At 67.3% G+C, this 54139-nt stretch carries 47 protein-coding genes and 2 pseudogenes; 25 read left to right on the plus strand and 24 right to left on the minus strand.

What is annotated here, in order from left to right:
- The coding region (locus C5F75_RS34355) for a GGDEF domain-containing protein (RefSeq protein ID WP_146075232.1) at positions 1-507 on the plus strand (507 nt) is incomplete at its 5' end.
- 77 nt (positions 508-584) lie between these two features.
- Here C5F75_RS34355 and C5F75_RS34360 read toward each other — a convergent pair.
- A complete protein-coding gene (locus C5F75_RS34360; protein WP_104013390.1) occupies positions 585-1484 on the minus strand; it encodes a LysR family transcriptional regulator in 900 nt (299 codons plus the stop codon).
- Between the two features lie 110 nt (positions 1485-1594).
- Between C5F75_RS34360 and C5F75_RS34365 the strand changes: the two genes are divergently transcribed.
- Positions 1595-2458, plus strand: coding sequence for an SDR family oxidoreductase (locus tag C5F75_RS34365; protein ID WP_104013391.1), 864 nt, complete (start codon positions 1595-1597; stop codon positions 2456-2458).
- Between the two features lie 242 nt (positions 2459-2700).
- On the opposite strand, the gene C5F75_RS34370 is transcribed toward C5F75_RS34365, so the two are convergent.
- The 12 genes from C5F75_RS34370 to C5F75_RS34425 form a co-directional block, all read right to left on the minus strand.
- Complete coding sequence (locus tag C5F75_RS34370) at positions 2701-3603, minus strand: GNAT family N-acetyltransferase (RefSeq protein WP_104013392.1); 903 nt, start codon at positions 3601-3603, stop codon at positions 2701-2703.
- A 195-nt stretch (positions 3604-3798) separates the two neighbouring features.
- The gene (locus C5F75_RS34375; RefSeq protein ID WP_104013393.1) at positions 3799-4986 is read right to left on the minus strand and encodes a M20 aminoacylase family protein; all 1188 of its coding nucleotides are present in this window, start codon (positions 4984-4986) and stop codon (positions 3799-3801) included.
- Positions 4987-5054: 68 nt separating this feature from the next.
- Positions 5055-6512 (minus strand): aldehyde dehydrogenase family protein, encoded by a 1458-nt coding sequence (locus C5F75_RS34380; protein WP_104013394.1) that lies wholly within the window; start codon positions 6510-6512, stop codon positions 5055-5057.
- The gene (locus tag C5F75_RS34385; protein ID WP_104013395.1) at positions 6509-7786 is read right to left on the minus strand and encodes an NAD(P)/FAD-dependent oxidoreductase; all 1278 of its coding nucleotides are present in this window, start codon (positions 7784-7786) and stop codon (positions 6509-6511) included. The genes C5F75_RS34380 and C5F75_RS34385 overlap by 4 nt, the downstream gene beginning before the upstream one ends.
- Positions 7787-7897: 111 nt before the next feature.
- Positions 7898-9223: an NAD(P)/FAD-dependent oxidoreductase gene (locus C5F75_RS34390; RefSeq protein WP_089466186.1), complete on the minus strand. Its 1326-nt coding sequence runs from the start codon at positions 9221-9223 to the stop codon at positions 7898-7900.
- A 2-nt stretch (positions 9224-9225) separates the two neighbouring features.
- The gene (locus C5F75_RS34395) at positions 9226-9960 is read right to left on the minus strand and encodes a cupin domain-containing protein (RefSeq protein WP_104013396.1); all 735 of its coding nucleotides are present in this window, start codon (positions 9958-9960) and stop codon (positions 9226-9228) included.
- Positions 9961-10080: 120 nt separating this feature from the next.
- A complete protein-coding gene (locus C5F75_RS34400; protein WP_104013397.1) occupies positions 10081-10512 on the minus strand; it encodes a helix-turn-helix domain-containing protein in 432 nt (143 codons plus the stop codon).
- A 24-nt stretch (positions 10513-10536) separates the two neighbouring features.
- Positions 10537-11814, minus strand: a complete 1278-nt coding sequence (locus C5F75_RS34405; RefSeq protein WP_456151273.1) for an NAD(P)/FAD-dependent oxidoreductase — start codon at positions 11812-11814, stop codon at positions 10537-10539.
- Positions 11815-12010: 196 nt separating this feature from the next.
- Positions 12011-13885 (minus strand): ABC transporter ATP-binding protein, encoded by a 1875-nt coding sequence (locus tag C5F75_RS34410; RefSeq protein ID WP_060011035.1) that lies wholly within the window; start codon positions 13883-13885, stop codon positions 12011-12013.
- Positions 13885-14841, minus strand: a complete 957-nt coding sequence (locus C5F75_RS34415) for an ABC transporter permease (RefSeq protein ID WP_059637497.1) — start codon at positions 14839-14841, stop codon at positions 13885-13887. The genes C5F75_RS34410 and C5F75_RS34415 overlap by 1 nt, the downstream gene beginning before the upstream one ends.
- 30 nt (positions 14842-14871) lie before the next feature.
- Positions 14872-15825: an ABC transporter permease gene (locus C5F75_RS34420; protein WP_059577929.1), complete on the minus strand. Its 954-nt coding sequence runs from the start codon at positions 15823-15825 to the stop codon at positions 14872-14874.
- Positions 15826-15904: 79 nt separating this feature from the next.
- On the minus strand, positions 15905-17485 hold the full coding sequence (locus C5F75_RS34425; protein ID WP_059577926.1) for an ABC transporter substrate-binding protein: 1581 nt from the start codon (positions 17483-17485) through the stop codon (positions 15905-15907).
- 265 nt (positions 17486-17750) lie between these two features.
- Between C5F75_RS34425 and C5F75_RS37005 the strand changes: the two genes are divergently transcribed.
- The 3 genes and pseudogenes from C5F75_RS37005 to C5F75_RS34440 all read left to right on the plus strand — a co-directional run bounded on the left by C5F75_RS37005 (position 17751) and on the right by C5F75_RS34440 (position 18869).
- Entirely contained in the window at positions 17751-18017 is a 267-nt protein-coding gene (locus C5F75_RS37005) for a hypothetical protein (RefSeq protein ID WP_181035510.1), read from the plus strand.
- Positions 18018-18260: 243 nt separating this feature from the next.
- Positions 18261-18503 (plus strand): annotated as a pseudogene (locus C5F75_RS37735) (STM2901 family protein); the annotation flags it as partial.
- 3 nt (positions 18504-18506) lie between these two features.
- Positions 18507-18869 (plus strand): DUF1493 family protein, encoded by a 363-nt coding sequence (locus tag C5F75_RS34440; RefSeq protein WP_059577921.1) that lies wholly within the window; start codon positions 18507-18509, stop codon positions 18867-18869.
- Between the two features lie 106 nt (positions 18870-18975).
- Here C5F75_RS34440 and C5F75_RS34445 read toward each other — a convergent pair whose 3' ends face one another.
- Together C5F75_RS34445 and C5F75_RS34450 are read right to left on the minus strand one after the other, a co-directional pair.
- Complete coding sequence (locus C5F75_RS34445) at positions 18976-20514, minus strand: methyl-accepting chemotaxis protein (RefSeq protein WP_104013399.1); 1539 nt, start codon at positions 20512-20514, stop codon at positions 18976-18978.
- A gap of 188 nt (positions 20515-20702) precedes the next feature.
- Positions 20703-21371 (minus strand): haloacid dehalogenase type II, encoded by a 669-nt coding sequence (locus tag C5F75_RS34450; protein WP_104013400.1) that lies wholly within the window; start codon positions 21369-21371, stop codon positions 20703-20705.
- 466 nt (positions 21372-21837) lie between these two features.
- Here C5F75_RS34450 and C5F75_RS34460 point away from each other — a divergent pair, with 466 nt between their 5' ends.
- The 13 genes from C5F75_RS34460 (at position 21838) to C5F75_RS34520 (ending at position 35590) form a co-directional block, all read left to right on the plus strand.
- Positions 21838-22698 carry a GNAT family N-acetyltransferase gene (locus C5F75_RS34460; protein WP_104013402.1) on the plus strand — a complete coding sequence of 287 codons (861 nt, stop codon included), beginning with the start codon at positions 21838-21840 and terminating at the stop codon, positions 22696-22698.
- 11 nt (positions 22699-22709) lie between these two features.
- Complete coding sequence (locus C5F75_RS34465) at positions 22710-23636, plus strand: 2-hydroxyacid dehydrogenase (protein WP_059577909.1); 927 nt, start codon at positions 22710-22712, stop codon at positions 23634-23636.
- A gap of 162 nt (positions 23637-23798) precedes the next feature.
- Entirely contained in the window at positions 23799-25199 is a 1401-nt protein-coding gene (locus tag C5F75_RS34470) for an aspartate aminotransferase family protein (protein ID WP_104013403.1), read from the plus strand.
- Positions 25200-25283: 84 nt separating this feature from the next.
- Positions 25284-25775 (plus strand): Lrp/AsnC family transcriptional regulator, encoded by a 492-nt coding sequence (locus C5F75_RS34475; RefSeq protein WP_006749694.1) that lies wholly within the window; start codon positions 25284-25286, stop codon positions 25773-25775.
- 107 nt (positions 25776-25882) lie between these two features.
- Positions 25883-27355, plus strand: a complete 1473-nt coding sequence (locus C5F75_RS34480; RefSeq protein ID WP_104013404.1) for an NAD-dependent succinate-semialdehyde dehydrogenase — start codon at positions 25883-25885, stop codon at positions 27353-27355.
- Positions 27356-27573: 218 nt separating this feature from the next.
- Positions 27574-28584, plus strand: a complete 1011-nt coding sequence (locus C5F75_RS34485; protein ID WP_059577901.1) for a helix-turn-helix domain-containing protein — start codon at positions 27574-27576, stop codon at positions 28582-28584.
- Positions 28585-28662: 78 nt separating this feature from the next.
- A complete protein-coding gene (locus tag C5F75_RS34490) occupies positions 28663-29601 on the plus strand; it encodes a SphA family protein (RefSeq protein WP_059577898.1) in 939 nt (312 codons plus the stop codon).
- Positions 29602-29623: 22 nt separating this feature from the next.
- The gene (locus tag C5F75_RS34495; RefSeq protein WP_059577896.1) at positions 29624-30856 is read left to right on the plus strand and encodes an MFS transporter; all 1233 of its coding nucleotides are present in this window, start codon (positions 29624-29626) and stop codon (positions 30854-30856) included.
- Positions 30857-30892: 36 nt separating this feature from the next.
- Positions 30893-32350, plus strand: a complete 1458-nt coding sequence (locus tag C5F75_RS34500) for an amidase (RefSeq protein ID WP_104013405.1) — start codon at positions 30893-30895, stop codon at positions 32348-32350.
- A 313-nt stretch (positions 32351-32663) separates the two neighbouring features.
- Positions 32664-33260, plus strand: coding sequence for a TetR/AcrR family transcriptional regulator (locus tag C5F75_RS34505; protein WP_104013406.1), 597 nt, complete (start codon positions 32664-32666; stop codon positions 33258-33260).
- A 50-nt stretch (positions 33261-33310) separates the two neighbouring features.
- A complete protein-coding gene (locus C5F75_RS34510) occupies positions 33311-34792 on the plus strand; it encodes an MFS transporter (protein WP_104013407.1) in 1482 nt (493 codons plus the stop codon).
- A 60-nt stretch (positions 34793-34852) separates the two neighbouring features.
- Positions 34853-35161: an EthD family reductase gene (locus C5F75_RS34515; protein WP_104013408.1), complete on the plus strand. Its 309-nt coding sequence runs from the start codon at positions 34853-34855 to the stop codon at positions 35159-35161.
- A 129-nt stretch (positions 35162-35290) separates the two neighbouring features.
- Positions 35291-35590: a hypothetical protein gene (locus tag C5F75_RS34520; RefSeq protein ID WP_060967046.1), complete on the plus strand. Its 300-nt coding sequence runs from the start codon at positions 35291-35293 to the stop codon at positions 35588-35590.
- A gap of 121 nt (positions 35591-35711) precedes the next feature.
- Here the strand turns inward: C5F75_RS34520 and C5F75_RS34525 are convergent, their stop codons facing one another.
- Positions 35712-37187, minus strand: coding sequence for an HD domain-containing phosphohydrolase (locus C5F75_RS34525; RefSeq protein ID WP_104013409.1), 1476 nt, complete (start codon positions 37185-37187; stop codon positions 35712-35714).
- A 288-nt stretch (positions 37188-37475) separates the two neighbouring features.
- Here C5F75_RS34525 and C5F75_RS34530 point away from each other — a divergent pair, with 288 nt between their 5' ends.
- Positions 37476-38051: a DUF308 domain-containing protein gene (locus tag C5F75_RS34530; RefSeq protein WP_059577877.1), complete on the plus strand. Its 576-nt coding sequence runs from the start codon at positions 37476-37478 to the stop codon at positions 38049-38051.
- A 281-nt stretch (positions 38052-38332) separates the two neighbouring features.
- Here the strand turns inward: C5F75_RS34530 and C5F75_RS34535 are convergent, their stop codons facing one another.
- The 4 genes from C5F75_RS34535 to C5F75_RS34550 form a co-directional block, all read right to left on the minus strand.
- Positions 38333-38908, minus strand: coding sequence for a GNAT family N-acetyltransferase (locus tag C5F75_RS34535; protein WP_104013410.1), 576 nt, complete (start codon positions 38906-38908; stop codon positions 38333-38335).
- Positions 38909-39341: 433 nt separating this feature from the next.
- On the minus strand, positions 39342-39806 hold the full coding sequence (locus C5F75_RS36580; protein ID WP_143328782.1) for a hypothetical protein: 465 nt from the start codon (positions 39804-39806) through the stop codon (positions 39342-39344).
- Between the two features lie 764 nt (positions 39807-40570).
- Entirely contained in the window at positions 40571-41110 is a 540-nt protein-coding gene (locus tag C5F75_RS34545; protein ID WP_059577870.1) for a YrhB domain-containing protein, read from the minus strand.
- Between the two features lie 165 nt (positions 41111-41275).
- The gene (locus tag C5F75_RS34550; RefSeq protein WP_226224288.1) at positions 41276-41926 is read right to left on the minus strand and encodes a GntR family transcriptional regulator; all 651 of its coding nucleotides are present in this window, start codon (positions 41924-41926) and stop codon (positions 41276-41278) included.
- Between the two features lie 53 nt (positions 41927-41979).
- Between C5F75_RS34550 and C5F75_RS34555 the strand changes: the two genes are divergently transcribed.
- On the plus strand, positions 41980-43146 hold the full coding sequence (locus tag C5F75_RS34555; protein ID WP_104013412.1) for a pyridoxal phosphate-dependent aminotransferase: 1167 nt from the start codon (positions 41980-41982) through the stop codon (positions 43144-43146).
- 207 nt (positions 43147-43353) lie between these two features.
- Here the strand turns inward: C5F75_RS34555 and C5F75_RS34560 are convergent, their stop codons facing one another.
- Entirely contained in the window at positions 43354-44700 is a 1347-nt protein-coding gene (locus C5F75_RS34560; protein WP_059577862.1) for an MFS transporter, read from the minus strand.
- Positions 44701-44996: 296 nt separating this feature from the next.
- Here C5F75_RS34560 and C5F75_RS34565 point away from each other — a divergent pair, with 296 nt between their 5' ends.
- The 3 genes from C5F75_RS34565 to C5F75_RS34575 all read left to right on the plus strand — a co-directional run bounded on the left by C5F75_RS34565 (position 44997) and on the right by C5F75_RS34575 (position 49217).
- Complete coding sequence (locus C5F75_RS34565) at positions 44997-46034, plus strand: LacI family DNA-binding transcriptional regulator (RefSeq protein WP_081066637.1); 1038 nt, start codon at positions 44997-44999, stop codon at positions 46032-46034.
- A gap of 188 nt (positions 46035-46222) precedes the next feature.
- A complete protein-coding gene (locus C5F75_RS34570; RefSeq protein WP_059577857.1) occupies positions 46223-48004 on the plus strand; it encodes an IlvD/Edd family dehydratase in 1782 nt (593 codons plus the stop codon).
- Positions 48005-48035: 31 nt separating this feature from the next.
- Complete coding sequence (locus tag C5F75_RS34575) at positions 48036-49217, plus strand: fumarylacetoacetate hydrolase family protein (RefSeq protein WP_059577854.1); 1182 nt, start codon at positions 48036-48038, stop codon at positions 49215-49217.
- A 108-nt stretch (positions 49218-49325) separates the two neighbouring features.
- Here the strand turns inward: C5F75_RS34575 and C5F75_RS34580 are convergent, their stop codons facing one another.
- Positions 49326-50468: an MFS transporter gene (locus C5F75_RS34580; RefSeq protein ID WP_059577851.1), complete on the minus strand. Its 1143-nt coding sequence runs from the start codon at positions 50466-50468 to the stop codon at positions 49326-49328.
- 4 nt (positions 50469-50472) lie between these two features.
- Positions 50473-51345, minus strand: coding sequence for an amidohydrolase family protein (locus C5F75_RS34585; protein WP_226094206.1), 873 nt, complete (start codon positions 51343-51345; stop codon positions 50473-50475).
- Here C5F75_RS34585 and C5F75_RS34590 point away from each other — a divergent pair.
- Positions 51262-51660: a LysR substrate-binding domain-containing protein gene (locus C5F75_RS34590; protein WP_059898475.1), complete on the plus strand. Its 399-nt coding sequence runs from the start codon at positions 51262-51264 to the stop codon at positions 51658-51660. The genes C5F75_RS34585 and C5F75_RS34590 overlap by 84 nt on opposite strands.
- A 138-nt stretch (positions 51661-51798) precedes the next feature.
- On the opposite strand, the gene C5F75_RS34595 is transcribed toward C5F75_RS34590, so the two are convergent.
- The gene (locus tag C5F75_RS34595; protein WP_104013413.1) at positions 51799-53616 is read right to left on the minus strand and encodes a methyl-accepting chemotaxis protein; all 1818 of its coding nucleotides are present in this window, start codon (positions 53614-53616) and stop codon (positions 51799-51801) included.
- A 328-nt stretch (positions 53617-53944) separates the two neighbouring features.
- Between C5F75_RS34595 and C5F75_RS34600 the strand changes: the two are divergent.
- Positions 53945-54139, plus strand: a pseudogene (locus C5F75_RS34600) (hypothetical protein); the annotation flags it as partial.

Genomic DNA, 54139 nt, shown 5'->3' on the forward strand with positions numbered 1-54139 from the left:
GGCCTGCACAATCGCCGCGCGCTCGATACCGCGCTGGCCGACGAATGGGAGCGGCTGCAACGGGGCGGCGACGGCAGTCTCTCGCTGCTCTTCATCGACGCGGATCACTTCAAGCAGTACAACGACCGGCATGGGCACGCAGTGGGCGACACCGCGCTGCGCTTTCTCGCCGAATGCATCCGCGCGCATACGCGGCGGCGCGGCGACCTGGCCGCGCGCTACGGCGGCGAGGAATTCGTCGCGGTGTTGCCCGATACGGACGAAACCGGCGCCGCGCAGGTCGCGGAGGCGATTCGCCGCGAGGTGGAACGCAACCGGCTCGACGGGTTTGCGGAAGCGGTGCCGCCCTTTACCGTCAGCATCGGCTGTGCGACTGGGCGGCGCGCGCGGCACGCTTCCGTGCACGCGCTGTCGCATCAGGCGGACATGGCGCTCTATCGCGCGAAGCGCGAAGGCAGGAATCGTGTGTGCCGTGCGCAGGCGGAGCCGGTCGCGCAGCCGGCGTGAAAGCGCCGGTTCGATTCCGAAAGGGCGCCGGCATCCGGCTCACGACATCGCGACGCGCGTGCGCTGCCGCGACCGTTTCACTGCCCCGGTTCGATATACGCAGCCAGTTCTTCCGGCTTGCCTGAAGGAAACGCCTCCTTCAGGTGATCGAGAAACGCGGAAACGCGCGCGCTCAATAATCGCCTGGACGGATACAACGCCCACAGCGCGATATCGGGCCCCGGCACGTCGCCCCAACTGACGAGTGTGCCGGCCGCCAGGTCGCGGCTCACGAGCGACACCGGCAGGCACGCGGCGCCCAGGCCGAGGCGGACCGTATCGCGCACCATGCTCAGCGACGACAGCCGCGCCACGGGTTCGACCGCTATGCGCGCCGTACCGTCCGGGCCCGCGACCTCCCATGCCGCACGGCCGTCGCTTGTGCCGCGAACCACGGCCGGTGCGGGTGCGTCGCCGCTCGGTCGCGCCAGCTCGGGCCGCGCGACGACGACCAGCCGGTCGCGCAGGAACACGCGCCCGATCAGGCTTTCGTCAGCGGCCGGGTTCACGCGGATCACGAGGTCGTAGCCCTCCTCGATCATGTCGACGGGCCGGTCTTCGGTCGTCACCTCCAGCCGGACGTCAGGGTATTTCAGCGCGAACGTCGCCACGAGCCGCCCCATCGCGAACTGGGAAAAGACCATCGGTGCGCTGATGCGCAGCCGGCCACGCGGCCGTTCGCTTCCCGCTGCAATGGCCGACGCGCTGTCGGCGAGTTCCGCGAGCAGCGCGCCTGTCCGCTCGTAGAGCGCGCGCCCTTCCTGCGTGAGCTTCACGCCGCGCGAGCCGCGCTCGAACAGACGCAGCGACAGACTGTTCTCCAGTTCCGCGACGCGGCGCGACAGCGTCGCCTTCGGGCGATCGGCCACCCGCGCGGCCTCCCCGAAACTGCCATGGCGAGCGACGAGATTGAAATCGGCGAGTGCGAGCAGGTCCATGTGTTCCACCAGTGAGACGAGACGTCTATTTATCACATCTTCCGGATCGAATGTGGATCACCTAACTTACGTGGGCAGTCAACCCTATCGTTAGCTCAGGAGCGAACATCATGACCATTCTCGTTACGGGCGCCACCGGCCGCGTGGGCCGCCAGGTCGTCCATCAACTCGTCGATCGCGGCGCCGACGTGCGCGTGCTGGTGCGCGATCCGGCCAAGGCCGATTTTCCGGCGGCCGTGACCGTCATGCAGGGCGACATGCTCGACGTCGACGCGCTTCGTACGGCGTTCTCCGGCGTCCGCACGCTGTTCCTGCTCAACGGCGTGGCGGGCGACGAATTCACGCAGGCGCTGATCGCGCTGAACCTCGCCCGCGAAGCGGGTATCGAGCGCGTCGTCTATCTGTCGGTGCTCCACGCCGACCGCTTCGTGAACGTGCCGCACTTCGCGGTGAAGTCCGGCGCGGAGCGGATGATCGAGCGAATGGGCTTCAGCGCGACGATCCTGCGGCCTGCGTATTTCATGGACAACGAATCGATGGTCAAGGACGTGATCGTCGGCCACGGCGTCTACCCGATGCCGATCGGCGGCAAGGGCGTCGCGATGGTCGACGTGCGCGACATCGCGGAAGTCGCGGCGATCGAGCTGATCCGCCGCAACGACGCGCCGGGCAAGCTGCCGCTCGAGACCATCAACCTCGTCGGGCCCGACACGCTGACGGGCGAACAACTGGCATCGATCTGGTCGGACACGCTGGGCCGCGCCGTTGCCTATGGCGGCGACGATCCGACACCGTTCGAACGCAATCTGGCGCAGTTCATGCCGAAATGGATGGCGTACGAAATGCGGCTGATGGCCGAACGCTACGTCAGCGACGGCATGGTGCCGGAGGCCGGCGACGTCGAGCGGTTGGCCGCGATCCTCGGCCGCCCGCTGCGGACATATCGCGCCTTCGCGGCCGCGCTGCTGCGTTGAACGCGATGCCGCGCCTTCATGCTCCGTGCGGGAGTGCAGGCGGTCGCCAGGCGGTTGAACCGGCATCGCGCGCGACCGGTTCGCCGCGATCGCTGTGCCGCCGCCGGCGACGGCGATCGCGCAGCGGCAGCGCGGAACACGTACCGGATGGCCCGGCATTCGGATGTCGGGCAGCGAAGCGGCGGCGTCGATACAATCGGTTGTTCCCGCCTGCCGCCACGATCGCCTATCCGGCCGATGGCCTACAACATGGCCTGACTGACGAGCCCGTACAGTCCGTAGATCGGGTCGGCCGCGCCCTCGTGCGCCGCGGCCGGCGCGTTGCGAACCATCTTCGAACAGGTATCCACGTGTTTCAGTCCCTGTTCGCTCAACCAGTCCGGCAAACTGCTCCCGTCAGGCACATCGATACGAACGAATTCACCGTCTCGTTTCGTCAGCCAATAGCCGATCAGCGCCTTCGCACGCGCATCGTCGCTCGAACGCGGCGCGACCACCGGACCGATCACGTCACCGCGACCGAAGCGCCGCAGCACCGAAAACCCGACGACCTCGCCGTCACGTTCGAGCACGACGCTTTCTCCCCGCTTCTGCAATGCGGACAACAGCGCCTCGCGCTCGAGGCCGGACGCACGCGTGGCGAGTTCGACCAGGCGCGGCCAGTCGGCCGGCGATCCGGCACGCAGCCGCTCGCCGTCGGGCACGACAACGGCGGCAGGCCGATCGACGTTCCCCTGATATTGGCCCAGCGACCCGCACACGGTGAACCCCAGTTTCTCGTAGAGCGGCCGACCGGCCGGCGTCGCGTGCAGAAACGTGATGCGCGGCCCCAGTTCGTCGAGCAGCGTTTCCATCAGTTTGCGGCCGATGCCTCGCCCCTGATGCGCGTCGGAAACGATCACATGCCCGATTGCCGCGCGATCCGCACCGTACTTCCAGCACATCGCCGTGCCGATGACTTCGCCGTTTTCCTCGGCCGCGAACGCGACCGACGTTTCCGCGGAAAACTGCCAGTCTTCCGCGCGGAACGGCCAGCGAAGCGCCATGGAAAGAGCATGGGCGGCGGGGACGTCCGCCGCGGTGAATCTGCGGTAGCGAAGTGCCGACGTCGCGCCGTGCTCCTTCACTTCATGTTCCTGGTTCATTCAGCAATCCTTTCAAATAGTGTCGCTGTGCGACACGGCACATCATATAAATGCACGGCGATGACATCGAAGCGGCGACAAATTGCACGGCGCTCCCCGGCTGGCATGAGTGCACGACGATCAGGAAGCACGCCGTTCCCGGACCTGACGCCCGATCGCCCCAAAGTCAGCCGGTGTCAACGCCGCCCCGACGCATCACGGCGATCGCGTGAAATAACGCTGCGCCAACGCGACCCAGTACCGGACGCCGGCCGGAATGATGTCGTCGTTGAAGTCGTATTTCGGATGATGCAGCGCCGGTGCGCTCGTGCCGTCCTGCGCATTGCCGATCAGCACGTACGCACCCGGCCGCTCCTCCAGCATGAAGCCGAAGTCTTCGGACGTCATGTTCGGCGGTACGTTGGCAGACAGGCGTTCCTCGCCGAACGTGTCGCGAATCACCGCTTCGCACAGCGCCGTCTCGGCCGGCGTGTTGACCGTCGCCGGGTAGTACTGAAAAAACTCCACGTCGACCTGCGCGCCGTAGGCGCCCGCGAGCCCTTCGCAAGCGAGCCGGACGTCGTGCTGCAGCTTCTGCTGCAATGCCGACGACAGCGTGCGGATCGTGCCGCGCAGCTCGGCGGTGTCGGGAATCACGTTGTCCGTCGTGCCCGCATGGAACATGCAGACGGAAATGACCGCCGGGTCGACGGGATCCTTGTGCCGCGCGGCGATGGTCTGACACTGCAGCACCATCGAGCATGCGAGCGGCACCGGATCGATGCCCAGATGCGGCTGCGCCGCGTGCGCGCCCTTGCCCGTCACCGTGATCCTGAAGCGCGAGCCCGCGGCCATGATCGGGCCCGTGCGCAACCCGAAATGCCCGGCCGGCAACCCCGGCCAGTTGTGCATGCCGAATACCGCTTCCGTCGGGTATTGCTCGAACAGGCCGTCGTCGATCATCCTGCGCGCGCCCGCGCCGCCCTCTTCGCCCGGCTGAAACACGAAATGGACGGTGCCCGGCAACTGCGGCAGCGTCTTCAGCACCCGTGCGGCGCCGAGCAACATCACGGTATGGCCGTCATGGCCGCACGCATGCATGATCCCGTGTGTGCATGACGCATGCGCGAAGTCGTTCGCTTCGTGGATCGGCAATGCGTCCAGATCGGCACGCAGCACGATGCCGCGGCGCGGGTCCGCACCGGGCAGGCTCGCGACCACGCCCGTGCCGCCCAGCCCGCGCGACACCGCATAGCCGAGTGCCTCGAGCTCGCGGGCGACGACGTCGGCCGTCCGGTGTTCTTCGAATCGCAACTCGGGATGCGCATGCAGGTCGCGACGCAGCTTCGCCCAGTGCGCGTGATGCGTTTGCAGCGATGTGTCGGATATGACGGGGTTGTCCAATTTCGGCACCTTCGAATGTAGCGGGCTTCCCACTGTACTGCCGGCGCGAATCGCGCGCAGCGGCTGCGTCAATCGTAAAAGCCGACGATCGACTTGACTTCCATATACTCCTCCATCCCTTCGATCCCGTACTCGCGGCCGTTGCCCGACTGCTTGTATCCGCCGAACGGCGCTTGAGGATCCCATGCCGGATAGTTCAGGTGCACCTGCCCCGCGCGGATGCGTCCGGCCACCGCGCGCACCCGCTCCATGTCGGTGCCCTGCACGTGCGCGCCCAGCCCGTACACGGTGTCGTTCGCGATGGCGATCGCTTCGTCGACGGTGTCGTAAGGCAGGATCGCGAGGACCGGCCCGAAGATCTCCTGCTGCGCGATCGCCATGTCGGTGCGCACGTCGGAGAAAATCGTCGGCCGCGCATAGAAGCCCTTGTCGAAACCCGCGGGCCGGCCGGGGCCGCCGGCGATGAGCTTCGCGCGTTCGTCGATGCCCACGTCGATCATCTGCGCGACCCGTCCGAATTGCGCGCGATTGGCGAGCGGCCCGTGCGTCGTCGCCTCGTCGAACGGATCGCCGACGACGAGCGTTTGCGCGGTCGCGACGGCCAGCGCCTCGACCTCGCCGAGCGCGGCGCGCGGCACGATCATGCGGGTCGGCGCACTGCACGACTGGCCCATGTTCCGGAACGCGGCGGCGACGCCCGGCGGCACCGCACGCTGCAAATCGGCATCCGGCAACACGAGGTTCGGCGACTTGCCGCCCAGCTCCTGCGCGACGCGCTTGACGGTCGGCGCGGCCGCCTGCGCGACGAGCACGCCGGCGCGCGTCGATCCGGTGATCGACACCATGTCGACTTCCGGATGCGACGAAAGCGCGGCGCCCACCGTTTCGCCGCTGCCGCTCACGAGGTTGAATACGCCGGCGGGCACGCCCGCGTCGGCAATCACTTCCGCGAACAGCAGCGCGCTGAGCGGCGACAGCTCGCTCGGTTTCAGCACCACCGTGCAGCCTGCGGCGAGCGCCGGCCCGACCTTCGCGGTGATCTGGTAGATCGGCCAGTTCCACGGCGTGATCAGCGCGCACACGCCGATCGGCTCGCGCGCGACCGCGGTCGTCCCGCGCCGCTCGACGAACGGGTAGCGCGCGAGGTTGTCGCGTGCGACGCGGATATGTTCGGCAGCGAGCGGCACATGCGCGCCGCGTGCGTAGCCGATCGGCGCGCCCATCTCCAGCGCGAGCGCCGTGGCGAACAGCTCGGCGCGCGCCAGCATCAACGCATGGATACGATCGAGCAGCGCCGCGCGTTCCTGCGGTGACGTCGCGGACCAGCGTTCGAACGCGCGGCGCGCGGCCTGCACCGCGCGGTCGGCGTCGCGCGCGCTGCCGAGCGGAATCTCGCACAGCGTGTCTTCAGTCGACGGGCTGACGACCGCGAACCGGTCGCTGCCGTCGGGCTGCACCCAATCGCCGTCGATGAAAAAGCGATCGAGCCTGCCGGCTTGCATCAGGTGAACAACTGGGGAATTCATTGCAGAGTGTCCTTGAGTCGATACCACGCGCCGACGAACGGCAAGAACCACGGTTTGCCGAAGTGGCCCGGAATCGCGGGCCAGTCGAAACCTTTCCACGGGTTCAGCTCCGCGCGTCCGTCCATGATCTCCGCCATCAGCGTGCCCATCAGCGTGGCCATGTGCGTGCCGTGGCCGCTATAGCCCATCGAGTAGTAAACGCCGTCGCGCTCGCCCGCGCGCGGCAGCCGGTTGGCCGTCATGTCGACCATTCCGCCCCAGCAGTAGTCGATGCGCACGTCGGCCAATTCGGGAAACACGGCGGCCATCTGCTGCCGCAGGATCGCCCCGCTCTTTGCGTCGGAATGCGGGTTCGACGCGGCAAACCGCGCGCGCCCGCCGAACAGGATCCGGTTGTCGGGCGTGACGCGAAAGAAATTGACGAAGTTCTTCGTGTCGGTCACCATCCGGCGCGTCGGCAGCAACCGGTCGAGCAGGTCGTTCGGCAACGGCTCGGTGACGATGATGAACGCACCGACCGGCACGATCCTGCGGCGAATCCAGCCGAACGGCCCGACCTGCGAAATGCCGCTCGCGAGCAGCACCTGGCGCGCGCGGATCTCGCCGAGCGGCGTGTGCACCGCGTAGGCGCCGCCTGCTTGCCGCTTCAGGCCGAGCACCGGCGCGTGCTCGAGAATATGCGCGCCGCGGGTTTGCGCGGCGCTCGCCAGCCCCCGCACGTAACGGCCGACATGCATCCCGGCACTCTTGCCGAAAAGCAGCCCGCCGTGATAACGGTTCGAACCGATCTCGTCGCAAAGTTCAGCCTTCGTGACCATGCGCGTGTCGGGGTCCACGCTCGCCGCGAGCAGCGCCTGGCTGCGCACGAGCTTGTCGTAGTGCTCGGGCTTCGCCGCGAGCTTCAGCTTGCCGCGGCGCGCGAAATCGCAATCGATCGACTCCTCCCTGACCAGCCGCTCGACCGTGTCGACGCCCGCGTCGAACGCGAGATAGAGCCGGTTGGCCAGCTCCGTGCCGATGCGCTGCGACAGCGATGCGTAATCCTGCGCGAAGCCGTTGTTGCACATGCCGCCGTTGCGTCCCGATGCCGCCTGCCCGACGGTGCCCGCCTCGCAGACGATCACGCGCGCGCCTTTTTTGGCCAGCGCCAGCGCGGCGGCCGAACCGGTGATGCCGCCGCCCACCACCACCACGTCGCAACTTCCGCCGGGCAACGCCGGCGTGTGGCTCACGAATGGCTCCGACGTATCGAGCCAGTAGGAACTGAAACGCATCTGGAACTCCCAAGCTGTCGCATCGCATCACACGCGCGCTGACGAGCCGGCGAACGTTCGCCGCCCCGCCCCGGTCGCGCGTGCGATCCGGACCGGCGCGACGGCCTTGTACTAGAAATCCGCGACCTTGCCCCACGCGGACTCGCTGAACCGCCCGGGCCGGTACGGCGTCGGGTCCACGAACGGCTGCGCGCCGGATGCGAGATCGGCGATCAGATGCCCGGCGCCCGGCCCGATCCCGAAGCCGTGCCCCGAAAAGCCCGCCGCGAGGATCAGCCCCGGCACGCCCGGCACTTCGCCGATACCGGGCACGCCGTCCGGCGTGCTGTCGACGAAGCCGGCCCATGCATGCGTGATCGTCGCTTCGCGCAGTTCCGGCAGCAGTTCGGCCGCGCGGCGGTAGGTTTCGGCGACCGTCGGCATGTCGGGCTTCGGATCGAGAATGCGCACCGCTTCCATCGGCGTCGGCGCATCGAGGCGCCAGCGCTTCAACGTTTCATGGCCACCGCGCACGCCTTCGAGACCGCCCGGCAGCAGGTTGCGCCAGCGCTTCGCGAACATCGGCACGAATTGCGGCGCGAAACGCAGGAACTGCGGCGTCGGGTCCACGCGCGCGCGGCCGCTGATCGCCAGCGCGTAGCGTCCGTCGCTGCGGCGCGTCACCGACACGCCGGACGTGTACATCGCATCCGGCAGCGGCGTTTCGACGGGCGACACGCTCAGGATCGACTGACGGATCGACGCCTGCGGAAACCGGATGCCGAGCTGGCGGCAGAACGACGACGCCCATGCGCCGCCGGCCATCACGGCCGTCCTCGTCCTGATGACGCCGGCCTCGGTGACGACGCCGGCCACGCGGCCGCCCTCGAGCTCGATGCCGCGCGCCGCGCAGTACTGATGGACGCTGCCGCCCAGCTTGATCAGCGCGGCGGCCACGGCCGGCGCGGCCTTGCCCGGGTCGGCCGTGCCGTCGGTCGGCGAGAACACGCCGCCCTTCCACTGCCGCCCGGTCGCCCGTCCGCGCTCGGCGGCCTGCTTGCTGTCGAGCATGTACGTGGTCACACCCGCGGTCTTCGCGAATTCGCCCCAACTGGCCCAGCGGGACAGTTCGGCCTCGTCGTTGCTGAGATACAGCAGCCCGCAGCGATGAAAGCCCGTGTCCTCTCCCGATTCGGCGGCGAACCGTTCCCACAGATCGATGCTCTTGCTCGCCATCGGCAACTCGCGCGCATCGCGGTTCTGCTGCCGGCACCAGCCCCAGTTGCGGCTCGATTGTTCGGCGCCGATGCGCCCTTTCTCGACGAGCGCGACCGACAGCCCGCGCCGGGCCAGATAGTAGGCGGTGAAGACGCCGATGATGCCGCCGCCGATCACGACGACGTCGGCCGCGGCCGGCGGCGTGGACAAGGTTTCGATATGGCGCAGCGGAGGGGACATGCTCAGTCTCGTTCGGTGGAGGGTTTGACGTTCTGCATCACGTAGAACTTCGCCACGCGTTCGCTGCTTTCCCACCCGATCGACGCGCCGCGCGGCACGAACAGCGCATCGCCGGCGCCGAGCGACAGTACGCTGTCGTCGGGCGCCGCGAACCGTACGCCGCCGTCCAGCAGGAACATGAACTCGTTGGCACGATGCGGCCGGACGATCCGGTGATACGGTGTCGAATCCCACGTGCCCGCGCAGTATTCGGCGCCGTCGTCGGTGAACACGTTGTCGCTGCGGCATTGCGGCGCGGGGCTCAGCAGCACCTCGGCCGGCAGCGTGGCGGACGGCTTGAAGTCCGCGTCGGCGCGCAACTCGAAGAGGCCGCGTTTCGTCGGTGTCTCGCACGCTGCCGCGCAGAACGTCAGCAGCACCGGCGATTGCGCGGCGATGCGCAGCGCCGTGCCGCCGCCGATGACGGCGCCTTGCCCCGGGCCGAGCACCAGCGGCGCGGCCCCGGCCGCTTCGAGCGTCAGCTCGCCCTGGACGACGACGACGGTTTCGATGTGCGGAAAGCTCGACACGTCCAGCTCGCCGACGAAGCCGATGCGTCCCGCGGCCATCGCGTCGGGGCCTTCCCACGCGATCTCGCGATGCGACGCGAACGGATCGCTCGCGCCGAACGCCTGCCGGCGAAACGCGGTGGAAGAAGGTGCGCCGTCGGCACGGTGCAACACGAAAGCTGCGGTCATTTCTGCTCCTGTGCAATGCGTGGCGGTCTGGTTCAACGCCGTCACGCGATATCGGAAATCGTCGTTCGCCGGCTCGTCTGCCGGAAAATCCTCAGCGGGGCATGTCGTCCATGCCCGTGCTTACGCCGCGTGACACGACGCATCGCGGTGTTCGGCGCGCAAGCGCGCCGATGGCGTTCGCATCGGCGCGCCGCCCATTCGGGCGACCACGTAATCGCGCGGCGTGATCCCGAGCACGCGCCGGAAATGCCGGCACAGATGGCTCTGGTCGAAGAAGCCGACGTCGGTCGCGACGACCGACGGCGCGAGACCGGCGCGCAACAGGTCCTGCGCCCGGCGTACCCGCACGAGACACAGATACCGGTGCGGCGACAGCCCGGTTTCGCTGCGAAAGCGCGCGGTGAAACGCGATACGCTCAACCCGGCCACGGCCGCGAGCGTGTCCAGGTTCAGCGGCTGCGCGAACGACGCGTCGATCGTGCGCAGCACGTCGTCGATCGCCGGCGAGACCGGCCGGGCGACACGAGGCGAGCCAATGAATTGCACTGTCATATCGGATTCTCCGGGGCGCTCGCTTCAATGCAGGAAATCCTGCATCCGGTAATACGCGCCGACGAGCGGCAGGAACCACGCGTGCCCGAAATGGCCGGGTATCGCCGGCCAGTCGAGTTCGCGCCACGGGTTCGACGCGGCCGCGCCATACAGCACGTCGGCCATCACGCGGCCCATGTGCACCGACATCTGCACGCCGTGGCCGCTGTAGCCCATCGAGTAATAGAGCCCGTCATGCTGGCCCGCGCGCGGCAGCCGGTCGGCGGTGATGTCGACGAGCCCGCCCCAGCAGTAGTCGAGCCGCACGCCGGCCAGTTCGGGGAAATAGCCGGCCATGCCGGCGCGCAGGACGTCGCCGCTCTTCGCATCGGAGCGCGGGCTCGACATCGCGAAACGCGCGCGGCCGCCGAACAGCAGCCGGTTGTCGGGCGTCACACGGAAGTAGTTGCCGATCTGGCGCGACGTCACGTAGGCGCGGCGATGCGGGAACAGTCGATTGAGCTGCGCGTCGGGCAGCGGTTCGGTCACGACGATGAAGCTGCCGACCGGCGCGATGCGCCGCCGGAACCACGCGAACGGCCCATGTTGCGACGCGCCGGTCGCGACCAGCACGCGGTCGGCGACGATCGTGCCGCGCGTGCACGTGATCGTGTGGCGCTCGCCGTCGAGCCGCTCGATCTGCGTGACGGCCGCGTGCTCGTACACGCGTGCGCCCGCCCGCACGGCCGCCTGCGCGAGGCCGACGCCGAACTTGCCCATATGCATTTGCGCGCCGTTGCGCTGCAGGAGCCCGCCGTAGAAACCTTCGGACGCGATTTCATCGCGGATCCGCGACGGCTCGATCAGTTCGATGTCCGGATCGACGTCGCGCCGCAACGCATCGAACGTCTTCGCGAGCCCAGCAAAGTGCTGCGGTTTCGCGGCGAGCTTCAGCTTGCCGGCGCGCCGGAAATCGCAGTCGATCGCATGGTCGGTCACGATCGTCTCGACGCTCTTCACCGCGCTTTCGTACGCGAGATAAAACTGCTTTGCCTGCGCGGCGCCGATGCGCGCGGCCAGCGACGCGTAATCCTGCGCGACGCCCGTATTGCACTGGCCGCCGTTGCGGCCGGATGCTTCGCCGGCGACCTGCGCGGCTTCGAGCACGACCACCGAGACACCGCGCTGCGCGAGCGCGAGCGCTGCCGACAGGCCGGTGAAACCGCCGCCGATCACGACGACGTCGGCCCGCCCCTCGACAGGGCCAACGCTTGCGTCGCGAAACGCGGGGCGGGTATCCAGCCAGTACGATTCCAGTTTCATCGGATCCTTCACGAGCATTCCGGCAACAACGATCGGCGACCGTTCAATGAGAATCATTTAATCACCGTCAAAAACCGCAGTTGCCGCGTATTCGCGCACGGCACGCGTATAAATTGCCGTTTTGCACGACCGCCGCGGCAGACTATGCGGCGGGCCGTTCACCGCACCGCGCGATGAACGGTTCGCGCGCCACGCACTACAACTGCACCGGCGTGACACCTGCGGGAATCGGCTCTGCCTGGAAGCGCGCGAGATCTTCCTCGCTGCGATGGCACAGCACCTGCGCGCCGTTGCCGAGCGTGCGCAGCGACGGCGCCGTCCGGTTGCACACGCCGTCCACGCGCATCGCGCAGCGCGACAGGAACGGACACAGCTCGGCCTCGTTCTCGCGCTCGCCGATCGACACCAGCGGCCGGTGGCAACGCTCGGCCGCATCGTCGAGCCAGCCCGCGCGCAGCTCCGGCGCGGACGACACCAGCAAGTGCGAATACGGGTGATAAGGCGGCGCGCACAGCGCGTCGCGGCTGCCCGTCTCCACGCGGTGGCCCGCATACAGCACGACGATGTCGTCGCTGATCGCGCGCACCTTCGCGATGTCGTGCGTGATGAACACGTACGACACGCCGAGCTTCGCCTGCAGGTCGCGCAACAAATCGATGATCGCGGCGCCGACGACGGTGTCGAGCGCCGACGTGACCTCGTCGCACAGGATCAGGTCGGGCTCGGCCGCGAGCGCGCGCGCGAGGTTCACCCGCTGCTTCTGTCCGCCCGACAGTTCGCCGGTACGCCGCGACGCGACCGCCGGCGGCAGCCGCACGAGTTCGAGCAGCTCCGCGACGCGCTGGCGTGCACGCGCGCCCTTGATCCCGTGATAGAACGCGAGCGGCCGCGCGAGCGTGCGCTCGACGGTATGCACCGGGTTGAGCGCGGTATCGGCGTTCTGGAACACGATCTGCACGCGGCGATGCTGCTCCTTCGTCCGTTTGCCGATATCGCGCGCAAGCGGCTCGCCGTCGAGCAGGATCTCGCCGCCGGTCGCCGGCACGAGGCCCGCGATCACCTTCGCGAGCGTCGTCTTGCCGGAGCCCGATTCGCCGATCACGCCGACCGTCTGCCCGCGCCCGATGCGCAGGTCGACTTCATGCAGGATCACCTTCGCGGGCCAGCCGTTCGCGGCGCGGCCGCCGTAGCCGGCGATCGCGCCGCGCACGTCGAGCAGCGGCGCCGGCTCGGCCGGCGCTTGCGCCTGCGCCTGCGCATCGCGTCCGGCATCGTTCGGCGTGACCGCCGCGATCAGGCTCTGCGTGTACGGGTGCGCCGGCGCATGCAGGATCTGTTCGGTCGCGCCCGCCTCGCGGATCACGCCATCGCTCAGCACGACGATCCGGTCGGCCATCTGCGCGACCACGGCCAGGTCGTGCGACACGTACACCGCACTCATCCCGTAGCGCCGGATCACGTTCTTGAACGCCTGCAGCACGTCGATCTGCGTGGTCACGTCGAGCGCGGTGGTCGGCTCGTCGAGGATCACCAGCTCCGGATCCGTGATCAGCGCCATCGCGGCCATCAGCCGCTGCAACTGCCCGCCCGATACCTGGTGCGGATAGCGCTTGCCGATCGTCTCCGGCTCCGGCAGCGCGAGCGCGCGAAACAACTCGATCGCCTTCGCCTGCGCGTCGCGCTTCGTCATCGTCCCGTGGATCAGCGCGCTCTCGATCACCTGATCGAGAATCGTGCGCGACGGGTTGAACGCGGCGGCCGCGCTCTGCGCGATATACGCGACCTTGCGGCCGCGCAGCGCGGTCAGCGCCGGTCCGGAAAGCGTGCACACGTCGGTGCCGTCGAGCTTGACCGAGCCGCCGGCGATCCGGCATCCGGCGCGCGCGTGGCCCATCAGCGACAGCGCGATCGTCGTCTTGCCGGAGCCCGATTCGCCGATCAGCGCGAGCACCTCGCCGCGCCCGATGTCGAAGTCGACGCCGTGGACGATCGTCGTTTCCTCGCCGCCCGGCCGGCCGCCGACCACGCGCAGCCCGCGCACCTCGACGAGCGGGTTCGATTCGTGTCGCATCAGTGTCCTCCGGCGGCGCCGGCCGCGCCCTTGCGGCGGCCGCGATGCGGCAGGCCGTCGATCAACAGGTTGACGCCCACCGTCAGGATCGCGATCGCGACCGCGGGCATGATCGCGACGGCCGAGCCGTCGCCGAGGCTCGCGATGTTCTCGCGCACGAGCGAGCCCAGGTCCGCATACGGCGGCTGCACGCCGAGCCCGAGAAAGCTCAGGCCGCTCAGCAGCAGCACGACGAACGTGAAGCGCAGGCCGGTGTCCGCGAGCATCGGGTGGATCATGTTCGGCAGCATTTCCACGCACGCGATGTACAGCGCGCTTTCGCCGCGCGCCCTGGCCACCTGCACGAATTCGAGCGTGCTGATGTTGACGGCGAGCGCGCGCGCGATCCGGTACGAGCCCGGCATGTAGCTGACCGCGGCGGTAAGGATCAGCAGCGGCAGCGACGAGCCGAACGCGGCGACGAACATCAGCGCGAACATCTTCGACGGAATCGACGTGAGCGCGTCGAGCAGCCGGCTCATCGTCTCGTCGACCGCGCGGCCCGACACGGTCGCGAGCAGCCCGAGCGTCGTGCCGGTCACCGCGGCGAGCAGCACCGCGGCCAGCGCGAGCAGCACGGTCAGCCGCGTGCCGTACAGGATCCGGCTCAGCATGTCGCGGCCGAGGAAGTCGGAGCCGAACGGCAGCTTCGCGCTGAACGGCGCGAACACGTCGGGCGTGACGATCGCGCCGACGTCATGCGGCGCAATCAGCGGCGCGAACAGCGCGACGAACAGCATCAGGCCGGCCATCGACAGGCCGACGCGGCCGCCGGTCGTCAGGGCGATGCGCGCGGCGCGGCGCTTGCGCGGCTGGTCGGGGGCAGGCGCGGCAGGCGGCAGGCCGCCCCGCCCCAGGGGCGGATCGCCGGATGGCGGCAGCGCGCTGCTGCGTTGAACGGGTTCGATCGGTTGCATGGGCGGCATCTCGGAAGGAAGACGAAACACTCAGGTGCGCAGTCGCGGGTTCGACACGATCGAGCACAGGTCGGCGAACAGCACGAGCGTCAGGTAAGCGACGCAGAAGATCAGCGTGCACGCCTGGACCAACGGGAAATCGCGGTTGCTGACGGCGTCGACCATCAGGCTCGCGAGGCCCGGATAGTTGAAGATCGTCTCGACGACGATCACGCCGCCGAGCAGATACGACAGGCTCAGCGCGATCGCATTGGCGATCGGGCCGATCGCGTTCGGCAGCGCATGGCGCAGCACGACGCGCGCGGGGCTCGCGCCTTTCAACACGGCCATCTCGACATACGACGCGCTCAGTTGCTCGATCACCGCAGCGCGCGTCATCCGGGCCATCTGCGCGATCACGACCGCGCACAGCGTGAGCACCGGCATCGCATACGCACGCAGGAAATCGTGCAGGCTTTCGATCGGGCCGCTGTACGACAGCGCGGACAGCCAGTGCAGCTTCACCGCGAACACGAGCACGGCGACCGTCGCGATCAGGAATTCCGGCGTCGCGACGAGCGACAGCGTGCCGAGGCTGATCACGCGGTCGACCACCGACTCGCGCTTGACGGCCGCGAGGATGCCGAGCAGCAGAGCGATCGGCACCGACACGGCGGTCGTGATCGCCGCAAGCGTGAGCGACTTCGGCAGGCGCCCGCCGATCAGCTCCGACACCGGCATGTCGCCGGACAGCGACCGGCCGAAATCGCCGTGCGCGAGCCCCGCGAGCCAGTGCGCGTAACGTACGTGCGCCGGCATGTCGAGACCGAACTGCTGGCGCAGCGCGGCGACCGTCTCCGGCGTCGCCGACTGGCCGAGCGCGGCCTGCGCGGCGTCGCCTGGCAGCAGGTTCGTGATCGTGAAGATGATCGCGGACACGATCAGCAGCGTCAGCGCGGTGACCGCGATGCGCCGGCCGATCAGCCCGATGAGGATTCGGTTCATGGTGCAGCACTCCCGAAAAAACCGCGCGTGGCCGGTGCGGTGGCCCGCACCGGCCGCGCGACGGCGGCCAGCCACAACGTCATGCGTTCCACCACACGTTCTCGGCGAACGTGAAGCCCATCATCGGCCCGGTAGGGATCGAACCGAGGCCCGCGAGCCGCTTGTCGTAGCCGTCGAGGAAGCTGATGAACGCCGGAATGCCGACCCGGCCCTGCTGCGACACGATCACCTGCATGTCGCCGTACATCTGCTTGCGCTTCGCGTCGTCGGTTTCCGAGCGCGCGGCGAGCAGCAGCTGGTCGAACTTCGCGTTCTTCCAGCCCGACTCGTTCCACGGCGCATCCGACTTGAAGAATTGCGTGAACAGCACGTCGGCGCTCGAGCGCGGATTGATGTTGCCGAAGGTGAGCGGGTGCTTCATCCAGTGGTTCGACCAGTAGCCGTCGGGCGACGCGCGGTTGACCTGCAGGTTCAGCCCGATCTTCTGGCCGACCTGCTGCAGCAGCACGGCCATTTCGATCGACCCGTTCGCGTCGGACGTCGCATAGATCGGCGGCAGCGTCGCGCCGAGCGCGCCCGCCTTCCGGAGCAGGAATTTCGCCTTGTCCGGATCGTGCGGCCGCTGCGGCAGCGACGCGTTGAAGTAGCGGTGCCCCGGCGGAATCGGCTGATCGTTGCCGATCACCGAGTAGCCGCGAAACACCGCCGAGCGGATCTGCTCGCGATCGAACAGGTACTTCATCCCTTCGACGAAATCGGGGTTCGCGACGATCGGGTTGTCGCTGCGCATGATCAGGTCGGTGTAGAGGCCCGACTTGGTTTCCTTCAGCGCGTAGCCCGGCGTCGACGCGACCCGCTGCGTCGAGCGCGGATCGATCGCGTTGATCAGGTGCACGTCGCCCGACAGCAGCGCGTTCAGGCGCGCGGCGCTGTCGCTGATGCCGATCATCTCGATCTCGTCGAGATACGGCTTGCCCGGCTTGAAGTAGCTGTCGTTGCGCACGCCGACGGTCGACACGCCCGGCTTGAACGACTTCAGCTTGTACGGGCCGCAGCCGATACCGGTCGAGAAATCGGTCGTGCCGTCCTTGACGATCACGAGCTGCGGCGTCGCGAGGATCACCGGCAGATCGGCGTTCGCGCTCGCGAGCGTCAACGTGACTTCGTCGGGGCCGGTCGCCTTCGCATCCGCGAACTGTTCGGCAAGCGTCTTGACCTTCGACGCGGTGGCCGGGTTCTTGTGGCGCATCAGCGAAAACACCACGTCGGCCGGGCCGACCGGCTTGCCGTCGTGGAACGTGACGCCCTTGCGCAGCTTGATGATCCAGGTCTTCGCGTCGGTCGTCTGCAGCGATTCGGCGAGATTCATTTGCGGCGTCAGGCTCTGGTCGAGCTGCGTGAGGCCGCTGTAGAACATGAAGAAGCGGGTGTAGTCCGCGCCCGTCGAGCCCTTGGCCGGGTCGAGCGTATCGGCCGTCGAGCCGGATTCGTTCGCGACCCGGATCTTGCCGCCGCGCTTCGGCGCGGGCGCGGCGAACGCCGGCTGCGCATCCACCAGCAGCCCGCCGCCGACGGCCATCATGCCGCTCGCCGCCATGACCTTCATCATGTCGCGGCGCGTGAAGCCGCCCTTGCCGTCATTGTCGATATCGTCGCTCATCCGAACTGCTCCTGACTGTGGGAAGTGGGTCCAAGGGTCCAGCGTGGTTGTTCAATCCCGCTACGTCCGCTTGCTGGTGGCGGGCGCGACGTCGTACACATGCAATTCATTTAAGCATCGCCAAAATGCGGTTTGTCGCGATTCGGGCCGCCCGCACGATACGAATCGACCGTTTTGGGCCACCCGCGCAGCATGAATTGCTGCGTGCGCGCACGTGTCGCCGTTGGCCCGGCGGCGTGTCGCGGCGGTTGCCGAACCCGTGTCGATGCAGGAAATCGTAAGGCCGCGGCCGCCGCAGATTGCGCCGACAAAATTGCCCATTCGGCATCCGGCGCGCGTTTGGCTCACCCAAACCGCACGTTTGTGTCGAACGGGCGTGCGCGTGCCGGGCGCGGTCGAAATGCGCGGCACGTTGCGGCAGATCGCCGCATGCACGGGCGTCGGCGGTGGCGGTCGCGACGGTGCGTCGCGCAGGAAAGTTCAGAAGAATGCCGCGCGATCGGAACGGCGTGGCATAAAGACCGGAAAGTGACCGGGAGACGGCCGGAGCGCCCGGAAACCGGGCTGATGGAGCGCAAGATAAATCCAAGGGGATCGGTGCAAGAAATACGGGATTCCGTGAGCCGTTGGCTGGGTTCTGAGCTACACGGTCGGCCGGAATGGCCGCGAGGCCGTGCGGAGCGAACTGAAACTGATCGTGTACAGCCGGGCCGAGAGGTAGCGCCGGCCAGGCTGTTCCAGGCAATGCGGTACAGTAGCGCCTCCCTAGGAGTACGCGCTGAGAGAGCTTGCCGCCCGCAAGCTGTTTCCCCAGACGCTGCCTTTTCGCTTGCCGATGATCACGGGTGTCGGGTTGTCGGGTATACGGATCTCGTTCACCCACCGCCTCGGTGCTTGGGTCGGCAGAACGATTCCCATCGTAGGCGAGGTGTTCCTGGCACGCGATGCCTACCTGATCATGCGCAACACCGTGACGACCTACAACCGACTTGTGAAGCCCGAAGACAGGGTACTCTGAGCCATGAACGACGATACCTGGGAACGTTTTGAAGCCTTTGCTCGCAAGGAGCTTGGCCGGCCGCTGTTCGGCAAGCTGAATCTCCAGCCGGAAACGCGGCTCGAGGAGGATCTCGGCGTGACTGGCCTTGACGGCGTCGAGTTTATCGACAACTGGGCCAAAACATTCAACGTCGACGCCGATGGATTCCCGTACCGGCGCTATTTCGGCCCCGAAGGTCAGGAACTGCTGTCGTCCCTCATCGGGCTGTTCGTAAAGCGGCTCCGGCCGCCGAAGCGTCACCCGTTGACCCTGGGCATGCTGGTCGAGGCAACGCGACGCGGGAAGTGGGACACGGACGCGATCGAGGCTGCTGCAGCGAAGTGATCGCATTTTGCGGCGTCGCGGCCGTCACCGGCACGCTAACGCGCCGCGCGGGCTCACGCCGACGTGGCGAACAATGTACCGTCCTCAGGCGGCCGGCACACGATCGTCAGGCCGCCAGCCGGAATACCGATACGGCGGCCCGCAGCCGCGCGGCCTGCTCGTCCAGCGACGATGCGGCGGCCGCCGCCTGCTCGACGAGCGCGGCGTTCTGCTGGGTGACTTCGTCCATTTGCGCGACCGCCAACCCGATCTGTTCGATGCCGGTGCTTTGCTCGGCCGATGCCGCCGAAATCTCGCCCATGATGTCGGCCACCCGGTCGATCGACCGGACGATCTCCGTCATGCGCTCACCGGCCGTCTCGACGAGCCGGCTGCCGCTGCCGGCCCGCTCGACCGACGCGTCGATCAGTCCCTTGATGTCCTTCGCGGCCGCGGCGCTGCGTTGCGCGAGCGAGCGGACTTCCGACGCGACGACGGCGAACCCGCGCCCCTCCTCGCCGGCTCGCGCGGCTTCCACCGCGGCGTTGAGCGCGAGAATGTTGGTCTGGAATGCGATGCTTTCGATGACGACGGTAATGTCGGCGATCCGCACCGATCCGTCCGAAATCTGCCGCATCGTTTCGACGACCGCCTGCACGGCGGCGCCGCCGAGCTCGGTCGCATCCTTCGCCTGGGCCACGAGCGCATTCGCCTGGCGTGCGTTGTCGGCGTTCTGTTTGACCGTGGACGTGATCTGCTCCATGCTCGCGGCCGTTTCCTGCAGCGACGCGGCCTGCTGCTCCGTGCGCTGCGACAGATCGAGGTTGCCTTGCGCGATCTCGCCGGTGCCGGTGGCGATCGAGTGGGTCGTGGTCTGGATTTCGGCGATGGTCTCGGTCAGCCGCGCCTTCATGTCACCGAGCGCGACGAGCAGGCTGCCTGGCGCGGCGTGCGCCGTATCGAACTGCACGTCCAGTTCGCCGGCGGCGATGCGGGCGGCGATCTGCGTCGCATGCGCGGGCTCGCCGCCGAGCGTCCGCCGGACACTGCGCAGCACGCCCCATGCGATGGCCGCGAGCGCCGCGGCGATGACGAGCGCGACGGCGCCCAGCACCGTCGCGAGCCGGGTAAACGCCGCATTGATGTCGTCGTAGAAAAATCCCGTGCCGATCCACCAGTTCCAGTCGGGAATCGCGACCACGCCCTGGAGTTTCGGCTCCAGGTCCGCATCGGGGCTGCGCTTGACCAGCACGTCGACGAGCGCGAAATGCGCCTGCGCCATCCCTGCGCGGTACGCCTCGCTGTCGGTCAGGCCGCTAGTCGTGCGGTTGCCTTTCGCGCGCGTGCCGATGAATTTCGCGTTCGGGTGCACGAGATTGACGCCGTCGGACGTCGTGACCCAGAAGTAGCTCTTCGAATTCGCGTTGAGCGCCGACAATGCAGCCTTGGCCTGCTGCTGCGCCTGCTCCTGCGTGAGCGTGCCGTTCGTCTGCATCGCGCGATACGAATCGACCAGATGCTCGGCCTTGGTCAGCAGAATGACGACCTCTTCGCGGCGGCTGTCGATCAGCGCGTCGCGCAGCGTATGCAGCGACAACGCGGCGAGCAGAACGACGCCGAGCAGCGCCGCGACGACGAGCATCAGCAGTTTCGTGGACAACTTCATGCGGGGGCCTCGCAATATTAACCGTTCGGTACATATATCGGCCCGGGCGGGCCGGCCTTGAACGATTCAATATCGGTAATTACCCTCGCTTCGTGCGCTGAACGAACGCGCGACGAGACGCGACGGGCCTCGGCGGCATCGCGGCCGCGTGCCGTCGCGCGTTCGATGGATCTGCCGGCGCCGGCGGCTTACAGCCCGAGCTGCGTCGCGAGATGGCCGATGTCCGACACTTCGTAATAGTTGTAGAACGGCGTGCCCGGCTCGTGGCCGCGGTTCACGAACGCCTTGTGTTTGATCCCGAGATCCTCGGCCGTCATCAGGTCGTAGCGCAGGCTCGACGACACGTGCAGCACGTCCTCCGGCTTGCAGCCGAGCTTGTCGAACATGTATTCGAAGCCCTGCATCCGCGGCTTGTACGATTGCGCCTGCTGCGCGGTGAACACGGCATGGAACGGTGCGCCGAGCTTGTCGACGTTGCTCATGATCTGCTCGTCCATCGCGTTCGACAGGATCACGAGCTTGTACTTCGACGCCAGCCGCGACAGCCCGGCCGGCACGTCCGGGTGCGGGCCCCACGTCGGCACCGCCAGATAGAAGCGCTCGGCCTCGGCTTCGTCGAACGTCACGCCGATCCGCGCGCAGGTGCGGCGGACCGCGTTGACGACGACGTCGCGGTACGGCTTCCACGCGCCGAGCACCTCGTCGAGCCGATAGGCGGCGAACGCGCGCACGAATGCCTCCATCGCGGCCGGCGTCAGCCGGTCCGCATAGATTTCGCGCGCCGTCTCGGCCATCCGGAAATGGGTCAGCGTGCCGTAGCAGTCGAAGGTGATGTACTTCGGTTCAAACTGGATCATGGTGACGTCCTGTCGGTGTGAAGCCCCGGCAGGGCCGGGGGCGGGCTGGGTTGTACGAAATTGAATCAGGGCAAAAAGTCGTTCGCGCGTCGTTCGGCGCCGCTCAAAACGCAGAATCGCCGCGTGTTGCGCGGCACATGCAGCACGATCTGCGGTGCGATCCGGCGGGCGCCGCGGAGCCGGCCGATGGGCGCCGCGCCACCGCGGCCGGCTCGCCTGCCGGTGAGACCCTTCGGCAGGCGGCACTGCCGCCGTGTATTCATCGTAGCGGCATTCCCACAGCACGAATGGTCGGATCGACCGGCCGCGCCGGCACGATCCGCGCGTTCGTGCGCGCCGATCGCGCGGGTTTGCGTCGATCGTGCGGCAGCGCCCGCCGGCGCCGGAAAACAGGCGAATCGTCCTATCCGCGCCGCCACCGCGCTGGCAGAGTGAACGAGTCATTTCCACCCATCCGGAGTCCGGCGTGTCCGACCTCAATCCTTCCCGCACGCTTACCTATCGCCCGTTCGCCGAAACGGACCTGCCCGCCGCGCATCGTCTGTCGGAGGCCGTCAAGTGGCCGCACCGGCTCGACGACTGGCGCTTCGTGTTCCAGCTCGGCGGCGGCTTCGTCGCCGAAGACGAAACCGGCGTCGTCGGCACCGCGCTCGGCTGGCGCTTCGGCGAATCGCACGCGTCGCTCGGCATGGTCATCGTGTCCCCCGAGCGCCAGGGCCACGGCATCGGGCGCGAGTTGATGACCCGCGTGGTCGACAGCCTCGGCACGCGAACCATCTTTCTGCATGCGACGCCGGCGGGCGAGCCGCTGTACGCGAAATTCGGATTCGACGTGATCGATACGATCGATCAGCACCAGGGCGCCGCGTTCCAGCCTCCGCTGATCTCGCTGCCGCCCGGCGAGCGCCTGCGCCCGCTCGGCACCAACGACGGGCCGCGCCTCGCCGCGCTCGCGTCGCGCGCCGCCGGCTACGAACGCGGCGCGGTGATCGATGCGCTGCTCGACGTCGCGAACGGGATCGCGCTCGACCGCGACGGCGAGCTGCTCGGCTTCGCGCTGTTCCGCCGGTTCGGCCGCGGCCACGTGATCGGCCCGGTGGTCGCACCCGATGCACTGCGCGCGCAAGCGCTGATCAGCCACTGGCTCGCGCTGAACGAGGGCATGTTCGTGCGGCTCGACGTGCCGGGCGACAGCGGGCTGTCCGACTGGCTGCAGGGGCTCGGGCTGCCGCGCGTCGACACCGTCGTCGCGATGGCGCGCGGCGCAACGCCCGCGCGTGACCCGGCGCTGCGCACGTACGCGATCGTGAACCAGGCGCTCGGTTGACAGGACGCACGATGAGCTTTCTCTACAAGGCCGACCCGGTGCGCGGCGCGCAGTGGGCGGCGCGCTTCGCGCAACAGGCGCCTGATCTGCCGTTCCGGATCTGGCCGGACCTCGGCGACGCCGAAGCCGTCCGCTATCTCGCCGCATGGCAGCCGCCGGACGATCCGGTCGCGTTGCTGCCGAACCTCGAAGTCGTGTTCTCGGTCGGCGCCGGCATCGACCAGTTCGACCTGTCGCGCGTGCCTTCGCACATCCCCGTCGTGCGGATGATCGAGCCGGGCATCGTCGAAGGGATGGTCGAATACGTGACGCAGGCCGTGCTGACGATCCATCGCGACCTGTTCGACTATGCGGCGCAGCAGCGCGACCAGGTGTGGCGCGAGCATCCCGTGCGCGCGGCCGCGTCGCGGCGCGTCGGCGTGCTCGGGCTCGGCACGCTCGGCCAGGCCGTGCTCGACACGCTGCGGCGCTTCGGTTTCCCGTGCGCCGGCTGGAGCCGCACCCCGCGCACGCTCGACGGCGTCGACTGCTACGCGGGCGACGCGGCGCTCGACGCGTTCCTCGCCCGCACCGACATCCTGATCTGCCTGCTGCCGCTGACCGACAGCACGCGCGGCCTGCTCGGCGCGCGCGTATTCGATGCGCTGCCGGCCGGCGCGTCGCTCGTGCAGGTCGGGCGCGGCCCGCAACTGGATTCGGCGGCGCTGCTCGCGGCGCTCGCGAGCGGCCGCCTCGACAGCGCGATCCTCGACGTGACGGATCCCGAACCGCTGCCGGCCGGCCATCCGTTCTGGACGCACCCGCGCATTCGCATCACGCCGCACATCGCCAGCGCGACGCGGCCCGACACCGCGGTCGACGCGGTGCTCGCGAACCTCGCCCGCCATCGCGCGGGCCAGCCGATGATCGGCGTCGTCGATCGCACGCGCGGCTATTGACCCGACGCGCGCCCGGCCCGCCGGGCGCGCAGCAGAAAATGCCGAAGCGCCCCGTGCAAACGCCGCGTGCGTACGTTTCGGGCCGCAAATTGAAGACGCATGCGGATTTCTCGCCCGTTAGCATGAACTCACCGCTGACACCCGACGAGAGTCCTGCCCTCCATGAACCAAGCCGCGCTGATCGAAGCCGATCGTCAACACCTGATCCACCCCGTCGTCAATTACCGTGCGCACGAGGCGCGCGGCGTCACCGTGCTGGAATCCGCGGACGGCGTGTTCCTGCGCGACGCCGCGGGCCACACGCTGCTCGACGCGTTCTCGGGCCTGTGGTGCGTGAACGTCGGCTACGGCCGCGACAGCATCGTGAAAGCCGCCGCCGACCAGTTGGCGAAGCTGCCCTACGCGACCGGTTATTTCCATTTTGGCTCGCAGCCGGCGATCGAGCTCGCCGAGCGGCTCGCCGCGCTGGCGCCGCCGTCGCTGAACCGCGTGTACTTCACGCTCGGCGGCTCGGACGCGGTCGATTCCGCGATCCGTTTCATCACGCACTATTTCAACGCGACCGGCCGCCCGTCGAAGAAGCAGATGATCGCGCTGGAACGCGGCTATCACGGCTCGTCGTCGATCGGCGCCGGGCTCACCGCGCTGCCCGCGTTCCACCGTCATTTCGACCTGCCGCGCGCGGACCAGCACCATATTCAGTCGCCCTACCCGTACCGCCATCCGCTCGGCGACGATCCGCAGGCGCTGATCGCCGCGTCGGTCGCCGCGCTCGAGGCGAAGGTCGCCGAACTCGGCGCGGACAACGTCGCCGCGTTCTTCTGCGAGCCGGTGCAAGGCTCGGGCGGCGTGATCGTGCCGCCAGTCGGCTGGCTGAAGGCGATGCGCGACGCGTGCCGGCGCCTCGGCATCCTGTTCGTGGCCGACGAGGTAATCACCGGCTTCGGCCGCACGGGCCCGCTGTTCGCATGCGAGGCCGAACAGGTCGATCCGGACCTGATGACCGTCGCGAAGGGACTGACCGCCGGCTATGCGCCGATGGGCGCGGTGCTGATGTCCGACGAAATCTACGAAGGGATCGCGGGCAATCGCGCCGATTCGCCGGTGGTCGGGCACGGCCATACGTATTCCGCGCATCCGGTGAGCGCGGCGATCGGCCTCGAGGTGCTGAAGCTCTATCACGAAGGCGGGCTGCTCGCGAACGGCCAGGCGATGGCGCCGCGCTTCGCGGCCGGGCTCGATGCGCTGCGCGCGCATCCGCTCGTGGGCGACGCACGCTCGCTCGGCCTGCTCGGCGCGCTCGAACTGGTGGCCGACAAGGCGCACAAGACGCGCTTCGACCCGGCGCTGAACGTGCCGGACAAGATCGCGGCCGCCGCGTACGCGAACGGCGTGGTGTTCCGCGCGTTCGGCGACGGCGTGCTCGGCTTCGCGCCGGCGCTGAGTTTCACCGCGGGCGAATTCGACCTGCTGTTCGAACGCGTGCGCAAGACGCTCGACGACGTGCTGGCCGACGCCGGCGTGCAGCGCGCGCTCGACGCCGCGCATGCGCAGCCGGCCTGACGGGCCAAGGGAAAGCCGGGCTTGTGGCGGCAATCGTTCGACTCTAAAGTAACCGGACATTCCATTTTTCCGACTCACGTGAACATGACGGACAGCAAGCTGGATCGCATCGACCTGCGCATCCTCTCCCAGTTGCAGAAGCGCGGCCGCATGACCAACGTCGAACTGGCCGATGCAGTCGGGCTGTCGCCCAGTCCATGCCTGATCCGCGTGAAGCGGCTCGAGAAGGCCGGCTACATCGGCGGCTACGGCGCGCACATCCAGCTCGAGAAACTCGGCGACGTGCAGGTCGTGTTTACCGAAGTCACGCTGGCCGACCACCGCCGCGAGGACTTCGACCGGTTCGTCGCGGCGATCCGCAACGTCGACGAGATCGTCGAATGCCACCTCGCGAGCGGCGGCTACGACTACCTGCTGAAGTTCATCACGCGCAGCGTGAGCCATTACCAGACGATCGTCGAAGGCCTGCTCGAGCAGAACATCGGCATCGAGAAGTATTTCAGTTACGTGATCATCAAATCGCCGTTCGTCAAACGGCACTACCCGCTCGAATCGCTGTTCGGCGAACGTCACTGACGCACGGCCGCGTCACCCCGGAACGCGACAGCCCGCTGTTCGCGCAGGGGGCATCGCGCCCCGCCGTGCCGCCTTCGTCACCGAACCGCCTCATCCAAGGACCTGCCATGCCGCTTACGCTGACCCGCACCGAACTCCTGCGCTCCGCCAACCTGATCGACGGCACGTGGCGCGACGCGCACGACGGCCGCCGCTTCGACGTCACCGATCCGGCGACGCTCGAGACCGTTGCCCACGCACCCGACAGCGGCGCCGCCGACGCACGCGCGGCGACCGATGCAGCGGCACGCGCGCTGCCCGCATGGCGCGCGACGCCCGCGCGCGAACGCGCCGCGATCCTGCGCGCCTGGCATGCGGCGATCGTCGCGCACACCGACGATCTCGCGAAGCTGATGTCGCGCGAACAAGGCAAGCCGCTTGCCGAAGCGCGCGGCGAAGTCGCGTACGGCGCGTCGTACGTGCTGTGGTTCGCCGAGGAAGCGACCCGCACGTATGGCGACCTGATCCCGCAGCAGCAGCGCGGCAAGCGGTTGAGCGCGGTGAAGGAGCCGATCGGCGTCGTCGCCGCGATCACGCCGTGGAATTTCCCGCTCGCGATGATCGCGCGCAAGATCGCACCCGCGCTCGCGGCCGGCTGCACGGTGGTCGCGAAGCCGGCGGAGGACACGCCGCTGACCGCGCTCGCGCTCGCGTTTCTCGCGCAGGAAGCCGGCGTGCCGGCCGGCGTGCTGAACCTGATCACCGCGTCGCGCGAACGCGGCATCGACGCCGCGGCGGACTGGCTCGCCGACGGCCGCGTGCGCAAGATCACGTTCACCGGCTCGACGCCCGTCGGCAAGCTGCTCGCGCGCGAATCGGCGGCGACGTTGAAGAAGCTGTCGCTGGAGCTTGGCGGCAATGCGCCGTTCATCGTGTTCGACGACGCCGAGCTCGATGCCGCGGTGGACGGGCTGATGGCCGCCAAATTCCGCAACGGCGGGCAGACCTGCGTGTCGCCGAACCGCGTGTACGTGCAGGCCGGCGTCTACGATGCGTTCGCGCGGAAGCTCGCCGCGCGCGTGGCCGCGCTGAAGGTCGCGCCGGCGACCGATCCGGCCGCGCAGATCGGCCCGATGATCAACGCGCGCGCGGTCGACAAGATCGCGCGCCACGTCGGCGATGCCGTCGAACGCGGCGCGCGTGTGCTGACGGGCGGCAAGCGCCTGACCGAGCTCGGCGCGAACTTCTATGCGCCGACGGTGCTCGCCGACGCCACCGCCGACATGCAGCTCACCTGCGAGGAAACCTTCGGCCCGATCGCCGCGCTGTTCCGCTTCGATACCGAGGACGAAGCGGTCGATGCCGCGAACGACACGCCGTTCGGGCTCGCCGCGTATTTCTACACGCAGGACGTGCGGCGCATCGCGCGCGTGTCGGCACGGCTCGAAACGGGCATCGTCGGCATCAACGAAGGCGCGCTCGCGAGCGAGGCCGCGCCGTTCGGCGGCGTGAAGGAATCGGGCTATGGCCGCGAAGGCTCGCGCTATGGCCTCGACGATTATCTGTCGATCAAGTATCTGTGCCAGGGCGGGCTCGACTGAACCGGGGTCGCCGCGCGTTCCGCTCCCGTTGGCGTGTCCTTGCGGGTGTGGGTGCAACGAGGCGGCCGGTGCGAGCGCCATGCCGAATCATGCGTGCGCGACGCGTCACCCCGTCGTCCCCGGCGGAGTCGTACCCGCCGCCCCGGGTAAAAACGCATTGCCAACCGGAATTTGTGTGCGCATTGTCGGCGGACGCCTCGTCCACCGCCGCACTCGCCATGCATTCCGCTCCGCTGTCGTCCGCCGCAAGCCTTGCCGACACCGCGCCTGACGCGCTGCCGTTGATCCGGCGCTTCGCCAGCGAGGATGTCGATACCCACGCGGAATGCACGCACGGCTGGTCGATCCGGCTCGATCAGTTGTCGCCCGGGCCGTTCCGCGGCACGCTGCACGAAATCCGCTTCGACGGCATGCAATTGCTGCGCGAACGCGTGAACCGCGCGCTGCTCAAGCGCGGCAACCAATGCGCCGGCAGGACGTCGTTCAGCATCCCGCTGGAAACCGCTGGCGCCGGCTTCTGCGGCGGCGCGCCGCTGCGCGACAAGGCCCTGCTCGTCTCCGGCGGCACCGCGCTGCCGGAACTGCGCACGCCCGACCATCAGGACGTCGTGCTGTTGACGGTGCCCAACGACACGCTGCACCGACTGGCGTGGCTCGGCGATCGGGACGAAGACGGCGACCGCGTATCGTCGGGCGACACCCGCATCCTGCGGGTGCCCGCCGCGCGCCATCACGTGTTGACCTCGTTGCTGATGGCCGGCTTCGACGCGGCCGATACGCCGGAGCGCCCGCTCACGCGGCCGCACACAGGCAAGTCGCTGCGCGACGCCATTCTGGTCGAACTCGTGCACGCGATGGAGGCGGCCGGTCGCCCCGTCCGGCTCGAGCCGTCCGCGCGGCACCGCGTCGTCGATCGCGTACGCGAGCTCGTCGCGGCGCGGCCCGATGTTCCGTTGACCGTGCTGGACGTATGCCGCGAAGTCGGCGCGAGCCGGCGCAAATTGCAGTATTGCTTCGAGGAAATCCTCGGCACGCACCCCGCGTGGTACCTGCGCGTGCTGCGGCTGAACGCGGTGCGCCGCGAACTGCGCGAACATTCCCCGGCGAGCGCGTCGGTCAGCGATGTCGCGTGCCGCTGGGGCTTCTGGCACCTGAGCCGGTTCGCGTCGCACTACCGGGAACTGTTCGGCGAACTGCCGTCCGACACGCTCAAACGCCCACCGCGATAATTACCAAAAGCGGATAACGCCCCGGATTTTGACGTTCCTAGACTCCGTACACATTTCAACTGTACGGGGAACGGCACGATGGAAATCCTCAGACGTCCGCACGGCGTGCGGCGCTGCCGCACGCGCACCACTGCCGTCGCGATCGGCACGTTGGCGGCCACGCTCGCCTGCCAGCACGCCCACGCGCTCGAAAACGACGGCCCGATCACGCCGTTCGGCGTATTCGATTTCGGCGCGGGCATCACGCCGCCGCCCACGCCGAACGGCACGCTCGCCACCCGCTTCGCGTACTACTCGACCCGCACGATCCGCAACGGCGGCAACGCCGACTTCTCGCTGACGGTCGCGTCCTGGAGCCTGGCGTACATCCGGATGACGAACGCGAAACTGTTCGGCGCGAACGTCGGCTTCGGTGCGGTCGTGCCGTTCCTGAACCTGAACGGGCACGTGAACGTACCGACGCCGGCCGGCACGCTCGCGATGTCGGCCGATCCGACCAACATCGGCGACGCGGACTTCCAGCCGCTGATCCTCGCATGGACCTCGCCGAACCTGTTCGTCAACGTCGCCCTGCAAGTGCAGGCGCCGACGGGCGCGTATCGCGCCACCCGCCTCTTCAATCCCGGCGTCAACCACTGGACCTTCTCGCCCATCATCGGCGCGACGTACATCACCGATAGCGGATTCGAAATCTCGACCAGCATCGAGATCGATCAGAACACGACGAACCGCGCAACCAACTATCGCAGCGGCACCGGGTTCCGCCAGGAATTCGCGCTCGGCCAGCACATCGGCCCGTTCACGGCGGGGTTGGGCGGCTACATCGAGCGGCAGTTGAGCAACGACCACGGCCCGAACGTCGACGGCAACCGTGCGCGCGTGAATGCGCTGGGCCCGGCGATCAGCTACGTCGAGCCGGGCAAGCCCGCGGTCTGGCTGCATGCGTACAAGGAATTCGGCGCGCAGAACCGCGCGCAGGGTTACCAGGTCGCGCTGCGTGCCGCGCTGTCGTTCTGATGTTCCGATTCGGGAGCCGTCGATGAATCCGCTTTCCTCAACGCAATCCGCGCCCGCCTATACGCATACCGCCCGACAGGCCGGTACCCGCCAGGGCGCCGTACTGCTGCTCGGCAGCAGTCTCACCGTGATGGGCGCGGTCATGATCGCACCGATCCTGCCGAAACTCGCGGCGGAATTCGTGCCGGCCGACCCGCGGCTGGCCGCGCTCGTCCCGCTCGTCGCGACCGGCCCCGCGCTCGCGATCGCGCTGTGCGCGCCGCTCGCCGGCTGGCTGGCCGATCGCGTCGGACGCAAGACGTTGCTGTTGCTCGCGACGCTCGTGTATGGGCTCGTCGGCGCGGCGCCGGCATGGCTCGACAGCCTCGCCGCGATCCTTGTGTGCCGGCTCGCGCTCGGCGCGGCGGAAGCGTGCGTGATGACCTGCTGCACGACGCTGATCGGCGATTACTGGCATGGCGAACAACGGGTGCGCTACGTGAACCGGCAGGTCGTCACGATCGGGATCGTGGGAACGGTGTTCTTCGTGCTCGGCGGCGCGGCCGGCGAGCACGCATGGCGCTATCCGTTCTATCTGTACCTGTTGCCGATCCTGCTCGTGCCGGCGATTGCGACCGTGCTGTGGGAACCGCTGCGCGACGGCCTGCCCGCCGAACCGGCCGACAGCGACACGCCGCCGGCCGGCAACCGGCTCGCGCCGACGCTCGCGGTCGGCTACGGACTGATCTGCATCGGCATGGTCAGTTCGTTCGTGGTGCCGGTGCAGATGCCGCAGTTGATGGTCGACATCGGTCAGCGCTCGTCGACGATGATCGGTGCGGTCGCGGGCGTCGGCCTGCTGTCGACGCTGGCCGGTTCGATCGCGTGGCCCTGGTTGCGCGATGCGCTCGGCCGCCGCTTCGTCAACGTCGTGCTCCTGGCGCTGCTCGCGGCGGGCCTGTTCTTGCTGGCCCGCGCGCATACGGTGCCGGCCATCGTCGTGGCGGTCGTGATTCACGGCTTCGGCGGCGGCATGCTGGTGCCCAATGCGATTCTGCCGCTGATGCGCACGCTGTCGCTCGCGATGCGCGGCCGCGGCCTCGGCGGTTTCACGGCCGCGCTCTATCTGGGCCAGTTCGTCAGCCCGCTCGTCGTGCTGGGCTGTGCGCAGGCATTCGGCGGGTTGCGCGCGGCGGTGTGCGCGATTGCGTCGGGCACGGCCGTCGCCGCATTGTCGTGGTTGTTGCCGGCGCTTCGCCGTCGCGACGACGCATGACCCATTCACGTTTTCCCGTTCCCGAACCCTAGACCCATGAAAGATTTTCAGACGCTCATCGCCACGCACGACGGCATCGCCCTCGCGGCGCTCGTCCGTGCAAAAGAAGTACGGCCGACCGAATTGCTGGACGCCGTGCTTGCCAGTCTCGATACGCTCGACCCCGCGCTGAATGCCGTGGCGGAACGACTCGACGACCCGGCGAGACAGGCCGCGTCGTCCGTCACCGGGCACGAAAGCGTGCTCGCCGGCGTCCCGACGCTGATCAAGGACCTGTTCATGCCCGTGCGCGGCGCGCGGATGTCGAACGGATCGTTTTTGTTCGGCGACTACCGGCCGGACTTCGACGGCGAACTCGTGGCCCGTCTGCGGCGGGCCGGCATACCGATCGCGGGAACCTCGTTGTCGCCGGAACTGGGCACGTCGTATTGCACGTCGTCGGCGCGTTTCGGCGTCACGCGCAATCCGTGGCATCCGCACGTGAGCGCCGGCGGTTCGAGCGGCGCCGCGGCGGCGCTCGTCGCCGCCCGCGTGCTGCCGTTCGCGCACGGCAACGACGGCGGCGGCTCGCTGCGGGTGCCCGCGTCCTGCTGCGGCGTATTCGGGCTGAAGCCGACGCGCGGCCGAACGCCGAATGGCCCGATGATCGGCGAGGGATGGGCCGGCATGGGCATCAATCACGCGATCACGCGCTCGGTCCGCGACAGCGCCGCGCTACTGGACCTGACCGCCGGCGCCGATATCGGCGCGCCCTATGCGTCGCCGCACCAGGCCGACACGTTTCTCGCGGCCACGCAGCGCGATCCGCGGCCGCTGAGAATCGCCGTGATCGAGCAGGCGCCGCCGTGGCCGCTTCATCCGGCATGCCGGGCCGCACTGGACCATACCGTCGCGTTGCTGCGCTCGCTCGGACATGACGTCGAACCGCTCGACAGTCCCGTCGAGTCGGCCGCATTCTATGGCCACGTGTTCACGATCATCGGCGCGCAAACGCGCGCGCTGCTCGACACGATCGGCGCTCAGCGAAACGCGCCGGTACGCGGCGACGAAATCGAGGCGCGCACCCGCATCATCCTGCGCGAAAAGGGCAACGTGAGCGGCGCCGAATACGCAAGCGCGGTCGACTGGATCCATGCGTTGGGCAGGACGTTCGGCCGGTTGATGGAACGCTACGACGTGTTGCTGACGCCGACGCTCGCGATGCCGCCGCTCGCGCCAGCCGCCCTCGCGACGGTGGACGACGCGCAATCGCTGAGCGACGTCATCAATCGGTCGCATCGGTTTTCGCCGTTCACCGCGTGGTTCAACGCGACCGGCCAGCCCGCGATGTCGGTGCCGCTTTATTGGGACGAACAAGGTTTGCCGATCGGCAGCCAGTTCGCGGGGGCATTCGGCGCGGAGTCGCTGCTGTTCTCGCTCGCCGCTCAGCTCGAACGCGCCGCGCCGTGGGCCGATCGAGCCCCGCCGGTGTGCGTCGGGCTGTCGGGCGCGTGACCGGCTCGGTGGCGAGCGACAGGTGCGCGGCAGCCGGGTTTGAGCCTCGCGTGCGACGATCATCGGTGGTCGAAGCAGCCGGTGTGCCAGCCGCGGCCGAGCGTAGCGTCGCGCGAACGCGCTACCGCCCCACCGGCGGCGGCGGCCGTGCCGGAATCCGTGCCAGGGCGGGCTCGACTGATCCGGATGAATCCGGGCCGCCCGCGAGGGCGGCCATCGCCGTGCCCGGCGACATACACACGTTGACATCGGAATCGATCGGTCCATATAATGAATCAAACTTCAGACACCGCATCGTTTGCGAAACCGATCAATGGCAAATCCCGCTGGCGTGGGCCGTCCCCGCGAATTCGAACTTGGCGATGCCGCGCGCGACGCGATGGACGTTTTCTGGGATCGCGGCTATGAAGGCGCGTCCCTGCCCGACCTGATCGCCGGCACCGGCCTGTCGCGCGGCAGCCTGTACAAGGCGTTCGGCGACAAGAAGGCGCTGCTGCTGGCGGCGCTCGATCTGTATATGGCCGACGGGCTCAAGGCGACCGCGGACATCCTGTCGCAACCGGGCCCCGTGAAGAATGCGATTCGCGACTCGCTGCTGCGCTATGCGCGGCTCTCCGTCGGCGAGGCAGGCCGGCGGGGATGTCTCGCCGTCGCGATGACCACCGAACTGGCCGCGCGCGACGCCGATGTCGCGGAACGCACGGGGCGCCTGTTCCGGCGCCTGCAGCAACTCTATGCGGGCGCGATCGTCCGCGGCCAGGCGAGCGGCGAGATCCCCGAGCAGGACGAACAGGTGCTGGCACGTTTGCTCGTCTGCCAGATCGAGGGCATGCGCGTGCTGGGGAAAACCGGCGTGGCCGAAAGCGACATGCTCGCGCTGGTCGACCGCACGATGCGCATCCTCGACTGATATTTTTTTACCCAATTTGGAACCGAATGGTTCCGTATGGAGAGCCGTCCATGTCACGGAATGACCCCGTATCACCCGACCCGCGTCGCTGGGCCATGTTTTCGGTTCTGCTCGTCGGCGCGTTCCTGCCGCCGCTGGATTTCTTCATCGTCAACGTCGCACTGCCGTCGATTCGCGCGGAACTGGGCGCCTCGTCGTCGGCCGAGCAACTCGTCATTTCGTCGTATGCGGGCCTGTACGCGGTGACGCTGATCACCGGCGGGCGATTGGGCGACCTGTTCGGCCGCGGCCGCGTGTTTTTTCTCGGGTTGATCGGCTTTGCGATCGCCTCGACGCTGTGCGGTCTCGCGAATTCGCCGTGGACGCTCATCGTCGGTCGCGCGTTGCAGGGCGTGACGGCCGCGATCATGGCGCCGCAGGCGCTCGCTTCGATCCAGGCGATCTTCCCCGAATCGGAAAAGCCGCTCGCGCTCAGCTTGTACGGCGCGGTGTTCGGCCTCGCCGCCGTGGTCGGGCAGGCGCTCGGCGGGATTCTGATCTCGCTGAATCTGTTGAATCTGGGTTGGCGCACGATCTTCCTCGTCAACCTGCCGCTCGCGATTCTGGTCGTCCTGTTCGGGATTCCGCTGTTGAAGGAAACGCGTGCGCAGCATGCGCGCAAGCTCGACCTCGGCGGCACCGCGCTGTCGATGCTGACGCTGGGCGCGCTGATCGTGCCGCTGATCGAGGGGCGCGAAGCAGGCTGGCCCGTATGGGCATGGGCGTCGCTGCTCGCGGTGCCTGCCCTCGCGTGGTGCTTCTGGCGCTACGAGCGCCGGCTGGGCAGCCGCGGCGGCGCACCGCTGCTCGACCCGGCCGCGCTGCGCGCACCGGGGTTGGGCCGCGCGTTGCTGATCGCGCTGGTGCTGTATTCGATCGGCGCGTTCTTCCTGCTGTTCTCGGTGTATCTGCAGAATGCGTTGCACGTCGACGCGCTGAGCGCGGGCCTCGTGTTCTTGCCGTTCGGCGTGGGGTTCCTGCTCGGCCCGTTGTCGACGCCTTTCTGTGCACGTGTCATCGGCGCTTACGTCAATCCGTTCGGCATCAGCCTGGAGATCGTCGGGCTCGTCGGCCTCGCAGGGTTGATCGACGCCACGCCGGTCGGAATGCCGCTCGCTGCCGCACCGCTCGCCGCCGCTCTCTTCGTCATCGGTTTCGGACAAGGCCTCGCACTGCCGACGCTGATGCGCATGGTGACCGGGCGCGTCGCACCGGCGCTGTCCGGCATGATCGCCGGCATCGCCAGTTCGACGCTGCAGGTCAGCACGTCGCTCAGCGTGGCGATCATCGGCGGCATTTTTTATGCGACGCTCGGCACGCACCAGGATCCGGCGTCCATCGCGCACGCGTTCATCGTCGCACTCCTGTCGATCTCGTTTTTCCTTGCCGTCGGCGCCGCGCTTGGCATCTCGCTCGCACGCGCGCCCGCCGCGCACACGTCGATGCGGGCTGCTGCCCGGCCGGTATTCAGCGCCGAACGCGAACGGCCGTAGTCGCCCGTCGTCGCCCGTATCGGCACTCATCGCTGTGGCAGTCCGACCTGGAGGTTCCGCATGTATTTCGTCGTGTCCTATCGCCGAGCCGCGGGCACGCGGTTCGATGCCCGTTACTACGTCGAGCAACACATTCCGCTCGTGGAAAAATCCTGGAAACCATACGGGCTCGAATACGTCGACGCTTTCTTTCCGGCACGTGAGGATAGCGAACTGATCGTCGTGGCGATCTGCCGCTTCACGGATCGAGCCGCGCTGGACGCCGCGTTCGCATCCGCGCGGACGGCAGACGTCATGGCCGACATCGATGCGTTCACCGACATTGAACCCGATCGGCACATCGCGGACGTGTTCTCGCCGGTGCCGTAACGGCGATCGCGCGCTTCCGTGCATCGGTTCTGCCGGCACCATCGGTCACTTGTCCGATAGCGCCGCGAACGACCGGGTGTCAGGATAGGCAACCGTCACGCGAATACACTGACCGGGAGGATGACTGCAATGTCGGTACGTCAGATCTTCATCGTCGAATTGGCGAGCGGCCTGCCCCGTGCATTCGGCGTGCTCGCCGTCGTGACTGGCCTGTTTCGGATCGGCATCGCGGTGCGTCGCGGAAAGCACGCGGGAGCGCCGTCGCGAACGATCTCATGCGGGGCGCGGACCGCGCTGGCCGGCGCGCTGCTTTCGTGCGAAGCCGTCGGTGCCGTCTACTTCGCGATCGCGGCGTTGGGGTACGGTTGGGCCGACACCGACGCAACGGCCACGACTCGGCGGAAACGGGTGAACGACTGGCCGACTTGAACGGCGCAACCGCCGTTTTCGACACGCGGGATAAACCATCGGACGAACGGGCTTCAAAGGCCGCACCGGCCGGGCCGTCTGTCCGCGCAAACACACGCAAGCGTCCGCATCGCGGATCGCGTCAGAGCAGCCCCAGCGTCGATGCCTTGAGGGTCGCCGCGGCGCGTGTCGAACATTCGAGCTTGCGAAACGCCTTCTCGACATGGGTGCGCACCGTGCTCGGACTCATCGCGAGCGCCTGCGCGACCTGCTTGTTGCTCGCGCCGCGGGAGATCGCCCGCAGGACGTCGATTTCCCGCGCGGACAGGCGCGGGCCGGCGGACGACGGGCGCGTGGTGGTACGCCGGAGCGCGGGCGCGCCGCCCGTCACGAGCGCGGCCACCACTTCACCGCATAGCCGGCCGCGCGCCGCTTCTTCCTGCAACTGGCCGGCGGCGGCCGCGTCGCTCAGCGCCGCGCGCCACGGACGCGCCGAGCGCAACGCGACCCACGCGAGCGACGCCGCCAGCACGCGCGCTTCCAGCGTCAGCGTCGCATCGCGCGCGCCGCGAAAATAGCCCGAACCGTCCTGCCGCTCGTAGGCATACGACGCAAGCACCGCGGCTTCGCCGAGCGCGCCGGTCTGCCTGCCGGCGCGCTCGGTCCAGTACGGCACGAGTCGCACCTTTTCCCACGCGCTCGCGGGCAGCCGCGCGGGCAGATTCCACACGTCGTTCGGCACCGCGGCCCTGCCGATGCCATGAATCAGCCCGGCGCGGTACACGCGTTCGCGCGCGGCCTCGTCCGGCGAAAGCCGGCCGTAACACGCGGCCGCCGTCGCGGCGACCGAACGCGAAAAGCCCGTCATCCACGGCAGTTTCAGATCGATGACGTCCGCAATCAATTCGGCGGACGTCGCGCCCTGCATGTCCGGCGTGGCCAATGCGGCGTCCAGGTCGGCGGGCGCCATGTGTTCGAGCGCCGCCAGCCAGCGCGATGCGTCGCGCGCAGCCGTCTCGACGAGCACGGCCGGATAGCGTGACCCCGCGCGTTGGCCGATCAATTCGAGGGCCCGTTCGATGCCGTACGTGCGGCTGAACACGTCGAGGTCGCCCGCCAGCGCGACGATTGACACGGCGGGCGGCACCTGTTCGCGCGCGAGCCGCGCGGGCAGCCCGTTGCCGTCCCAGGTTTCGAAAATGTGCCGCAGCGCGGTTTCCGTCGCGCTGGACAGACCGAGTATTCGCGCGACCTCGCCCGAGACTTCGCAATGAATCTGCGCGAGCGGGATCAGCGCGACACCCGCGCCGCCGATCGCTTCGGCCATGCCGGGCCGGCTTTCGAGCATCGCGGCGCGGATTGCGACGTCGTCGCCGAATACCTGCGCGAAGCCCGCCGCGTTCGCCGTGCAGCCCGACCAGCGCAACAGCGCCACCTCGCGAGCCGTGTCGCACACCGATGCGTCGAATCGTGCTGCGTGCGCGAGCTGGGCGGCCAGCCAGCCGGTGCGCGGCGAATGGTCGGTCGGTTGGCCCATGCTGAGATCGCCGATGAAGGCCAGCGCGCGTACGGCGTCGACTATGCGCAGCGGGGCGTGACGGGCTTCGGCGTCGGACATTGGGCAGGTGGAGACATTCGCGAGGGCGGGAAAACGATCATACGCGACGGTGTGGCGGCGTGCATGCGCTCGCACGTCGGCGGCTCGCCGCGGCGAGCCCGGCACGATGTTCGCCCGTATCGGTGCAAACAACCGGCAGCGGACTTCACTATCGGACATCTGACCGATGGCGGCGGGCCCTGGCGATTGCGATACTCGGCGCACTGGAGATCCGGTCGGCGCCGCATCTGCGTGGTGCAAACCCTGCATGCCGGCCGGAACGACGATTCAATGTACGAAGGAGTGCAAATGGCTGACCGCTACCCCGAATTTCATCCCCCTGCCGACGAACCATGGCTGAAACGGTACTACTTTTCCAGGGCGGTGTTCTCGCTGATCTGGGTCGCGCTGGCGTTTTCCGTCGGCCGGCAAAGCGCGGCCGGCGCGGCGGTCCTGCTGATCGTTTATCCGGCCTGGGATGCGCTCGCCAATTTCGTCGACCTTTCTCGCAGCGGCGGGATGGCGGCAAACCGCACGCAGGCGGTAAACGTCGCGATCAGCGCCGTCACGACACTGGCGGTATTTCCCGCGTTGAATGCGGGCCTGCCCACGGTACTCGCGGTGTTCGGCGTCTGGGCGATTCTCTCCGGCGCGCTGCAACTCGGCACCGCCGTGCGGCGCTGGAAGCATGCCGGCGCACAGTGGGTGATGATCCTCAGCGGTGCGCAATCGGCGCTGGCCGGGGTGTTCTTCATTATCCAAAGCCACGCGCCGATGCCGCTCGCGATCGTGAAGATCGCGGGATACGCGGGAGTCGGTGCGCTTTATTTTCTGATATCCGCGATTTGGTTGCAGGTGCGGGGGATGCGGCGCAGTGTGTCGTGAGCCGGCGGTCGAAAGGAAGATGTCGTTCCACAGGTCGGCATCGCTGTGCCTGCGGTCGAGGCCACGCGTTGTGCAAAGCATGGGCTCCTGCGGATGATCGGAGTGGTGAAAAACGGAGCTTATTTCGCAGCCGCGTGCAGGCCCCGACACAGCAGGACCTGCACGTAGCTGCGAACGGCAGTCGTGGCCGACGCGAACGGGTCTGAACGCCCCGGAACGGTCAGTCGGTTCGCTCGGAAGCGGCCGCTCATGTGGCAAAGCCGAGGGCTTTGACCCGCGCGTTAGCCGCGACGTAGGCAATCGGAACGTAACAACGAAAACCGCAGGAGATCGTGATAGGCACCACGCCAATACCCGGCTTGACGCTGATACCCTTCCCGGACAAAGCCGAGCGTCTCCAGCACTTGTATAGAGGATGCGTTCTCAGGGTGAACCTGGGCTTCGATACGGTTTATCTGCATCATGTCGAAACCGTAATCGATCGCGGCAGAAAGCGCTTCGTTCATGTACCCCTTGCCACGCGCAAACGTAGCTAGCTCATAGCCAACGGCGCAGCTTCGCCAATTTCGATTCCATCGGAAGAGGCCACACGTACCAAGTAAAAGGCCGTCCGAAAGTCTCTCGATGGCCCAACGGACGCCGGAGCCACTGCGCCGCCAGTCGGCAAATACCTGAATCAACTTGTCGGCCTCTCCTATATCGGTCATCGGATCGGTACCGAACCAGCGCATACCCTCAGCGTCGCCATGTACCGCGAACAGCGACGGCGCGTCGCTGGGCAAAAGCTCCCGCAATGACAGCCGGGAAGTTGTCAGCGTTGGAAATGTGCCTTTCGTTTCGCTTCCATTGACGGACACCAGCGCCCCCTGTGTCGATGTTTCACTTGGTTTCAATAGATTGTCGCCGATTCAGTCTCGCCGATCCAATGTCCGGTATTGGCTGCGGATTCAACCCGACGCGGTGGGCTGTAGTCGACCCGATGCAGTCTCGCAATTCTCCACAAAGCAGACGAACGTCTGGTCCAGCTTTATGCGACATTGCGTCGATACCATAGGAAAACTCAAGTAGGCCCGTTGCGTTGTTCCCTTAGTCAATAAGGTCGCCAGCCATTGAGCACGACATCGTATGAACTGGCCAGCGATGCTCGCGATGTCATCGAGTCGTTTGGATTCGTTGATGAATATCCTAAAAATACTCATAAGATCATGAGTGTTTGAGTTCAGAGTTTGGCTGAAGGTGAATCTGAAGAAAATCGGTGAATACAGTACGCAGATACTCAAGGGACGAATATTATACGCTGGCTTCATATGCAGCCATCTCTGCCTGGATGCTGTCGTCGACCGCGTGAATTAGTGACTCGATCTCCGGGAGCTTCTTGAGAAGAGATTCATAGTCGTAGCTTTTTAGTGACATTGGAAACCGCGATTTTAATTCACCATGAAATTTTGAAATATTGGGGCGATAGAATTTCAGATCGGTGTGCGCAAACTGCTCCTTCCGAAGACGGAGAAGTTCGCTGTGAAGATCTCTCATTGTTGCGGGAACATGTCGGGTCGAAAGGTGATGTCTATTAATTTTTTTCCCTTCGTTTCCTGAGAATGGCCGTGCATAAGTCACTGCGATGTCACGGAGCAGGGGATACTGAGCATCGGCTCGCTTGTGGCGCCGAAGAACCTTAATTGTGTGAACGGCCGTATCGAGGTCGATAGCGTAGAGGCGGAGGAAACAATATTGCTCGAACTTGAACGCGTCCATGTGCCCTCCCAGGGTTGTTGGGCGGAAAGCTTCGACCGCTATCGCCGCTCGGCGGTTAAGTTCGGCGCCCGACTAATTCGCCATCACGCGACAGCGCGGTCGATTGTCGGCGATCCAGGCACTAATGTCGAACGGCTTAACCTGGTCGAAAGGCCGACGGTCGGCCGCCGTCCTGCAACACGCGACCGTCACCGATCGACCCGAGCGGACAATTACGACCACCCTGAACGGAGCTTCAATTCAGGGCTCGTCACCGCGCGTCGAATGTATGACTACTGGAGCGCTCGGTAGCCTTGATTCAGCAATCGCTGACATACCCAGGCGCTGCCATGTCGGGCACTGTAGATGTTCTTTGCCACGAAGAGTATCAAAGCCGCAATCAAAAGGGCCGGATGGCCAAAGGAACAAAGGAGACCGGAGGCGGCATCGACAGCGGCCATCCGCCCTCCTTGAACAACCAACCTTTCGGAGTATGCCCAGATTATGCCGAATATCAGGGCAGACCAGTTGAAACCGAGCTTCACGCGCCGCTCCGGCATTGTGGGATGGATCATTAAGATTGATGGCATCGTAGAAAGGGAATTGATTGCGGTGATATGTCGATTATCGTCCTTGCAACGAGGTTCTTTAGACGTCCAGTAGCGAATGACTCAATACTTGATCTCACTGTCGACTGGCCGCCCGTGGCCGAACGCGGCCGACCACGGCGCAGCGACGCGCAGTCCTTGCAGGACGAGCGTAATCGATCATCAGTCGACCGATTACTATCGGCGGGTACTACGAAACATGACAACCCCATGGAGACCGACCTCGGCAAGGTCGATCTCCAGTTGCTTGGCCGATGCGACGTCCCTCACTGCGACCACTACCTCATGCCCGGCGAGACATTGATCGACCGCATGCTTTGCCTCCGCAAGACTTACGGGCGAATGTTGACGAATCAACCGTATCGCTTGAACCTTGTTCCCCCCGGCAGACCATCGCATGAGTCGAATCTGCGACTCTTCATAACCATTAGTGTCCCCGCATGCGCGGTAGGCGCGGATCGACTCGGCAATTGGCCTGTGATAGCTGATGGAGGTGGCTTGGCCATCAGCTCGACTGACAAATAATGGCGCATTCCCCGCCAGGCGATCTCTCATGTCGCCTGACTCAAGGAAGCGCGATGATTGATAGTAGAAGACCCAGCCAACATCGAACTCTTGAGTGTATTCGTCGATAACAACCGCGTCGCAGCCTTCCCCAACTGTCTTGGTGATGGCACGTTGGGCGACTTCCTTTGCTTGCTCGGCTGTGAGTTCCATCAGTCGTTAGTGTGGTGGAGTGTACGATCCGTCAGAGTTCGGCAGCGGGAAGCAGCCGCTCGGCGTTGGAGAGCACAAAGCGTGTAGACCTTTCGCGCTAGTGTGAACCAAATCACCGCGAGAAAAACCATGGACCGGTCGACGCCCCCGGCTCGACCCACATCCCTACTGGCTACGCAACGCCTGAGCCAGTGCGTCGCCCGCAGCCAGAATGTGCGCGGACAAAACTGCACACGCTGCGTCCACATCCCCCTCGCGTATCGCCCGAACGATGTTCCGATGCTCGTCGTTCGAGCGATCCTGCCACTCAAGTCGCTGCCACGTCGCATACAGATGCCGCGAACTGGCCCGATGCATGTCGCCAATCGCGGCGATGAGCCGCGGCATCCCGCACCGCGCGGTCAATGCGCGATGAAACCTCAGATTCAGCATGCCGAGCACGGCTACGCCATGCGCCGCCGACTCCTGATCGAGGATCGCATCGAGTTCCTCCAGCGCACCTGCGTCGAGCGCCGGGATCGCCTCACGCAGCGCCAGCGCCTCGAAAGCAGCGCGCATCTTGGCCATTTCAAGCACATCCGCCGCCTCGAGCGGCGCCGCCCGCACGCCTCGTCGCGGTTCCACCACGGCCAACCCCTGCGCTTCCAGCCGTCTGAATGCCTCGCGTACCGGCACATGACTCGCGCCGAATTCAGCGGCGATGTGGTCCTGACGCAGCCACTCCCCCGGCGCGATGGCACCCGAAATGATGCGGTCCGCCAATGCGGCAGCGATCCGGTCGGCCAGCGAGCGATCCTCCTTGACTTCGAAATTCATCCCGACCACCATGCATATATTATCTATTAAATTGTAACAAAATCGGAGGCCCGATGCGCCACCACCGCCCTGCCCGTCTGCGGCACATCGCCGGAATCGGCGTCGATCGCATGGGTTCGATCGCCGATCATGCCGACGTCGACCTTCTGCGACTCGAAAATCTCGATACCGACATTCCGCCTACTGCGGAGGCACTCGCGTTCACCCGCGCGGCAATCCAGCGAGACTCGGCCAACTCCTATTTGCCATTCGTCGGTCAGGATCGGCTGCGCGCGAGCGCTGCCGCTCACGTGTCGGCGCTTTCGGGGCGGCACTTCACGGCCGACCAGGTGGTGGTGTCGGCGGGCGGTCTCTCCGGCATTCTGAACACGCTGCTCGCCACCGTCGAGACAGGCGACGAAGTCATCGTCACCGATCCGACGTACGCGGGTCTGCTGAATCGCGTCCGCCTGGCGGGCGGCGTGCCCCGGCAAGTACCGTTCGCCTTCACGCCGGGCGGCGAATGGAAGCTGGACCAGGCCGCGCTGCGCGCAGCGATCGGCCCGAAAACGCGAGCCATGCTGTTGATGTCTCCGTCGATGCCGTCAGGCGGTTTCTTCGATGCGTCCGACTGGCAACTGATCGCGAGCCTGTGTGTGCAGAACGATCTGCTGCTCATCCTCGACAGTGCGATGGAACGGCTGCTCTTCGATGGACGCACGGTGATCCATCCCGCAGGCCTGCCCGGCATGGCCGAGCGCACGGTCACGGTCGGCGCGGCGTCGAAAGAGCTGCGCATGATAGGCTGGCGGGTAGGCTGGATCGTCGCGCCGGAATGGCTGATTCCCGACCTCGTAGCCGTGTCGCTCGCCAATGTCGTGGTACCGGTCGGCATTGCCCAGGAGGCCGCGGCGGTCGCGCTGGAACATTCCGCAGCCGATCTGCCTGGCTACGTGAGCGAACTCGAGAGGCGACGGGACACGGTCGCCGCCGAACTGTCGGGGCTCCCGTTCGGCATGCCGGCGGGCGGCTGGTCGATGCTGCTGCGCGTCTCCGACTTCGGCCTGACCGGATCGCAGATGTCGGAGCGGTTGCTGAACCACGGTGTATGTGCAACGGCCATGACCGGATGGGGCGTTGCGCACGGCGACGCGTATGTCCGTTTCGTGTTCGCGAACGAACCGGTCGAGCGCTTGCGCACGCTCGGGAACAAGGTGCGCTTCGCACTGGAGGGCGCATGACGGCGCCCACGAGAAAGCTGCGTAGTGCACCGAGCGTCCCTGGCGGAAGGTATCCGGAATTCCGTGTGTGACGGTCGAGGGATCTCACACGAGATCCTGTTTTTTTTGCGAAAGTACCGCGCGTAACAATCCACGTTGCGTGATGCATCCGGCGCCGGGGCGGTGCGATGTCCCAACCCGGGCCGGACGTAACGTCGGGCGAACGCCCTACCGCCCCACCGGCGGCCGCAGAATATCGCGCGGAATCGACGCGATCAGCACGCAACTGACCAGCAGGCAGGCGCCCAGCGCATAGGTACCGTTGTTGATGTTGCCGGTCATTTGCTTGGCGACGCCGGTGATCATCGACCCCGTGAAGCCGGACAGGTTGCCCACCGAGTTGATCAGCGCAATGCCGGCGGCCGCGGCCGTGCCGGACAGAATCTGCCCCGGAAAGGTCCAGTAGATCGGCATCAGCGCGAGAATGCCGCAGGTGGCGATGGTCAGCAATACGATCGATAGCGCCACGTTCTGCGCGAACGCCGCGCTCAGGATCAGGAAGACGCCGCCGATCAGCGCGGGAATCGCCGCATGCAGGCGGCGTTCGCCGGTCTTGCGCGAGTGCGATGCGTTCCACACCATCGCGAAGATGGCCGTCAGATACGGAATGGCCGTCAGCACTCCGATATGCAGTGGACTGTGCACGCCCGACGCGCGGATGATCGACGGCAGCCAGAAAGCCAGCCCGTAGAAGCCGGTATTGAACGTCAGCAGGATGAAGGTGAGCAGCCAGACGCGCGGGCTACGCAGTGCGGCGCCGATGCTGTGCGACTTGTGCACGGCCTCGGATTCGAGGTTGCGCGACAGCACCGCCTTTTCGTCAGCGGACAGCCACTTCGCCGACTGCGGGCCGTCGCCGAGGCAGGCCAGCACGATGAACGCCACCACGATCGACGGCAGCCCTTCGAGCAGCAGCATCCATTGCCAGCCGCTCATGCCCGACAGGCCGTGTGTCTGCTCCATCAGCCAGCCGGACACCACGCTGCCCAGCGTCAGGCTCAGCGGGATCGCGACCAGGAAGCCCGACATCGCCACGCTCTGGCGCCGCGCCGGGAACCAGTAGTTCATGTACAGGATGACGCCCGGGAAAAATCCCGCTTCGCACAGCCCCAGCAGGAAGCGCAGCGTGTAGAACATCGTGGTCGTCTGCACGTGGAAGAACTGCGCGAGCGGCACGATGAAGGCCATCGACGACGACACGATGCCCCACGTGATCATGATCCGCGCGATCCAGAAGCGTGCGCCGTAGCGGTGCAGCAGCAGATTGCTGGGCATCTCGAACAGGAAATAGCCCCAGAAGAAGATACTGGCGCCGAGCGCGTAGACGCCGTCGCTCAGGCTCAGGTCGTCGAGCATCTGCAGCTTCGCGAAACCCACGTTGACGCGGTCCAGGTAGGCCACGACGTAGCACAGCAGCAGCAACGGCAGGATGCGCCGCATGACCTTGCGGTAGAGGGCGTCTTCGGACGAGTCGGCCGCGGCCGGTGCGGCAGCGGCCTGCGTTAGGGATGGCATCGGTCTGTCTCCAGTTTGTGTAGGTCTTCTTCGTACCGGCGAGTGCGTTTGACGCATCGATGTTACCGATAACATTCCGTGGCAAAAAAAAGCCGACGAGGCGACGGGAGCGATCGGCAGCTGATACCGGTAACAAATTCGAAGGTAGCACGCGGCGATACGCACGTACAAGTGCCGCCGAACGCGTGGTTTCCCTAGTACGGGCATGGCGGCAACGTGCACGCGTGGGCTGGTCTGCACGGTATGCCGCACCGGTATGATGTAGCCTTTCCAGCCTTCTCCCGGCCGCGATTCCGATGCCCAGTCCTACCGCCGTCCGGCCCGCCGGGCCGCCCCGCATGTCCGACGTAGCGCGCCTTGCCGGCGTATCGAAGATGACGGTGTCGCGCGTGCTCGCCGGCCACAGCGTGGCCGCGGAGACGCGCGCACGGGTCTGCGAGGCAATCGACCAGCTCGGCTACGTGGCCGACGCGGCCGCCGGTGCGCTGTCGTCGGGGCGGTCGGAATTCGTCGCGGTGCTGGTGCCGTCGCTGTCGAGCTCCAACTTCTCGGATACCGTGCGCGGCCTGACCGATGCGCTCGAGCCGCATGGCCTTCAGTTGCTGCTCGGCGACACCGACTACGACCTGGAACGCGAAGAGCGGCTGGTGCGCTCGATGCTGAGGCACCAGCCGCGCTGCATCGCGCTGACGGGGTCGCAGCACACCGATGCGACGCGCAAGGTATTGGAGCGCTCGGCGATTCCCGTGGTCGAGATGTGGGACCTGCCCACGCACCCGATCGACACCGCCGTGGGCTTCTCGAACGTGCGCGCCGCCCGTGCGATGGTGCGCCACCTGGCCGAACGCGGTTACCGGCGCATCGGCTTTCTGGTCGGCGCCAGCGAACTGGATCGCCGCGGCCTGGACCGGCTCAAGGGTTACCAGGCGGAGATCAAGGCGTTGGGGCTGGGCGAGCCGCGCGTCGTGCGGCTGGGCGAATCGCCGATCACGATGAGCCACGGCGGACCGGCGATGGCCGCGCTGCTTGAGCGATGGCCTGATACCGATGCGGTGATGTGCGTGAGCGACATGTCGGCGTTCGGCGCGATCATGGAGTGTCACCGGCGCGGGCTCGCCGTGCCGGCCGACATCGCGGTGGCCGGCTTCGGGAATTTCGAAGTGGCGACATGCTGCCATCCGACGATCACAACGGTATCGGTCGACGCGTACGGCATCGGGCGACGCACGGGCGAAGCGTTGCTGGCGGCATTGCAGGCGCGCGACGGCGGCGGGCCGACCGAGTCGAAAAGCATCCAGATCGACTACACGATCATCCCGCGGGAAAGCGCCTGACCGGCCGACGGCCGGGCGCGTGCCGACACGCGACATGCGCGGCTTCGCACCGATCCCCTGCCCCACACCTTCGCGACGCGCGCACGAAATCCCTTCCGCGACGCAAAAAACCCGTGCTAACATCCAGACGATGTTACCGGTACCATCCGGCACGCAAAATCAAGAAGGCCCTTCGGAGACAGCCTGCCATGTCACACACACCCCGCCGTCTGCGCAGCCAGGAATGGTTCGACGACCCCGCGCATGCAGACATGACCGCGCTCTATGTCGAGCGCTTCATGAACTACGGGTTGACGCGCGAGGAGCTGCAGTCGGGCCGCCCTGTCATCGGTATCGCGCAAACAGGCAGCGATCTGGCGCCATGCAATCGTCACCACATCGAGCTCGCCGAGCGCACCAAGGCCGGCATTCGCGACGCGGGCGGCATTCCGATGGAGTTCCCCGTGCATCCGCTGGCCGAGCAAAGCCGCCGGCCCACCGCCGCGCTCGACCGCAACCTCGCCTACCTCGGGCTGGTGGAAGTCCTGCACGGCTTTCCGCTGGACGGTGTGGTGCTGACGACCGGCTGCGACAAGACCACGCCGGCCTGCCTGATGGCGGCCGCCACCGTCGACCTGCCCGCCATCGTGCTGTCGGGCGGCCCGATGCTCGATGGCTGGCACGAGGGCAAGCGCGTCGGCTCCGGCACGGTGATCTGGCATGCGCGCAACCTGCTCGCGGCCGGCGAGATCGACTACGAAGGCTTCATGCAGCTGACCACGGCATCGTCGCCGTCGATCGGCCATTGCAACACCATGGGCACGGCGCTGTCGATGAACAGCCTCGCCGAGGCGCTGGGCATGTCGCTGCCGGGGTGCGCGAGCATTCCCGCGGCCTATCGCGAGCGCGGCCAGATGGCTTACGCGACCGGCAAGCGCGCGGTCGAACTCGTTCGCGAAGACCTGCGCCCGTCGAAGATCATGACGCGCGCGGCGTTCGAGAATGCGATCGTCGTCGCGTCCGCGCTCGGCGCCTCGACCAATTGCCCGCCGCACCTGATCGCCATTGCGCGCCACATGGGCGTCGAACTGAGCCTGGACGACTGGCAGCGCTTCGGTGAAGCCGTGCCGCTGCTCGTCAACTGCATGCCGGCCGGCGAATACCTCGGCGAGAGCTTCCATCGCGCCGGCGGCGTGCCTGCCGTGCTGCGCCAGCTCGATGCGGCCGGCCTGCTGCGGCGCGACTGCCTGACCGTGTCGGGCCGCGCGATCGGAGAAATCGCCGACACTGCGCAGGACGCCGACCGCGACGTGATCCGTACGCCCGACGCGCCGCTCAAGCACGGCGCCGGCTTCATGGTGCTGTCGGGCAACTTCTTCGACAGCGCGATCATGAAGATGTCGGTGGTGGGCGACGCGTTCCGCCGCACCTACCTGGCCGAGCCGGGCGCCGAGAATACGTTCGAGGCGCGCGCGATCGTGTTCGACGGCCCGGAGGACTACCACGCCCGCATCAACGATCCCGCGCTGAACATCGACGAGCGCTGCATCCTGGTGATCCGCGGCTGCGGCACGGTCGGCTACCCGGGCAGTTCCGAAGTCGTGAACATGGCGCCGCCCGCCGAGCTGGTGAAGCGCGGCGTGACGTCGCTGCCGTGCATGGGCGACGGGCGCCAGAGCGGCACGTCGGCCAGCCCGTCGGTCCTGAACATGTCGCCGGAAGCCGCGGTGGGCGGCGGCCTCGCGCTGCTGCGCACGAACGACCGTATTCGCGTGGACCTGAATCGCCGCAGCGTCGACGTGCTCGTCGACGAGGACGAACTCGCGCGCCGCCGCGAAACTGCAAGCTTCACCGTGCCGCAGGCGCAAACGCCGTGGCAGGAACTCTATCGCCGGTTCGTCGGCCAGTTGTCCACCGGCGGCTGCCTTGAACCGGCCACGCTGTACCTGAAGGTGATCGAGCAGCGCGGCAACCCGCGCCATTCGCACTGACCCACCGCCCCCCAATCTTGCCGAGCTGATCATGCGTACTCCTTCCGTTTCCGATTGCCTGCCGCACGACCTCGCCCACGCGCTGCTGATCGGCCGCGTCTGGCGGGATGACGGCGCCCACGCGGGCCCGAGCGTCGTCGCCGTACGCGGCGGCGAAGTGTTCGACATCACGCGCACCGCGCCGACCACCGCCGACCTGTTCGATCGCGCCGATGCCGTTGCCGTCGCGCGCACCGCCCCCGGCGAATCGCTCGGCCGCGTCGAGCCGCTGCTGCAGGCGGCGCTGGACGGCACGCCGGGCGCCACGCACCTGCTCGCGCCGTGCGACGTGCAGGCCGTCAAGGCGTGCGGCGTCACCTTTGCCGTCAGCCTGATCGAGCGCGTGATCGAGGAACAGGCCGGCGGCGATCCGGCCAAGGCGCGGGAGGTACGCGACACCATCGCGTCGACCATCGGCACCGATCTGTCGAAGATCGTACCCGGCTCGGAAGCGGCGATGCGCCTGAAGGCGGAACTCGAGCGCCGCGGCGCGTGGTCGCAATACATGGAAGTCGGCATCGGCCCGGACGCCGAGGTGTTCTCCAAGGCACAGCCGATGTCCGCGGTGGGCTTCGGCGCGGACGTCGGGCTGCTGCCCGTGTCGGTGTGGAACAACCCGGAACCGGAGATCGTGCTGGCCGTGGCCAGCGACGGCAGGCCGGTGGGCGCGACGCTCGGCAACGACGTGAACCTGCGCGACATCGAAGGCCGCTCGGCGCTGCTGCTCGGCAAATGCAAGGACAACAACGGTTCATGCGCGATCGGCCCGTTCGTGCGGCTGTTCGACGATGGCTTCACGCTCGATGGCGTGCGGGAATGCAGCGTGTCGCTGCGCGTCGAAGGCGCGGACGACGGCTTCGTCCTCGACGGCATCAGCCACATGCGCGAGATCAGCCGCGACCCGGCCGACCTCGTCGCGCAGACCTGCGGCGCGCATCACCAGTATCCGGACGGCTTCATGCTGTTCCTCGGCACGATGTTCTCGCCGATCCAGGATCGCGACGCGCCCGGCGGCGGATTCACGCATCACCTCGGCGACCGCGTGACGATCTCGACGCCCGCGCTCGGCGCGCTCGTCAACACCGTGCGGCTTTGCACGGAGATCGCGCCGTGGACCTTCGGCGTGCGCGCGCTGTATGCGAATCTGGCCGCGCGCGGGCTGCTTGCTGCGTGAGGCGTCGAGACAGGCCACGCGAGCGGCGCGCTGCTCGCGGTGACGATATCGCGGTCAATGATCCGCCCTTGAAGCAGTCGCGCAATGTCATGTGCGATAGAACGCGCGTCACGTGCCGTTCGCCTGCTCCGACGCAGTCAGATATCGTGACGGCAGGCTGTAGAACGCCGGTCGGGCCGCGCTCAGCCCGATCACCGCGAACACCATGCCGACGAGCGCGGGTAGCAGCGACGAAAACGCGACGGCGAACATCAGGCCCGCTGCGGAGACGACGCACGCCAGCGCGAGATGCAGCAGGTGCCGCCCTCGGCGCTCCATCAGCCGCGCCCACGCGATCATGACGACCGCCGCGACGAGGTACGGCACACCACCCGACAGCAGCCCGACCGCGAACGTCGAAAGCCCGTGCCCCTTCAGCATCAGCGGCAGCCAGATCGCGATGCCGTTGATGCCGATCCAGTAGCAGAAGAGAATGCCGACCATGATCCACACCCGCACCTCGCGAAGCACCGCGCCGAAGTTCCGTTGCGGCAACTCGGCCGATTCGCGGGCAAGCACGTCCGACAGCGCCGCGGATTCCTCTTGCGTCAGCCATTCCGCCTGCTCGGGCCGATCACGCAAGAGCCGCAGGGTCACCAGGCCGAGCACGCACGCAGGCAACCCTTCGACGATGAACAGCCATTGCCAGCCCTTGAGGCCGCCGGTTCCGTCCAGTTGCATGATGAACGCCGCCAGCACGCCGCCCACGACCGACGACAGCGGGATCGCCACCAGAAACCACGCGAGCACCCGTACGCGCCATGCCTTCGGAAACCAGCACGACAGGTAGAACAGCACGCCGGGAAAGAAGCCCGCTTCGGCCGCCCCGGTCAGTACACGCAGCACGTAGAAGCTGGTCGGCCCCTGGATGACCGCGCACGCGGCGGACAGCAGCCCCCAGCCGATCATGATCCGGGCCAGCCAGCGCCGCGCGCCGAACCGGTAGAGCGCGAGATTGCTCGGCACCTCGAGCACGCAGTACCCGATGAAGAACAGCCCGGCCGCCATGCCGAACTGGCTGCCGGTCAGACCGAGATCGCTGTTCATCGTCAGCGCCGCGAAGCCGATGTTGGTCCGGTCGATGTAATTGAAGAAGTAGCCGATTGCCAGCAGCGGGACGAGGCGAACGAGGTTCTTGCGCAATGCGCGCTGGAGTGCGGCGTCGTTCGTCACATCCGGCTGCTCGTGCGCAATGGAGAGCGTCGATGCCATGGGTTCACCTGAATCCGAAGAAATGGGCGGGATTGTCGACCAGCATCCGGATGCGGCGCGTCTCGTCCGGCACGATCCGCTCGATCAGGTCGACGAGGTCGCCGTCGTCCGGCATCGGATGGCCCAGGTTCACATGCGGCCAGTCGCTGCCCCATAGCACGCGTTCGGGCGCGTGCTCGGCGAAGCGGCGCGCGACGGGCAACGTGTCCTCGAACGGCGCACCGGTTTTGGACATCCGGTCCGCGCCCGACAGCTTGACCCACACGTTTCCGGTATCGAGCAACGCACACAGGGCACGCACCGACGGGCTGTCCGCTCCTTCGTCGATATCGACCCGCGCCATGTGGTCGATGACCACCGGCATGTCGAGCGAACGGATGAACGGGGAAAATTCGGCGATGTCCTGCCCGGACACGTGAATCGCCATATGCCAGCCGAGCGGCCGGATGCGGGCGGCGACCGTCCTGACCGCGTCCAGGTCCGGACGGCCGCCGAGATGCGCGAGGAAGTTGAACCGTGCGCCGCACACCCCGTTCGCGTCGTACTCCGCAAGAAGCGCGTCCGGGTCGCCCGGCCGAACGAGCGCGACGCCCTTGTAACGCCCGGCTCCATTGCGCAACGCATCAAGCATCGCGCGGTGATCGAACCCATGTCCCTGGCTCTGCACGATCACGGCGCGCGAGAAGCCGAGGCGCTCGTGCAGGCGCCGCAACGCCGTTTCCGGCGCGGCGGACGGATCGAAGCTGCGATCGTCAGGCAACGGGTAACGGTCGAACGGCCCGAACACATGGCAATGCGCGTCGCAGCTGTTGGCAGGCAGGCGCAAGAGCGGCCGGCGTGGTTCGGCCAGCGGCGGTGGCAGGCCGCCGTTCAGCACGGCGTCCGGCTGCGCGTCGAATTCGAGATCGACAGCGTCGCGCTGACCAAGCAGCTCGTCCGCGCGGGCGTCGGCTATTCGCTGCTCACCTACGTCGCGATCCGGGAAGAACTGGCGAGGGGCGAATTGAAGGCGATCGCGATCGAGCGGCCGGCGATTCGCTCGACCGTGTCGATCAGCACGTTGCGCGAAAATCGTCCGTCACGACTGGTCGATGCGTGGATCCGCCTGCTCAAGGACACACTGTTCCGCTTTACGCGCGACCAGCCCTGGAGCGATCAGGTCGTGTGGCTCGCTGCCGGTGCGGGCGAATAGCCCCGCCGACACGATGGGATGGCGTTGCACACGTCCGTGGTCGACGCCGGCCTCGGTGTACTCGGGGCGGACGGCGTCGCCGTGCTCCGGCGGCGCGGCCCGTGAAGCCGGTGCTCGCCACCCCCGTCACGCTGACCGTCAAGCCGCCACTGGCCGCTCCGCCAGCTTGAACTCGCCGACCGTCTGCGCGAGCCGGGCCGCCTGCTCGCGCAGCGACGTCGCCGCGGCCGCCGATTGCTCGACGAGCGCCGCGTTCTGCTGCGTCATGTCGTCGAGCTGCGACACCGCCTGATTCACCTGCTCGAGCCCCGTGCTCTGCTCCTTCGCGGCGACGCTGATCTCGGCGATCACGCTCGTGATGTTGCGCACGCCGTCGACGATTTCGTCCATCGTCGCACCGGCGGTCTGGACGAGCCCGGAGCCGCCTTCGATCTTCTCGACCGACGAGTGGATCAGCTGCTTGATTTCCCGCGCGGCCTGCGCGCTGCGCTGCGCGAGCGCACGCACTTCCCCGGCGACGACCGCGAAGCCGCGGCCGTGCTCGTTCGCGCGCGCCGCCTCGACGGCGGCGTTCAACGCGAGGATGTTGGTCTGGAACGCGATGCCGTCGATCACGCCGACGATGTTGGCGATCTCTGCCGACGCCTGCGTGATGTCGTTCATCGTCGAGACGACTTCGCGCACGACCGTGCCGCCCCGCAGCGCGACATCCGACGCCGATTCCGCCAGACGGTTCACCTGGCTCGCCGCGTCGGCCGAGTTGCGGGCCGTGCCGGCGATCTCCTCGAGCGCGGCGGCCGTTTCCTGCAGGCTCGACGCCGCGTGTTCGGTGCGGGCCGACAGATCCTGGTTGCCCTGGGCGATCTCGGCGCTCGCGAGGTTGACCGACGCGCTGAACGCACGGATCTGCAGCAGGATCGCACTGATCTTTTCGGCGAACGCGTTGAACGCGTGCGCGATCTGCGCGGCTTCGTCCGCGCCGTCGGCCGGCAGCCGCTTCGTCAGGTCGCCGCTGCCGCTCGATACGTCCGTGAGCGCGTCGCGCACCATCAGGATGCGCTTGAAGGCCGCGTTCGTCATCGCGCCGACGAGCGCGGCCGCGATGACGGCGACGATCACGATCGCCAGCAGCGTGGTCGTCGCGACCGCGCGCATGCCGGCCGTCACGTCGCCCTTGTCGAGCGCGAGCACCAGCGACCAGTCGGTGCCGGCGATCGGCCGGGCACGCATCAGCTTGGCGGCGCCGTCGATGTCCACCGCGACGGGCGCGGACGCCGTCTGCAGCGCGCCGAGGCGATCGGCATTGAGTTCCGGCGACAGACCGGTGGCGGGCTTCATGATCAGGTCGGTCGTGGCCGACGCGATCACGCGAGCGCCCTTGTCCACCAGAAATGCGAAGCTCGCCGGCGTCGGGTGAACGGAGGTCACGATCGAGCTCACGTTTTCCATGAACAGGCTGGCTGCCAGCACGCCCTTCACCACGCCGTCGCGCACCACCGGCACCGCGAACGCGACGGCCGGCTTGCCGCTCGTCGCATCGCGGTAGAGCGCCGTCACGACCAGATGGCCCGCGCCGACGGCCTGCTTGTACCAGGGCCGCGCGGTCGGGTCGTAGCCGGGCGCGAGCGGCACGTTCGAGAACGCCGTCTTGTCGGGCAGGCCGAGCGTCAGCACCTCGAAGCCGCCCGACTTGCCGAGCAGCTTCAACGCCGGCACCGGGTCGCCTTCGCCGATCGCGATCGTATCCGCGAGCGCCTGGGTTTCGCGCGACCGGCTCGCCACCCATTCGTCGATCGCCAGCGCGTGGCCGGCCAGGATGGACTTGTGATTCTGGTCGATGGCCTCGTCGTTGTGGGTCTTGACGACGTAATAAACGAGCCCTCCTGTTACGGCCAGCGCCGTCACGACGATGGCGACACACGTCGCCAGTATCCGTGCGCGAATTGATGACAGCATGATGACTTCGGTCTCCGTTGCCGCGTGATTGAACTGGATCGATGAACGAGCCGACCCTTATTCACTTAACGGCACCGACGGCAGGAAATTGAGTCGTGCCGAATGGCCGGCGCGGAGGCCGACCATAAGGACAAATTCGCGGCCGGCAGCCGATACGATGCGTGCGATGCGGCCAGCCGCTTCGGTCGCACACGTTTGCGTCGCAGTGGGCGGATCGCGCGCGCCGACGGGGTCGCCCGCGGGCCTCGATTTTCGGTTAACCATGCCGTTAACCCGGATTTGACCCGCGCCGACGCCCCGGCAGCCGGCTTCCCCTATGAGCGCGAGCATGCCCGCCTTCACTTCGATCGAGAAAATCGCCGACTGGGCCGGACGCCACCCGCTCGTCGTCGGCGCACTGGGCACGCTGATGTCGCTCGCGGCGCTCGGGATCAGCGCGGCGACGCTGTGGGCCGCGCGCATCGAAGTCATCGAGCATGCGCACGAGACGTCGCGCAACGTCGCGGCCGTGCTCGCGAGCCAG

It is taken from the genome of Burkholderia anthinoferrum (assembly GCF_002925705.1).
Taxonomy (GTDB): domain Bacteria; phylum Pseudomonadota; class Gammaproteobacteria; order Burkholderiales; family Burkholderiaceae; genus Burkholderia; species Burkholderia semiarida.

What these genes read in the sequence shown, in the direction of transcription:
- C5F75_RS34595 (WP_104013413.1), bottom strand. Translation starts at nt 53,616, where the DNA reads ATGCTGTCATCAATTCGCGCACGGATACTGGCGACGTGTGTCGCCATC.
- C5F75_RS36580 (WP_143328782.1), bottom strand. Translation starts at nt 39,806, where the DNA reads ATGGACGCGTTCAAGTTCGAGCAATATTGTTTCCTCCGCCTCTACGCT.
- C5F75_RS34475 (WP_006749694.1), top strand. Translation starts at nt 25,284, where the DNA reads ATGACGGACAGCAAGCTGGATCGCATCGACCTGCGCATCCTCTCCCAG.
- C5F75_RS34570 (WP_059577857.1), top strand. Translation starts at nt 46,223, where the DNA reads ATGTCACACACACCCCGCCGTCTGCGCAGCCAGGAATGGTTCGACGAC.
- C5F75_RS34500 (WP_104013405.1), top strand. Translation starts at nt 30,893, where the DNA reads ATGAAAGATTTTCAGACGCTCATCGCCACGCACGACGGCATCGCCCTC.
- C5F75_RS34370 (WP_104013392.1), bottom strand. Translation starts at nt 3,603, where the DNA reads ATGAACCAGGAACATGAAGTGAAGGAGCACGGCGCGACGTCGGCACTT.
- C5F75_RS34445 (WP_104013399.1), bottom strand. Translation starts at nt 20,514, where the DNA reads ATGAAGTTGTCCACGAAACTGCTGATGCTCGTCGTCGCGGCGCTGCTC.
- C5F75_RS34400 (WP_104013397.1), bottom strand. Translation starts at nt 10,512, where the DNA reads ATGACAGTGCAATTCATTGGCTCGCCTCGTGTCGCCCGGCCGGTCTCG.
- C5F75_RS34360 (WP_104013390.1), bottom strand. Translation starts at nt 1,484, where the DNA reads ATGGACCTGCTCGCACTCGCCGATTTCAATCTCGTCGCTCGCCATGGC.
- C5F75_RS34425 (WP_059577926.1), bottom strand. Translation starts at nt 17,485, where the DNA reads ATGAGCGACGATATCGACAATGACGGCAAGGGCGGCTTCACGCGCCGC.
- C5F75_RS34410 (WP_060011035.1), bottom strand. Translation starts at nt 13,885, where the DNA reads ATGCGACACGAATCGAACCCGCTCGTCGAGGTGCGCGGGCTGCGCGTG.
- C5F75_RS34515 (WP_104013408.1), top strand. Translation starts at nt 34,853, where the DNA reads ATGTATTTCGTCGTGTCCTATCGCCGAGCCGCGGGCACGCGGTTCGAT.
- C5F75_RS34390 (WP_089466186.1), bottom strand. Translation starts at nt 9,223, where the DNA reads ATGTCCCCTCCGCTGCGCCATATCGAAACCTTGTCCACGCCGCCGGCC.
- C5F75_RS34365 (WP_104013391.1), top strand. Translation starts at nt 1,595, where the DNA reads ATGACCATTCTCGTTACGGGCGCCACCGGCCGCGTGGGCCGCCAGGTC.
- C5F75_RS34520 (WP_060967046.1), top strand. Translation starts at nt 35,291, where the DNA reads ATGTCGGTACGTCAGATCTTCATCGTCGAATTGGCGAGCGGCCTGCCC.
- C5F75_RS34380 (WP_104013394.1), bottom strand. Translation starts at nt 6,512, where the DNA reads ATGAATTCCCCAGTTGTTCACCTGATGCAAGCCGGCAGGCTCGATCGC.
- C5F75_RS34545 (WP_059577870.1), bottom strand. Translation starts at nt 41,110, where the DNA reads ATGGAACTCACAGCCGAGCAAGCAAAGGAAGTCGCCCAACGTGCCATC.
- C5F75_RS34550 (WP_226224288.1), bottom strand. Translation starts at nt 41,926, where the DNA reads ATGAATTTCGAAGTCAAGGAGGATCGCTCGCTGGCCGACCGGATCGCT.
- C5F75_RS34590 (WP_059898475.1), top strand. Translation starts at nt 51,262, where the DNA reads ATGCGCGTCGCAGCTGTTGGCAGGCAGGCGCAAGAGCGGCCGGCGTGG.
- C5F75_RS34405 (WP_456151273.1), bottom strand. Translation starts at nt 11,814, where the DNA reads ATGAAACTGGAATCGTACTGGCTGGATACCCGCCCCGCGTTTCGCGAC.
- C5F75_RS34415 (WP_059637497.1), bottom strand. Translation starts at nt 14,841, where the DNA reads ATGCAACCGATCGAACCCGTTCAACGCAGCAGCGCGCTGCCGCCATCC.
- C5F75_RS34440 (WP_059577921.1), top strand. Translation starts at nt 18,507, where the DNA reads ATGAACGACGATACCTGGGAACGTTTTGAAGCCTTTGCTCGCAAGGAG.
- C5F75_RS34485 (WP_059577901.1), top strand. Translation starts at nt 27,574, where the DNA reads ATGCATTCCGCTCCGCTGTCGTCCGCCGCAAGCCTTGCCGACACCGCG.
- C5F75_RS34575 (WP_059577854.1), top strand. Translation starts at nt 48,036, where the DNA reads ATGCGTACTCCTTCCGTTTCCGATTGCCTGCCGCACGACCTCGCCCAC.
- C5F75_RS34490 (WP_059577898.1), top strand. Translation starts at nt 28,663, where the DNA reads ATGGAAATCCTCAGACGTCCGCACGGCGTGCGGCGCTGCCGCACGCGC.
- C5F75_RS34420 (WP_059577929.1), bottom strand. Translation starts at nt 15,825, where the DNA reads ATGAACCGAATCCTCATCGGGCTGATCGGCCGGCGCATCGCGGTCACC.
- C5F75_RS34555 (WP_104013412.1), top strand. Translation starts at nt 41,980, where the DNA reads ATGCGCCACCACCGCCCTGCCCGTCTGCGGCACATCGCCGGAATCGGC.
- C5F75_RS34505 (WP_104013406.1), top strand. Translation starts at nt 32,664, where the DNA reads ATGGCAAATCCCGCTGGCGTGGGCCGTCCCCGCGAATTCGAACTTGGC.
- C5F75_RS34450 (WP_104013400.1), bottom strand. Translation starts at nt 21,371, where the DNA reads ATGATCCAGTTTGAACCGAAGTACATCACCTTCGACTGCTACGGCACG.
- C5F75_RS34580 (WP_059577851.1), bottom strand. Translation starts at nt 50,468, where the DNA reads ATGGCATCGACGCTCTCCATTGCGCACGAGCAGCCGGATGTGACGAAC.
- C5F75_RS34560 (WP_059577862.1), bottom strand. Translation starts at nt 44,700, where the DNA reads ATGCCATCCCTAACGCAGGCCGCTGCCGCACCGGCCGCGGCCGACTCG.
- C5F75_RS34480 (WP_104013404.1), top strand. Translation starts at nt 25,883, where the DNA reads ATGCCGCTTACGCTGACCCGCACCGAACTCCTGCGCTCCGCCAACCTG.
- C5F75_RS34510 (WP_104013407.1), top strand. Translation starts at nt 33,311, where the DNA reads ATGTCACGGAATGACCCCGTATCACCCGACCCGCGTCGCTGGGCCATG.
- C5F75_RS34470 (WP_104013403.1), top strand. Translation starts at nt 23,799, where the DNA reads ATGAACCAAGCCGCGCTGATCGAAGCCGATCGTCAACACCTGATCCAC.
- C5F75_RS37005 (WP_181035510.1), top strand. Translation starts at nt 17,751, where the DNA reads ATGCAGGAAATCGTAAGGCCGCGGCCGCCGCAGATTGCGCCGACAAAA.
- C5F75_RS34530 (WP_059577877.1), top strand. Translation starts at nt 37,476, where the DNA reads ATGGCTGACCGCTACCCCGAATTTCATCCCCCTGCCGACGAACCATGG.
- C5F75_RS34395 (WP_104013396.1), bottom strand. Translation starts at nt 9,960, where the DNA reads ATGACCGCAGCTTTCGTGTTGCACCGTGCCGACGGCGCACCTTCTTCC.
- C5F75_RS34525 (WP_104013409.1), bottom strand. Translation starts at nt 37,187, where the DNA reads ATGTCCGACGCCGAAGCCCGTCACGCCCCGCTGCGCATAGTCGACGCC.
- C5F75_RS34495 (WP_059577896.1), top strand. Translation starts at nt 29,624, where the DNA reads ATGAATCCGCTTTCCTCAACGCAATCCGCGCCCGCCTATACGCATACC.
- C5F75_RS34565 (WP_081066637.1), top strand. Translation starts at nt 44,997, where the DNA reads ATGCCCAGTCCTACCGCCGTCCGGCCCGCCGGGCCGCCCCGCATGTCC.
- C5F75_RS34465 (WP_059577909.1), top strand. Translation starts at nt 22,710, where the DNA reads ATGAGCTTTCTCTACAAGGCCGACCCGGTGCGCGGCGCGCAGTGGGCG.
- C5F75_RS34385 (WP_104013395.1), bottom strand. Translation starts at nt 7,786, where the DNA reads ATGCGTTTCAGTTCCTACTGGCTCGATACGTCGGAGCCATTCGTGAGC.